Consider the following 55049-nt stretch of genomic DNA (forward strand, 5'->3'; position numbering starts at 1 on the left):
CGTCGTCATCGTCGCCATCAAGCCCGCGCGAGACGTCCTCGAGCGGCAGGCGCGAGAGGATCGCAACGCCGTTGAAGCTTTTCTGTCCATGCGTCTCGACATTGTAGCCGCGCGACTCGAAGGGTTCGCGGGGAAATCCTTCGTCCACCGTCTTGATTTCCTGCAGCAGGGCAATGTCGGGGCGGGCTTCGTCCAGCCAGTCGAGCAGCGCGTCGATGCGCGCCTTGATTCCGTTGATGTTGAATGTGGCGATCTTCATTCTCAACTCTCCGGTCGCGTTCCCGCCATCATCGGCGGGAACGCCCCGATCCGCAAGCCGCCCGCAAGGCCTGGCGGCTATCGCGCCGCAGGGGCGCGTCAGGTGCGGCCCTATCCGGCCATATCCGTGCAATGTCATGGAACCAATTTGGGGGCGTCGGGTCTGGTCCCCCTGCAGCCCTGGTTGGGGGGGGTGTCCGACGTGTCCATCATGCCTGACGCTCGGGCGATGGCGAGGCATGGGAATGGTTTCGGCGACGATGATGCGTTGAAACGGGGGCTGCCGAAGCACTTTGCCGGGCGCGCGTGCCAATCTTTCGGCCCCCTGTCGGTCACTTCAGCCTTCATCCCCATGCGTCGTGCCGTCAGAGGTTTCCCCATCGCCGGGGATCGCGCATAGATCGGAGCCGGGCCGGAAACACCGATTTCCCGGCCCCGGCTTTCTGGCAATGGCGTCGGTCGGGCCGTGCTGACGCGCCGCCCGTTCGCGGCTCATATCGAAAACGAGGTGCCGCAGCCGCAGGACGAGGTCGCGTTCGGATTGTCGACGACAAAGCGCGCGCCGATCAGTTCCTCGACATAGTCGATCGTCGCATTGGCCAGGAAGGGCAGCGAGACGGGATCGACCAGAACCCTTTGCCCGCCCGGTCCCTCGATCACCAGGTCGTCGTCGGCCGGGTCGTCCAGCCGGATGTCATACTGGAACCCGGAGCAACCGCCGCCTTCGACCGCGACGCGAAGTGCCCGGGTTTCTCCAGCTTCGGCATTGATTTCGGCCAGCCGCGCAAAGGCGCGCTCGGTCACTTTCGGTGGCAGGTTCAGATCCATGGGCGCGATCGCCTCCTGTGGTCCTGCGGAAACACGGGGCCGGTTCGTCGCCCGAACCCGTGCGTTTTCCTGTTGCCCGACATATATGGGGCGGTGAGGAAAACGACAAGAAGTGGACAGATGACGCTTGCCCCCTATGCCTGCCGGCCCGAGGACAGCCGCGGGCGGCTCTATCCCGAAACCGTGTCCACCTTTCGCTCGCCATTCCAGCGCGACCGGGACCGGATCATCCATTCGTCGGCCTTTCGCCGGCTCAAGCACAAGACACAGGTCTTCGTCGAGCACGAGGGTGACTATTATCGCACCCGCCTGACCCATACGATCGAGGTCGCGCAGGTCGCGCGTACCATCGCCGGGCATCTGGGGCTGAATACAGATCTGGCCGAGGCGATCGCGCTGGCGCATGATCTTGGCCACCCGCCATTTGGCCATACCGGTGAGGACGCCCTTGCCGAGCTGATGGCGCCTTATGGCGGATTTGACCACAATGCCCAGGCCCTGCGCATCGTCACGCGGCTTGAGCGTCATTATGCCGATTTCGACGGGCTGAACCTGACATGGGAGACGCTGGAGGGCATCGCCAAGCATAACGGGCCCGTGACCGGCGATCTGCCCTATGCGCTGGCCGAGGTAAACGACGCGTTCGATCTCGAACTGCATACCCATGCCTCGGCCGAGGCGCAGGTTGCCGCGGTGGCCGACGACGTGGCCTATAATCACCACGATCTGCATGACGGGCTGCGTGCGGGCCTGTTCTCCGAGGACGACCTGATGGAGCTGCCCGTCACGGGGCCTGCCTTTGCCGAGGTTGACCGGCTGTATCCCGGGCTCGAGCCGATGCGCAGGCGGCACGAGGCGCTGCGGCGCGTCTTTGGCGTGATGGTCGAGGATGTGATCGCGGTGGCCGAGACGCGGCTGAAGGCCAGCCGCCCCCGGTCGGCGCAGGCGATCCGCGAAATGGACGGGCCGATCATCCGCTTTTCCAAGCCGCTGTACCAGAACCTGAAGGCGATCAAGTCGTTCCTGTTCCAGCGGATGTACCGCGCGCCGTCGGTCGTGAAAGAACGACAGAGGGTGACGGCGATCGTCAAGGACCTGTTCCCCGCCTTTCTGAACGAGCCCGCGCTGTTGCCGCCCGAATGGCAGCAGGACGTCGCACGCGCTGCCGATCAGACAGAGCTGGCGCGGGTCGTTCTGGATTACGTCGCCGGGATGACCGACCGATTTGCAATCCAGGAGCATCAGCGCCTGTTCGGCGGCGTTGCCATTCGGCCAACCGCGTAAACGGTTGCACGCGGGGCGGTCGTGCCGCGCCATTGGCGATTGCATTGCATACTGAAAGCTGCGAATTTCCGCGCGTATCAAAACCAGATCAGGAGAGACAGAATGGGCGTTCATGGCGCAGAGGACGGCAGGGTTGCGGTGGTGACAGCGGGCGGCAGCGGCATGGGGGCGGCCGCGGCGCGCCGTCTGGCTCGGGACGGGTATAGGGTGGCCATTCTGTCTTCCTCGGGCAAGGGCGAGGCTCTGGCCAAGGAACTGGGCGGTTTCGGCGTCACCGGGTCCAATCAGTCGAATGACGATCTGAAGCGTCTGGTGGACGGCGTGATGGATCGCTGGGGTCGGGTGGACGTTCTGGTGAATTCCGCCGGTCACGGGCCGCGCGCGCCCATTCTCGAATTGACCGATGAGGATTGGCACAAGGGGATGGAGGTCTATTTTCTGAACGTCGTGCGCCCCACACGCCTTGTCACGCCGATCATGGAGCGCCAGGGCGGCGGAGTGATCATCAACATCTCGACCTTTGCGGCGTTCGAGCCAGACCCGGTCTTTCCGACATCTGGCGTGTTCCGGGCGGGCCTTGCGGCCTTTGCCAAGCTGTTCGCAGACAGGTACGCTGCGCAGAACATCCGCATGAACAACGTCCTTCCGGGTTTCATCGACAGCTTGCCCGAAAAGGAGGAGTTCCGCGTTCGGATTCCGATGGGCCGCTATGGCCGCGAGGAAGAGATCGCGGCCACGATCGCATTCCTTGCCTCGGATGGGGCCGGTTACATCACCGGTCAGAACATCCGGGTCGATGGCGGTATAACGCGCTCGGTTTGATCGGACATGGCTGATCCTGTCGGTGGTCTTTCGCCCAGCATGGCATTTGCGCTGATCGGGGCGCTGGGTGTCGGTAGCCAATGGATAGCCTGGCGGTTCCATCTGCCAGCCATCGTGCTGATGCTGACGGCCGGGATTCTCGCGGGGCCGGTTTTCGGGCTGCTCGATCCAATGCGCGACATCGGCGAGATCACCGGGCCGCTGATCTCTCTTGCCGTTGCGGTGATCCTGTTCGAGGGCGGCCTGTCGTTGGATATCCGGCGCCTGAGCGATGCCCGCAAGGGCGTGCTGCGTCTTGTCGTGATCGGCGCGCCCTTGGGTTGGCTGCTGTCGACACTTGCGCTGCGCTATGGCGCCGGTCTGGGGTGGGAGGCATCTTCGGTTTTCGGCGGGATCATGGTCGTGACCGGTCCGACCGTCATTGCGCCGCTTCTGCGCCAGGCCCGCCTGGCGCGCAGGCCCGCGCAGCTGTTGCAGTGGGAAGCCATCGTCAACGACCCGATCGGCGCCATGGCGGCCGTTCTGGCCTTCCAGATCGTTCTGGTCCTGCATACCGGCACGGATGCGCCAGGGGCCTTGGGGCATCTGGCACTGGGTATCCTGTTTGCGCTTGCCGTGGGGCTGGCGGCGGGATTTGGCCTTGCGCGGGCCTTCTGGCGCGGCTGGGTGCCGGAATACATGAAGGTGCCGGTCCTGTTCGCGGTCCTGCTGCTGGCCTTCGCGGTATCCGACAATTACCTGCATGAAAGCGGCCTGCTGGCCGTGACCGTGATGGGGCTGGTCATCGCCAATGCCGACCTGCCAAGCTACGAGGAATTGCGCCGGTTCAAGGAACACGCGACGATCCTGCTGGTATCGGGCGTCTTCATCCTGCTTGCCGCGTCGCTCGACTTCTCGACGCTGTCGACCCTGACCTGGCGGGCGGGCCTGTTCGTTGCGCTGGTCGTGCTGCTGGCGCGTCCGCTGACGGTGCTGTTGTCGCTGGTCGGCACCGCGCTGCCCTGGCGCGAACGGCTGCTGATCGCCTTTACGGGGCCGCGCGGCGTTGTACTGGTCGCGGTGGCCGGGCTGTTCGGCGAACGTCTGGCCGAGGCGGGAATCGCGGATGGCGCCCTGATCGGTCCGCTGGCCTTCGTGCTGGTGCTGGCGACGGTGGTCATTCACGGCTTCTCGCTGGCCCCGATGGCGCGGGCGCTGGGCCTGGCCGGGGCCGAGGTGCCGGGCGTGCTGTTCGTCGGGGCCTCGCGGCTGACGGTGGGGCTGGCCGAGATCCTGAAAAAGGCCGAGGTGCCGGTCCTGATCGCCGACCCGAACCATTCGCGCCTGTGGCGCGCCCGCGCGGCCGGGCTGCCTACCTTCTATGGCGATATCCTGTCCGAGGCGGCCGAACACCAGGTCGAATTGCTGAGCTTCTCGAGTCTCGTCGCGGCCACCGACAACGATGCCTACAACACTCTGGTCGCGACCGACTTTGCCCCGGAATTCGGGCGCGAATCCGTCTGGCAGATCGCGCGGGAACGATCGGACAATTCGCGCCACGCCCTGCCGACCCAGCTTGGCGGGCGGCCCTTTGGCGAAGGTCTTGGCTACGAAGGCTTCGAACGCCTTCTGGCCGAGGGGTGGACACTCAGCATGACCCGCCTGACCGAGGAATTCACCCTGGCCGACTGGCGCGAAAAGCGGCCCGAGGCGCGGCTGGTCGCGCATCTGGGGCCAAAGGGCACGTTCCGGCTTGTCCGCGGCGACAAGGATCCGGACCTTGGTCCCGGCTATCGGATCATCGCGCTGCGTCCGCCCGAAACGAACGGCGGTGAAAACGGCAAGTCCTGAACCCGGCGGACCGCCCGGCATTGACGATGCCGGGCGGCTCTGGCATGGCACGTCCGAAGTCAGGGATACATGCGATGAATCTGTTTACCGATATCCGCGCGGCGGTGCTGGCCGCGCTTGATCAGTTGGTGGCCGCCGGCGAATTGCCCAAGGGCCTGGACATGACGAATGTCGCGGTCGAACCGCCACGCGACCCCGCCCATGGCGACATGGCCACCAATGCGGCCATGGTTCTTGCCAAGCCTGCGGGCAAGGCGCCCCGTGCCATCGCCGAGGCGCTGGCCGATCGCCTGCGCGAAGACGACCGCATCGCAACGGCCGAGGTCGCGGGTCCGGGATTCCTGAACATGCGCCTTGTTCCGGGGCTTTGGCATGACGTGGTTCGCGCGGCGCTGGCACAGGGACGTGATTTCGGGCGCTCGACGATCGGTCAGGGCACGCGCGTGAACGTGGAATTCGTTTCGGCCAACCCGACGGGGCCGATGCATGTCGGCCATACCCGCGGCGCGGTCTTCGGCGATGCGCTGGCCAGCCTGCTTGATTTCGCGGGCTATGACGTCACGCGCGAATACTACATCAACGACGCGGGCGCGCAGGTCGATGTGCTCGCGCGCTCGGCCTATGAGCGCTATCGCGAGGCGCACGGGCTGGAGCCGCAGATCAGCGAGGGCCTGTATCCCGGCGACTACCTGATCCCGGTGGGCGAGGCGCTGAAGCAGGAATATGGCGACAGCCTGCTGGACAAACCGGAATCCGAGTGGCTTTCGGTCGTCCGCGACTTCGCCATGGGCCGCATGATGCAGATGATCCGCGAGGACCTTGCCTCGCTGGGCGTGAAGATGGACGTCTACAGCTCCGAGCGCGCGATCACCGAGGCTGGCCGTGTCGAGGAGGCGCTGGAAACCCTGCGCGGCATGGGGCTGATCTATGAAGGCGTGCTGGAGCCGCCGAAGGGCAAGATGCCCGAGGACTGGGAGCCGCGCGAGCAGACCCTGTTCCGTTCGACGGCCTTCGGTGACGACATGGACCGGCCGGTCAAGAAATCCGACGGCAGCTGGACCTATTTCGCGCCCGACATCGCCTATCACTGGGACAAGGTGCAGCGCGGTTTCGACCAGCTGATCAACGTGTTCGGGGCCGATCATGGCGGCTATGTCAAGCGGCTCAAGGCGGTCGTTCAGGCGCTGACGAACGGGCGCGTGCCGCTGGACATCAAGCTGATCCAGCTGGTCAAGCTGTACAAGAACGGCGAGCCCTTCAAGATGTCCAAGCGCGCGGGAACCTTCGTTACCCTGCGCGACGTGGTCGAACAGGTCGGCCCGGACGTCACGCGCTTCGTGATGCTGACGCGCAAGAACGACGTGGCGCTGGATTTCGATTTCGACAAGGTGCTGGAGCAATCCAAGGACAACCCCGTCTTCTATGTCCAGTATGCGCATGCGCGTGTCTGTTCGGTATTGCGCAAGGCGGCCGAGGCAGGCATCCCGGCGGATGACACCGCGCTTGCCGGCGCCGATCTTTCGATCCTGACGCACGAGGCCGAACTTGAACTGGCGCGCAAGATCGCCGAATGGCCGCGCATCGTCGAAATCGCCGCCCGCGGACACGAGCCGCACCGGATTGCCTTCTACCTGAATGAGCTTGCAGCCGAGCTGCATGGCCTGTGGAACCGGGGCAATGACGATGCCGCGTTGCGCTTCATCCAGGACGACAAGGAGGTTTCCCGCGCCAAGATCGCGCTTGCACGGGCCGCAGGCGTTGTCATTTCGGCCGGGCTTGGTATCCTTGGCGTGACACCGGCGGAAGAAATGCGCTGACAAGACGCGTCGCCGCCGGGGTGACAGGCAAGAACAACGGGGGCAGGCGCGACCTGCCGCATCCCGGCGAGCGAGGCAGAAATGGCGGACTGGAACTTCGATGAATTCGATGCCTACGGGCTTGATGAGCCCGACGGGCAGGGGGGCAATTCGCGCCTGTCGCGCCTGGTCAACACGGCGGGGGCCATCACCTCGGCCGCGCTGATCGTCGGGTTGGGGATGTGGGCCTACAATCTGGCCATGCGCGATGTGCGCGGCATTCCGGTCATTCAGGCGCTCGAAGGGCCGGCGCGCGTTGCCCCGGACGACCCGGGCGGTGAACTGGCCGTTCATCAGGGGCTGGCCGTCAACGAAATCGCCGCGCAGGGCATCGCGGGCGCCCCGGCGGATGAGCTGTTCCTTGCACCCGGCCCCGCGGACCTGGCCGAGGAAGACCTGCCGATGGGGGATCTTCAGGCCAGCCTTGCCCAGCCCGCGACCGAATTGCCAGCGCAGCCCCCCATCATCGCGCCCGAGCCCGATTTCACGCAGCCTGTGCCCGAACGCGCCGCGCGCCCCGATCCCCTGCCGGATGGCCCGGCCGATCCGATCATGGAGCCGCCGATTTCGGCCAGTTCGGCCGAGGTCATGCCCGAAACCGTGCCGGGTGTCGCGCAATCGCCGCGGCCCCTTGCCCGGCCGGTCGGTCTGGCGATGGCTGCGTCGGGATCGGATGCGGTGGATGACGTCGAAACCGACCCCTTCGCCGCTGCGGCCGAAGCCGCGCTGATGGAGGCGCTGGCGTCGGACAGCGCGGGCGCGGTCGAGGTCGCACCCTTGGCCTTGGCGCCGGGGACTCAGCTGGTCCAGATCGGTGCCTTCCCGGATGAATCGCTGGCGCGCCTTGCCTGGGACAGTGCCGCGGCGCGGCTGGGAGGCCTGATGAATGGCAAGCGCCGCGTGATCGAGCCGACCGAAAGCGGCGGCCGTGCTCTCTATCGGCTGCGAGTCGAAGGCTTTGCCGATCTCGAGGATGCGCGCCAGTTCTGCGCGGCCGTGCGTGCGCGCAACGGCGAATGCGTACCCGTCAAGGTCCGGGAGTGAGCGGAGCGGGCGTGAGCGAGACCACGACGGCGGCCATACTGGGCCTGGCCGGCACGTCCCTGTCGCGGGACGAGGCCGCGTTCTTTCGCCAGGCCGATCCCTTCGGCTTCATCCTTTTTGCGCGCAATATCGAATCGCCAGACCAGGTCAGGGCGCTTGCCCAAGATCTGCGGTCCTGTGTCGGACGAGATGCCCCGATCCTGATCGACCAGGAGGGCGGCCGGGTTCAGCGCATGCGCGCACCTCATTGGCGCGAATGGCTGCCACCTTTGGACCATGTGGCAAGGGTTCCACCTGCGTCACGGGCGCGCGCGATGTGGCTGCGCTATCGTCTGATCGCCGAGGAGCTGCACACAATCGGAATCGACGTGAATTGCGCGCCGACATCCGACGTGGCCTGCGCCGAAACACATCCGTTTCTGTACAATCGCTGCCTGTCCGAAGAGGCCGATGAAGTGGGCGTATTGGCGCGCGCGGCGGCAACGGGGCTGATGGCGGGGGGCGTCCTGCCGGTTGTCAAGCACATTCCGGGGCATGGCCGCGCGGTGGCCGACAGTCACCTGACACCGCCGCGGGTATCGGCCTCTGTGAACGATCTTCGCGCGCGTGATTTCGTGCCCTTTCGCGCCTTGGCCGACATGCCGATGGGCATGACTGCGCATGTCATTTTCGAGGCGATCGATTCGGTCCGCCCTGCCACCGTTTCCGAGACCGCAATCGGGCTGATCCGTCACGAGATCGGCTTTGACGGGCTGCTGATGACCGACGATCTGGCGATGGAGGCACTGTCGGGCCCGGTCGAGGCACGGGTGGTGGCAGCTCTTGCCGCCGGATGTGACGTGGCGCTGTACTGCCGTGGAGACATGCGTGGCAACGAGGCTGCCGTAGCGGCGGCAGGCACGCTGCGCGGGCGGGCGCGTGAGCGCGCGCAGGCGACCTTGCAGCGCCGCATTGCGCCCGATGGCATTGACACAAGGGCGCTTGAGGCCGAACTTGAAGCTCTTCTGGATGGACAGGCCAATGACGGAACCGGAAGGGTTTGAGCAGGGCGCCGAGACCGTTGCCGCGCGTTTGGCGGCCGAGTCTCTGATCGTCGATGTCGACGGGTTCGAGGGGCCTCTCGACCTGTTGCTGACGCTGTCGCGTACGCAGAAGGTTGATCTGCGCCGCATCTCGATCCTGAAGCTGGCCGAACAATATCTGGCTTTCGTGTCGACGGCGCGCAAGCTGCGGATCGAACTTGCCGCCGATTACCTGGTCATGGCAGCCTGGCTGGCCTATCTGAAATCCCGCCTGCTGCTTCCGCCCGATCCGGCCGATGAAGGCCCCTCGGGCGAGGAACTGGCCGCGCATCTGGCCTTCCAGCTGGAACGCCTGCAGGCCATGCGCGAGGCCGCGGCGCGGCTGATGGCGCGTGACCAGCTGGGACGCGACTTCTTTGCCCGCGGCCTTCCCGAAGAGATGACACGCACCCGGCGCGTGCGCTATACGGCAACGCTGCTGGACCTGATGCAGGCCTATGCCCGCATCCGGACCCGGGACGAATTCCGTCCCTATGCCTTTGACCGCGACAGCGTCTTCACCATGGAGCAGGCGCTGGAGCGGATGCGCGGGCTGATCAACTTTGCGGGCGACTGGACCGATCTTTCGGTCTATCTGCCCGAGGAATGGACAGGCGACCCCGTGCGCAGGCGGTCGGCGACGGCGGCGACATTCGCGGCATCGCTGGAGCTGGCCAAACAGGGGCATATCGAACTGAAACAGAGCGAGACATTCGCGCCCATCGCGATCAGGCGGAAAAAGACGTGACCGAAACCGAGACCGAAGAATCCGGGCATGCGCCCAGCCTTTTCCAGGCCCCGCCGATGGCCGAGCAGGAACGCATGGTCGAGGCAATCCTGTTCGCCAGTGCCGAGCCCGTCACCGTGGCCGAGCTGGAATCGCGCATGCCCCATGGCTGCGACCCTGCCGAGGCGCTGGTCCATCTGCGCAAGCGCTATGAGGGGCGCGGGGTGCGTCTGGTCAGGGTGGGCGATGCCTGGGCCTTTCGCACGGCGCCGGATCTGGGCTTCCTGATGCAGAAGGAAGTCGTCGAGACACGCAAGTTGTCGCGCGCCGCGATCGAGACGCTTGCCATCATCGCCTATCACCAGCCATGCACGCGCGCCGAGATCGAGGAAATCCGAGGCGTCGCCGTCAGCCGCGGGACGATCGACCAGCTGCTGGAGATGGAATGGATCCGGTTCGGGCGCAGGCGCATGACGCCAGGCCGGCCCGTGACCTTCGTGGTGACGCAAACATTTCTTGACCATTTCGGGTTGGAATCGGCGCGTGACCTGCCGGGGCTGCAGGAGCTGCGCGCGGCGGGTCTGCTGGACAGCCGCCCGATGCCGGGCCGCGACCTGTCGGCCGAGGAGGCAGAGGACGAAGACCAGATCGGCCAGAGCGAGCTGTTCGAGGATTGAGGCGACCACAGGGGAGAACGCGCATGAATGTCGAAAGCCTGATCCGGATGGCCGTGAACACGTTCATGCGGGTGGTCATGCGGCGCGGCATCAACGCCGGGATCGATCGCATCGAGCGTCGCGGCAAGCCGCCGGAACAGATGACCCCCGAGGAGCGTCGGCGCGCAGGGCAGGCGCGCCGCTCGGCGCAAAGAATGCGGCAGGCCATCAGGATGATCCGCCGCTTTGGCCGATAGGTCGGCCGTATTCAGGCCGGGCTGCGGAAATGCTTGGACAGCTTGAGGCCCTGCCCTTGGTAGTTCGAGGCGATTCCCGCGCCATACAGACGCTCGGGGCGGGCGCTCATGCGCTCATAGACCAGCCGGCCGACGACCTGCCCATGTTCCAGCACGAAGGGCGCTTCGTGACAGCGCACCTCCAACACACCCCGTGACCCCGCGCCACCCGCATCGGCCCAGCCGAACCCGGGATCGAAGAAGCCCGCGTAATGCACGCGGAACTCTCCGACCATGGCAAGATAGGGCGCCATCTCGGCGGCGCAGTCCGGCGGGATGGTCACCGCTTCGCGGCTGACGAGGATATAGAACGCGCCGGGATCGAGGATCAGCTGACCGTCGCGGGTTGTCAGCTCTTCCCAGAAATCGGCAGGGTCATAGTAACCGATCCGATCAAGGTCGATCACGCCGGTATGGGGTTTGGCGCGATAGCCGACGATACCGCCGTTGGAGGGGCGCAGATCGACGGAAAAGCCAAGCCCGTCGTCGATCAATGCCGGTCCCGAGACAAGCGGCGTGCTGGCATGCAGGGCGCGCAATTGATCGTCGTCCAGGATCGCCTGACCCTGACGGAAGCGGATCTGGTTCAGGCGCATGCCCGGGCGCACGAGAACCGAAAATGAGCGTGGGCAGATTTCGGCATAAAGGGGGCCCGAATAGCCCGGTGCGACGCGGTCGAATTCGGTGCAACCATCGGTGATGGTTCGGGTCAGCAGGTCCAGCCGGCCGGTCGAGCTCTTGGCATTGGCCACGGCGGTGATGCCCGGTGGCAGGTCCAGCCGTTCCATAAGGGGAACGACATAGACGCAGCCCTTTTCCAGCACGGCGCCTTCGGACAGATCGATGCGATGCATCTCGAATTCCGCAAGCCGGTCCGCCACGCTGCGGTCGCGACCCGCCAGGAATGACGCCCGCACGCGGTAGGCCACGTTACCCAGGCGCAGATCCAGGCTGGAGGGTTGGACCTGTTGGTCCAAGATCGGCGTTTCGGCGCCGATCTGGCCAATGGCAATCATCTGGCGGATGGCTGTGTCGGGCAGGACTCCGGGATGGGTCATTGTGCTCCTCCGGATACACCAACGCCCATCCCGATTTCGGGATGGGCGTTTTGGTAATGGTCGGGCCGGCGAGATTCGAACTCGCGACCTTCCGCCCCCCAGACGGACGCGCTAACCAGGCTGCGCCACGGCCCGACGCGGCGGTGTATAGGCTGAATTCGGGGGCGGGGGCAAGCGGCAAAACGCATCCGGTTCAGGGAATTGGACATTCTTTGCCTGCCGCGTCAGTCGCGCCGTTCGGGCGGGTCCTGATCCAGCCGGTCGCGCAGGGCCATCAGGCGCCGACAGGCGGTCTGCAGGCCGTCCGCATGCGCTTTCGCACGCATTCGATCCATGGTGCGCAGCATCCGGGCGGCCCGGCGCAGTTCTGCATGGGCCGAGTCGCGCGGCGCTGCCTTGCCTTCCGGTTCGGACGATTCGGACGCGGGCGGGGGCGTTTCCAGCGACGGCTTCGGGGGGCGCGGTGCGATCGGCAGCGGCGCGCCGGCTTCCTCGAAGGGCAGGGTGGGGGCATCGTCCCGCGACGATCCGCGCCCCGTGTCGGTGGCGTGCTGATCCCGGGCCGTCATGTGCTCAGGCTCGGGACTGGGGGACGGTGGCCAGACCGTGTCGTCGGCATCGGGTGGAAGATCGTCGGGCGCGGTCCGCAAGGCCGATGAATCGTCCGCGCGGCGTGCCGGGACATCCTGCCAGGTTTCATGGGGGCCCGCGGTTTCGATCGCCTCGTCCCCCAGGGCCACCGAAACCAGCGAAGACACGTGACGCACACCCTTTTCGCGCAGAACCTTTTGCACGCCGCGAATCGTCAGCCCGTCTTCATGCAGCAGCTTGCGGATCCCCGCGAGCAGCGCGACGTCACTGGGCCGGTAATAGCGGCGCCCGCCGGCGCGCTTGACGGGCTTTACCTGGGTGAACCGCGTTTCCCAGAAACGCAGCACATGCTGCGGCACCTGAAGGATGTCTGAGACTTCGCTGATCGTGCGAAATGCCTCCGAGGACTTCCCCATCCGCATGTCCCCCGCGATTAGCGCTTGTTACCGGCCGCAACGCGATCCCGCATCAGGTGAGAGGGACGGAAAGACAGGACGCGGCGCGGATGGATCGGAACCTCCTCGCCGGTTTTGGGGTTGCGTCCGATGCGTTCGGATTTCTCGCGAACGCTGAAGGTTCCGAAGGACGAGATCTTGACGGTTTCACCCCGAACCAGCGCATCGGAAATGTGTTGCAGGACGCTTTCCACCAGCTGCGCGGATTCGTTGCGCGACAGGCCAACCTCGCGAAAGACGGCCTCGGTCAGGTCCATTCGGGTCAAGGTTTGATTGCTCATGAGCTCACCCCCGGCGCAAAACACACCACACGCCCGCCAGCATGGGGGCGATATATTCACAAGTCAACGTCAATGACTTGGCCCGGGCTTTTCAAGCAGCGTTTTACCAGCGCAGGACGACCGAGCCCCAGCTGAACCCGCCGCCGATCGCTTCGCTGACGATCAGATCGCCGGGCTTGATCTGCCCGCGCTGGCGTCCCACCGACAGGGCAAGGGGAATCGAGGCGGCCGAGGTGTTGCCGTGATCCTGCACGGTGACGACGACCCGCTCCATGGGGACCTGCATCCGCTGCGCCGTGGCCGAGATGATGCGCAGATTCGCCTGGTGCGGCACGATCCAGTCGACATCGCCACTGGCCAGGCCCGCCTTGTCCAGCGCGCTATGCGCGGTCTGGGCGAGCTTCTCGACGGCATGGCGGAAAACCTGGTTTCCCTGCATGCGTAACTTTCCCGCCGTTCCGGTGGTCGAAACCCCGCCATCGACATACAGCAATTCGCGATAGCGTCCGTCGCTGTGCAGATCGGTCGACAGGATGCCGCGATCCGAAGCCTTGCCCTCGCCCTCTTGCGCCTCCAGCACCAGGGCGCCGGCGCCGTCGCCGAACAGAACACAGGTCGAGCGATCGGTGAAGTCGAGGATTCGGCTGAACGTCTCGGCCCCGATCACCAGGACACGCCGCGCCTGTCCCGACAGGATGAGCGCATTTGCGTTGGACAGCGCAAAGATGAACCCCGCGCAGACGGCCTGTATGTCGAAGGCAAAGCCAGAGGTCATCTCCAGCTTGGCCTGCACCATCGTCGCAGCCGAAGGAAAGGTATAGTCGGCCGTCGACGTGGCCACGATGATCGCGTCGATATCCTGGGGGGTCAGCCCGGCATCGTCCAGCGCGGCGCGTGCGGCCTGTGCGCCAAGATCGGATGTCGTTTCACCCTCGGCGGCGAAATGGCGACGTTCTATGCCGGTGCGGGAACGGATCCAGTCATCGGAAGTTTCCAGGAACTCCTCAAACCAGGTATTGGGGACCACCCGTTCGGGCAGGTAATGGCCTACCCCCCGCACAACGGCTCGTATCGTCATGGATTCTGTCCGTCCTGTTCGCGATCAGCGGGCGCATCCTGCCCCGCCTGCGCTGCATGCGCAACCCGTGCCGCCAGCCTTTCCTGATAGCCAGAGCGCGCCAGCTTGTAGGCCAGTCCGATGGCCGCGGCGACCCCCGTCGCATCCGATGCGCCATGGGATTTGACCACGGTGCCATTCAGGCCAAGAAACACCCCGCCATTGACCCGACGCGGGTCGATCCGCGCGCCAAGAGCCTTCAGCGCGCGCATCGCCAGCAGCGCGCCCAGCCGCGCCATCAGGCCGGAATTCAGGGCCTCGCGCAGGAAATCACCCACCAGCCGGGCCGTGCCCTCGCCGGTCTTGAGCGCGACATTGCCGGTGAAACCATCGGTCACGATCACGTCCACGCGGTCGGATGGCAGGTCGCTGCCCTCGACGAAACCGACATGTTCGAAATCCGCATCAGGTGCGGCCGCCGCAATCAATTCGTTGGCCAGCTTGAGCTCGGCGCGGCCCTTGTGTTCCTCGGTGCCGACGTTCAGCAGGCCAACGCGCGGCCGCTTCAGGCCAAGACCGTTGCGCGCATAGCTGACACCCATCAACGCGTATTGCAGAAGATCCTCGGCATCTGCCTTCACGTCGGCGCCGACATCCAGCATCACGTTGAAGCCGCCCGGATTGCGCGAGGGCCAAAGACAGGCAATCGCGGGCCGGTTGATCCCCGGCAGGCGGCGCAGGCGGATGACCGACAGCGCCATCAGAGCGCCGGTATTGCCGCAGCTGACGGCAACGCCCGCCTCGCCGGCACGCACGCTTTCCAGCGCCGACCACATCGAGGTGTTCTTGCCGTTTCGCACGACCTGCGACGGCTTGTCATCCATCGTGACGACACCGTCGGCGTGGCGGAGCGTGCAGCGTCCGGAGAGCTCCGGGTAACGGTCGATCAGGCCCTGCAGGGTATCCTGCGGGCCATGAACGATGAACCGGATGTCCGGCGCGTCGGAAACCGACCGGGCCATGCCGCCGATCACGGCTTCAGGCCCCAGGTCGCCCCCCATGGCGTCGATGGAAATGACGACACAGCCCGAAGACCCTTGCTTTGCGGCTTCGGGCCGTGAATCGTTCATTGCCGACATTCCGATGACCTGTGAAGGCGTGGCTTATGCCGCGTCTTCGTCCAGGTCGACCTCGGCCGTCTGGGCGACGACTTCGCGGTCATTGTAGTGACCACAGGCGCCGCAGACGTGATGCGGGCGCTTCAGCTCGCCGCAATTGGGGCATTCGTTCGGATTGGCAGCAACCAGTGCGTCATGGGCACGGCGCATGTTGCGACGAGAGCGCGTGACTCGGTTCTGAGGGACAGCCATGTCTCAACCTCGGGTTAGTAGGGCAGGGCCCTGGTTTTCCTCGGGTTTCGGCACGAGGCAGCGACGTAGCGACCGGTGCGAACCCACATTCAAGCGAGGCCGGGAACATACTGCGATTTGGGCGGCGTTCAAGTGTTTTCTGTCCGCCCGCGCAAACTTCCCGACGACGCGGCTCAATCGGATGAATCGGCGTCCTTTTCGTCCTTTTTCAGAAGATCCGCAAGACCCGCGAAGGGGCGAAGATCCTCGTCCGTCAGGGGCGTGACGCCGGGGGCGGCGAATTGCGCTTGGCCAAGCTCGGCGCCGGGGCGGCGCGGATAGTCGGGAAGGGCCAGCGCAAGTGCCTCGACCATGACCGTGCCCAGATCGATCACTTCGGTCAGCCGCTCGGCCGTGTCGTCTTCGGGCATCTCGACTTCCTCGCCCTCGGGCTCTTGATAGTCGGCCAGGTAGCGGCGGATGACCTGTTCGTCGATGCGCGTCGAAACCGGGTCCAGCGTCACGACGCAAGCCTGGCGCACCGTGGCACCCAATTGCGCCGTCAATTCCCAGTCGCCGCGCCCGATCGGGCGCAGCTCGCCCTCGAAGCGCAGCTTGTCCACGCCCAGAATCCCAAGGGACTGGGCGATTGCCGCGCTGGTTTCGCTGTCGGGTTCCAGACGAAAGCGCGTGGGCTTGCGCGGCGGCAGGTCCGCGACGCGGCGGGTATCGGACCATGGGGTCGGGGTCTTGGTCATTCGTTTTCTCCTGCGGTCCCGGGCCGGGATCGGGGCGTCGGGGCCGGGCGCGCCCGCTTCGTCCTTGAAGCACGGCCCCGGCATGTTGTAAGCCCGATAAAAGTCCGAACGCGGCATGGCAAGGGGAAGGTATGGGTAAGATCGGTTCCGGGCTGCGGCTGGTTGCTGTCCTGGTCACGGTTGTGGCGCTTTCCGCCTGTGCAGTGCGCTATCGCGATCATGGCTATGTACCGCGCGACGAAGACCTGGCGCGTATCACGGTCGGCGAATCGACGCGCGAGGATGTTGCCCGCGCCGTGGGGCGCCCCTCGACGACGGGCCTGCTGACCGGGGGCGCCTGGTATTACGTCGGCAGCCGTTTCCGTCTGTATGGCCCGCGTGAACCCGAAGAGATCGACCGTCAGGTCGTTGCGATCAGCTTCGACGATCGCGGCGTGGTCGAGAATGTCGAGCGCTTTGGCCTCGAGGACGGCAAGGTCGTGGCCCTGTCGCGCCGCGTTACCGACAGCAACATCAAGGGCGTCGGCATCCTGCGTCAGTTGCTGGGGAACCTGGGCAATGTCAGCGCGGCGCAGCTGGTGAACGAATAGCGGTCTCACCCCTTTGGCCGCCATTCCAGCGCCACGCCGTTGATGCAATAGCGCAGACCCGTCGGCGGCGGGCCGTCCGGGAAGACATGGCCCAGATGCGCGTCGCAGGCCGAACAATGGACCTCGATCCGTTTCATGAACCAGCTGCGGTCCTCGGATTCCTCGATCGCATCGGCGTCGATCGGGCGAAAGAAACTGGGCCAGCCGGTGCCGGAATCGAACTTCGCATCGGAATCGAACAGGGCCTGTCCACAGCACACGCAATGATATGTTGCGGGGCCTTCGGGGAAATCGTCGTGCGTGAAGGCCCGTTCGGTCTTGTGCTGGCGCGTGACGCGATAGGCCAGGTCGGACAGTTGCGCGCTCCATTCCTCGTCGCTCTTGCGAATCTTCTCGACCATTCTTGCTTCTCCGTTACCGCGTCGACATCTTTGTCGGGCATTTTGGCCCTTGGCAGAGTGTAGGCGCGCCGGGCCTGTGCGCCAAGGGCGGGATGGGGGTGCGATTGCAGATGGGTTTCGGGCGATATCTGGCATCCGTGGCCGTCGAGCCGCGCGACCGGGCCGCGGCGCTGGACCTGCGCGCACAGTGTTTTCGCGCCGGGCGGCCGGACGAAGAGCCGCTTGACGCAATATGCGATCATGTCGTGGTGCGCAGGGGGGCGGATGGGCCGGTCGTTGCCGCCTGTCGCTTGCTGCGCCTGACGCGGCGCGAGGAGCTTGGCCGCAGCTATGCGGCACGGTTTCATGACCTTTCGCCGCTGGCGAATCTACCCATGCCGATGATCGAGATGGGGCGCTTCTGCGTCGCCCCGTCGGCCGATGGCCCGGACCCTGCCAGGGCCCTGTGGGGGCTGGTCGCGGCGCTTGTTCTGAGGGAGGGGGTGACGACGCTGTTCGGATGCACGTCCTTTCCCGGCACCGATCCGGAAAGATATGCGGATGCGCTGGCGCTGCTTCATGCGCGCCATCTTGGGCCCGTGGGGCGGCGCACCGCTTCCCGGGCGCCCTTGGCCTTTCCGCTGAGCGACTGGGCCCTGTCAGCGTATGACGAAGCGCGTGCGCTGCGCCAGATGCCGGCCCTTCTGCGCGCCTATCTGGCGATGGGGGGGTGGGTTGGCAGCCATGCCGTCATCGACCGCGACCTTGGCACGATCCATGTCCTGACGGCGCTGGACGTGGCGCGCATTCCGCCACAGCGCGCGCGGCGGCTGCGAAGTCTTGCGGGAGGTGATGGCTGAACGCGAAACAGGCGCTGCAGCAGCGCCTGTTCCGTTTGCGCGGAGATCCGGTCAGCCGCGTGCGCGGCGTCGGCCTTCCCGGCGCCCGCCGCTTGAAGCGGCCTCGCGCGAGGCGGTGGCGAAGTCCTTGCCCTCTTTGACGGCATCCAGCACGCGCGAGAAGCGGATCCATTCGCCGCCATTCGGGTCATGATTCATCAGCAGGTTTGCCGCCCGGATGGCCTCCATCTCGACGGCGCGGACCGGGTTCATGATGGCCGAGGTCATGCCCGAGGCAATAGCCATCGGCAGGAAGGCCGCATTGATCCCGTGCCGGTTGGGCAGGCCAAAGCTGATATTCGACGCGCCGCAGGTCGTGTTCACGCCCAGCTCCTCGCGCAGGCGCTTGACCAGGGCAAAGACCTGACGGCCGGCCGTTGCCATGGCGCCGACAGGCATGACCAGCGGGTCCACCACGATATCGTGGGCGGGAATACCGTAATCGGCCGCGCGCTGAACGATCTTCCTGGCCACTTCGAAACGCACATCCGGATCCTCGGAAATGCCGGTATCGTCGTTCGAGATGGCCACCACCGGCACGTTGTATTTCTTGACCAGCGGCAGGATCTTTTCCAGCCGCTCTTCCTCGCCGGTGACCGAGTTCAGCAGCGGCCGACCCTGGGCGGCTTCCAGCCCGGCTTCCAGCGCACCGGGGACCGAGCTGTCGATGCACAGGGGCACATCGACCAGGCCCTGAACCAGCTCGATCATCTTGCGCATCAGCGGAGGTTCGGTCTCGTTCGGGTTGGGGTTCGAATTGTAGACCACGCCCGCATTGATATCGAGCACCATCGCCCCGCAGGCGACCTGCTCCAGCGCGTCCTTCTCGACGGTCGAGAAGTCGCCGGCCTCCAGCTCGGCCGCCAGCTTCTTGCGGCCGGTCGGGTTGATGCGCTCGCCGATCACGCAGAACGGTTCGTCAAAACCGATGACGACGGTTTTCGTTTTTGATTCAATGACGGTACGTGTCATGGTTCACCTTGCTTGTCAGGATTGGGCCGCGGGCCGGGTGGCCGCGCCGCCATGTTCGATGGCCCAGGTCGCATTTGTCTTGATCCCGCCCAGCGGGAAGAAGTGAACCGACTCGATGCCGAAATCGGGATGTGCCGCCTTGTGCGCGGCCAGCTCGGCCACGAATTCCGTTGGTTCATAGGGCAACAGAAGCTTGGTGACGTCCATCGCGCGCTTCTGCAGCACCTTCAGCGACGGGCCCACGCCGCAGGCAATGGCGAACTTGATCAGCGTCTGCAGCTTGGCGGGGCCTGCCACGCCGATATGAACCGGAATGTCGATGCCTTCGGCCTGAAGCCTGTTGACCCAGTCGATGACCGGCCGCGCCTCGAAACAGAACTGCGTGACGATCGCCATCTGCGCGTCGGTGCGCTCGCTGAATTCCTGCTTCCAGCGCAGGGCTTCCATCACGTTGCGGTCGGATCCGTCAGGGTCGATGTCGCGGTTGCCCTCGGGATGGCCGGCGACGTGCAGGCGCTCGAAACCATCGAACAGGCCCGTTTCCAGCAATTGCATCGAGCAATGGAACGCGCCATGCGGCTTCGACACCCCGCCGCCCAGCAGCAGGGCCTGTCTGACATCGGCTTCGGCCTGGTAGCGTGCGATCCAGTCGGCCAGCGTGGCGCGATCCTTGATGATGCGCGCGGGGAAGTGCGGCATGACGGTGAAGCCTTCGCGGGCAAGCCGGGCGGCGGTGGCGACCATGTCCTCGATCGGGGTGCCGTCGATATGGGCGATGTAGACGCGCGTGCCCGCGGGCAGCAATTCGCGGAAGTCCTCGATCTTTTCGGCCGTGCGCGGCATGACCTCGATCGAATAGCCCTTCAGAAAGGCTTCCATCTCGGGCGAGGGGCCGGTCTCCGGCGTGACCTCCTTGCGGCGGAAATTCAGCAATGCCATCTGCACCCCCTGCAGTAGAACGGGCCCTAGGCCCAGCCATCGTTTTCGATCAAGGCGCGCAGCCGCGCCGTATCGTATTCGCGGTCGATGCGGGCAGCCTCGGCTTCGGCCACGGCTTCGTCCTCGCCCTCGATCGTCACGGGCCCGACCTTGCGCCATTCGGCCAGATAGGCGTCGGTTTCGGACGCCCCGATCTTCATGGCGCAGCGGTCGATCGCCTGCTCGAACCGTTCGGGCAGCGGCCTCTTGATGCCCCGGCGCCCCTTGCCGACGATCACCTGGGCCGGAATGTCCCGCCAATAGACATAGGTGACTTCTGCCATGACGACTCCCTTCGACTGGCTCACTGGATAGCGCCTTGCAGGCCCTGGCCGACGCCGATTTTCGACTTAACATGGGGCCATGGCGACCTTTCATGCGGTATTGCGACGGCGTGCGGCAGGGTGACACAACATGCACGACGAGCGAAGAGCCCGGCTTGCTCGAAATTTTCATCTTGTTCATGAGCGCCACGACGACTTGCAGCGGGCGGCGTCGGCGACTAACTTGAAGGCAAGCACAGAATGGAGGGCGCGAAGGATGGCGCCCAGGCGTCCCGAAGGCGCGGGCGCGTTCCCGAAACCGGTCGAGCCGCCCGCCAATGAACGGCCAGATCCCGCGCAGCTTTATGCCGCGCTGGATCTTGGCACGAACAGTTGCAGGATGCTGATTGCCCAACCCAAGGGCAATCAGTTCCACGTTGTGGACAGCTTTTCGAAGTCTGTCCAGCTTGGCCATGGGCTGGAGGCGCATGGCCGACTTTCGCGTGCGTCGATGCATCGTGCCGTCCAGGCATTGCAGATCTGCAGACGCAAGATCGAACGGCACGAGGTGCGCCGGATGCGGCTGGTCGCGACCGAGGCCTGCCGTCGCGCGACCAATGCGCCGGAATTCCTGTCGATGGTCGAACGCGAAACCGGTCTGAAACTGGAAATCATCACCCCCGAGGAAGAGGCGAGGCTGGCCGTCGTATCCTGCGCGCCGCTTGTCTCGACGCGGACCGAACAGCTGCTGGTCGTTGATATCGGCGGCGGCTCGACCGAGCTGGTCTGGATCGATCTTTCCGCGGTGCCCAGGCATGAAAGACCGCGTGCGATCATGCGCTTGCATGCCGGATTTCATCCCCCGGAAAGCCCGTTTCCCGCGGCCAAGGTCGTGGACTGGATCTCGGTCCCGCTGGGGGTGGCGACACTGAAGGACCAGTTTTCCGATGTTCAGGATGACAGGGCGCGATTCGCTCTGATGAGCTGGTTCTTCGAAGAGAACCTGTCGGAATTTTCGCCCTATAACGCCGACCAGCCGCGCGAGGGGTTCCAGATCATCGGCACCTCGGGCACGGTCACGACGGTCGCGGCCAGCCATCTAGGCCTGCGCCGCTATGACCGGACCAAGGTCGATGGGTTGCGCATGACGTCGGACCAGATCGATCGAGTGATCCAGGGATATCTGCGGCTGGGGCCGGACGGGCGGCGGCAGGACCCGCGCATCGGGCGGGACCGGCATACATTGATCATGTCGGGGGCGGCAATCCTGCAGGCACTGATGCGGGTATGGCCGACGGATCGCCTGTCGGTGGCCGATCGGGGGCTGCGCGAAGGGCTGCTGTATGCCCAGATGTGCGCCGATGGCGTGCTGGAGGACGGACCGTATTGATCCGTCGAGGCCGGCGGGGCGTGCGTGCCATTGTGAAGACAACGCGCATGGGCTATGGCCGCCCGTGCAACGTTTCCCCCGGCTTGGGGGCCGGACGGCAAGGGCAAGGGTATGGCAAAGAAACCGACGGACAAGACCTCGGGGCGCGGCCAGCGCGAGCTGCGCGTGCGCGTGCGTACGGCCAAGGGGCGAAAGCTGTCGTCAACGCTGTGGCTGGAGCGCCAGCTGAACGATCCCTATGTGCAGCGCGCCCGCCGCGAGGGTTACCGCAGCCGCGCGGCCTACAAGATCATCGAGCTGGATGACAAGTATCGGTTCCTGGTCCCCGGCGCCCGTGTGGTCGATCTGGGATGCGCGCCGGGCGGCTGGTGCCAGGTGGCGGTCGAGCGTGTGAACGCCCTTGGCAAGAAATCGGGCAAGAAGGTGGGGCGCGTCGTCGGCGTGGACCTGCAAGAGGTCGAACCCATTCCGGGGGCCGAGCTGCACCAGCTGGATTTCATGGCCGATGGCGCGGACGATCAGGTCAAGGACTGGCTGGGCGGCAAGGCCGACGTGGTGATGTCGGACATGGCTGCGGCCTCGTCCGGGCACAAGGCCACGGATCACCTGCGCATCATGGCTTTGTGCGAGGCCGCGGCCTATTTCGCGTTCGACGTCCTCGACGAAGGCGGGACCTTCGTGGCGAAGGTGTTGGCCGGCGGCGCCGAAAGCGAGCTGCTGGCGCTGTTGAAGCGCGCCTTCATCAAGGTGGTGAATGTCAAACCGCCGGCCAGCCGCGCGGACAGTTCCGAGAAGTACGTGGTGGCGACGGGTTTCCGTGGCCTGCACGAATGAGACTGACCTGCCCAGACCTATCGTGTCGCGGCAGCCAGGATCGCCCCGTAGAGACAGATCTGGCCCGGCGCGGCCAGCCGGATCGCGTGATAGCTGACGCCGTGCGTCTGGGAGCGGCGGATTCCTTTCGTCCCGACCAGATCGCGCGCCATGCGGTAATGGTGCCGGAAGCTTCCCGGCTTGATGCTTACCCTTTGATGGGGCGAGATCATGAGGTCCTGGGTGGGCAAGCCCGCACCAAGGCTTCCCGCGGGGACAAGAACGGGCAGGGCGTCCGGCGTAAGCGACAGGAAGTCCGCGTCGAGATGGTAGCTGTCCACCTTGGCGATGCGCGCGGTTTCTCCGCGTATGCCCAGGATGCGGTCATTGGCGCGCAGGGCTTCGACCGGCACCTCGCCAAATTCCGTGTGGATGCGCATCGTCCCCACGATCCCGGGCAGGGTCCAGACCTTCTTGCGGCGTCTGCGCGGTCCGGATTCACGGCTGTCGGTCGTTTCGCTCCCCGGTGCTTGAATGTGCCTTTCGCGCGCCTCGATCAGGCCTTGCCGGGGGTGGTGCATCATACCGTCCTTTCGCTTCTTCTTCGGTGGCCCGGTGAACGGGCGACCGTTCGCATTTGCCTTTGCGGCTTGCGCCCAAATGGAGGGTCAAATCTGACAAAGGTGGGGCCGCAATCTTTCGAAACCGGGGCAGACCCAACCTGTGATTGCGCGCCAAAAGCAAAGAAGTTCTTAATCTTTTGACGTATCTACCATCTGGGAGAGTTGATTGTTTCGCCCTTGTGGAAGAAGCAAGCCAACCGACGTTGGGCGTTCGCGAATTTATCGCTAACACGTACATTGAGCCCGGCGACAGGGCTGACATTTTTTTGCCAAGATCAGTCGCAGGTGCCGGGCAAAACAGTGTTCTTGTTTGGCGAACAATTACGCCAGGGTTGTGCCCGGCCAGGTTGTGACAGCGACCTGCGCTGGCGATCACGAACGAAACGGGGCCGCACCGGGAAGTGCGGCCCCACGGAACTTGATCGAAAGCAGGAAGTCAGCCTGCAAGATAGGCGTTCAGACTTGCCTCGACGCCCTTGTCATGGATCATGGGTAGCCAGCGCGCAAATGCGTCGGCAAACCGATCGGCCGAGGCAAGATCGCCGTAGATGTGGCGCTGCTCCAGCCATGCAAGGGGGCGCTCACGCGCCTCGATGGCAATGGCCTGAAGCTTGTCCCAATTGGGATCGTTCGGCTCGACCTTGCTGCCGTCCTCGCGGATGCCCGTGCAATAGCGCGCCCACAGGGCCGATACCAGGGCAAGCCCCTCGACCGGAGTCCCGGCCTTCAGGCCGTCGCGGATCGACGGCACCAGGAACCCGGGATGGCGCGAGGACCCGTCGAACGCGACGCGCCGGGTCGTGTCACCGATCTCGGTATTCGAAAAACGGCGGTCCACGAGTTCGAGATAGGATTGCGGCGTCATGCCGGGCACCGGCGCCACATGCGGGGCGATCTCGTCCAGCACGACCTTGTGCAGAAGTCGACGGATCCGCGGATGCGCCATTGCGCCCGCGATTGTCTCGATCCCCAGGATTTCGGCCGGATCGGCGATGACCTGGTGGCCGCCGTTGAGGATGCGGATTTTCATCCGCTCATAGGCGTGGACCTCGTCCGAGAAGGTGACGCCCGCGCGGTCCCATTCCGGGCGTCCCGCGCAGAAACGGTCCTCGATCACCCATTGACGGAAGTTTTCGTGCGTCACCGGGGCCTTGTCGTCGATACCGAAGGACTGGACCAGCGCGATCTCCTTCGGGCCCGTGGCCGGCACGATGCAGTCCACCATCGAGTTGGGGAAGGTGCAGTTCGCGTCGATCCAGTCGGCCAGATCCGGGTCGGACATGCGGGCCAGTGACAGGATCGTCTGGCGCAGGATCTTGCCGTTGCCCTGCAGGTTGTCACAGCTCATGCCCGTGAACGGTCCGGCGCCGGCCTCGCGCCGACGTTTCAGGGCCGCGATCATCGCTCCGAACGCGGTTCGCGGCCGGTCCGGATTGGCCGCGTCATGCACGATGTCGGGATGCCCGGCGTCGAAACCGCCGGTCGCGGGATCAAGGAAGTAGCCGCCTTCGGTGACGGTCATCGCGACGATGCGGATCGCCGGGTCCGCCATCGCGTCGATCAGCGGCCCGTTGTCCGGCGCGACCGGCACGAAATCGATCATCGAGCCAGAGATCTCGGCCGATTTTCCGGCGGGGTCCAGTTCGATCAGAGTCGTCAGCCAGTCCTGTGCCTGCAGCTTGTCGCGCATGACGCTGTCAGAGGGGCGGACACCGGCGCCGACGATCGCCCAGTCATGCCCAAGGCCCTGCTGCATCAGCCGGTGCAGATACCATGCCTGATGGGCGCGGTGAAAATTGCCCAGTCCGATATGCACGATGCCGCGGGTCAGTCGGGCACGGTCATATCGGGGGACCGCGACGCCCTCGGGCATGCGCGGCAGATTGGCCTGATTCAGGGGGATCAGCTCATCCATTGGCCGCCATCCACATTATAGGTTTGCGCAACGATGTAGTCGGCCTCGTCCGTGGCCAGGAAGATGGCCATGCCGGTCAGATCCTCGGCCTTGCCCATCCGGCCATAGGGCACGCCCGCGCCGACCTCGCGCTTCTTCTGGCCGGGCGCCTTGCCTTCATATTTGGCGAAGAAAGCGTCAACGCCGTCCCAATGTTCGCCGTCGACCACGCCGGGCGAGATCGCGTTCACGTTGATCCCGTGCCGGATCAGGTTCAGCCCCGCCGACTGGGTCAGCGAAATGACGGCCGCCTTGCTGGCGCAATAGACGGCGACCAGAGGTTCGCCACGCCGGCCTGCCTGACTGGCCATGTTGATTATCTTGCCCTTGATGCCCCGGTCGATCATGTGGCGCGCGACGGCTTGCATCATGAACAACGTACCCGAGACATTGACCGCGAAGACGCGTTCGTAATCCTCGCGCCGGATCTCGACGATCGGGGCGGCCGTGAAGATCGCGGCGTTGTTGATCAGGATGTCGATCTGGCCGAGCGCATCGACCGTCGTTGCCACGGCTGCGTCGATGCTGGATTGATCGGTGACATCCAGATGGACGGCGATCGCCGCGTCGCCAAGTTCCGCGGCGGCCGCGCGGGCGCGATCGATGTCGATATCGGCGATGGCGACCCGCGCGCCCTCCTGCACATAGGCCCGCGCAAAGGCCAGGCCGATTCCGCGCGCCGCCCCGGTGATCAGGGCGTTCTTTCCGGCAAGGCGGTTCATTCGATCCTCAATCCGTTGCTGTCAAAGCGATGGATCTTGTCGTCCTCGGGCGTCAGCCAGACCGTATCGCCGTGGCGCAGGCCGACTTCGCCGCTGGCCCGCACGGTGATCGTTTCGGCAAGGCCGGTGGCGTGAACGTGCAGGAACGTGTCCGATCCCAGATGCTCGGCAACGCCGACGGTGCCTTTCCAGCGCCCTTCGGTGGTCGAGACCTGGATATGCTCGGGGCGCACGCCGATGGTCGCGGCATTCAACTTGTCGGCTTCGGGCCCGGTGATGAAGTTCATGTTCGGGCTGCCGATGAAGCCCGCGACGAACAGGTTGCGCGGGCGGGAATAGAGCTCGAGCGGGCTGCCGACCTGTTCGATCCGGCCGGCATGCAGCACCACGATCTTGTCGGCCATGGTCATGGCTTCGACCTGGTCGTGCGTGACGTAAATCATCGTGGTCTTCAGGCGATTGTGCAGCTCGGAGATTTCCAGCCGCATGCCGACGCGCAGGGCGGCATCAAGGTTCGAAAGCGGTTCGTCGAACAGGAAGGCCGCCGGTTCGCGAACGATGGCGCGGCCGATGGCGACGCGCTGGCGCTGACCGCCCGACAGCTGGCCGGGCCGGCGGTCAAGATACGGGGTCAGGTTCAGAACATCGGCCGCGGCGGCGACGCGACGGTCGATTTCGGCCTTGTCGAACCCGGCCATGCGCAGCGGAAAGGCGATGTTCTTGCGCACCGACATATGCGGGTAAAGCGCATAGGACTGGAACACCATCGCAAGGCTGCGCTTGGCTGGCGGGATGTTCGTCGCGTCCTTGCCGTCGATCACGATCCGGCCCGAGGTCACGTCCTCCAGCCCTGCGATCAGGCGCAGAAGCGTGGACTTGCCACAGCCCGACGGGCCGACGAAAACAACGAATTCTCCGTCCTCGATGGTCAGGTCAAGCGGTGGAATGACCTCGACGTCGCCGAAACGCTTAACCACCTTTTCAAGCAGGATCTGTCCCATGTGTCGTATTCCCTATTTCACGGCGCCGAAGGTCAGGCCGCGGACAAGCTGTTTCTGGCTGAACCAGCCAAGGATCAGGATGGGCGCGATCGCCATGACGGATGCCGCGCTGAGTTTGGCATAGAAGAGGCCTTCGGGGCTGGAATAGCTGGCAATGAAGGCCGTGAGCGGTGCGGCGGTCGCCGCGGTCAGGTTCAGCGTCCAGAACGCCTCGTTCCAGGCAAGGATGACGTTCAGCAGGACGGTCGAGGCGATGCCGGGCACCGCCATGGGCGTCAGCACGTACAGGATTTCCTCACGCAGACCTGCGCCATCCATCCGTGCGGCCTCGAGGATCTCTCCGGGGATCTCGCGGAAATAGGTGTAGAGCATCCACACGATGATCGGCAGGTTGATCAGCATCAGGACGATCGTCAGGCCCAGCCGCGAGTCCAGAAGGCCCATGCGGATGAACAGCAGATAGATCGGATACAGCACCCCCACCGCGGGCAGCATCTTGGTGGACAGCATCCACATCAGGATGTCCTTGGTCCGCTTCGAGGGCACGAAGGCCATCGACCAGGCGGCGGGCACCGCGACCAGAAGACCCAGGAAGGTCGAACCGACCGACAGGATCACCGAGTTCCAGAAATGCTTCAGATAGTTCGAGCGTTCCTGCACGGTGGCATAGCTTTCCAGCGTCCAGGGGGCGGTCAGAACCTCGATCGGGGTGCGGATCGCGTCACCCTCTGACTTGAACGAAAGAACCGTGATCCACAGGATCGGAAAGAAGATGATCAGGCCGACGCCCCATGCGAGCACGGTGTTGATCGTCTTGCGGCGGGTGGAAACCATACGGGCCATTGTGCTGTCTCCTCAGGCGTCCAGGTTCTTGCCGACGATGCGCATCAGGAAGATGGCAACGATGTTGGCCAGAATGATTGCATAGACACCGCCCGCGGACCCAAGGCCCACATTCTGGCTTTCCAGAACGCGCTGGTAGATCAGGTAGGTCAGCGTCCGGGTTCCAAAGGCCCCGCCCGTGGTCACGAAGATCTCGGCAAAGATCGACAGAAGGAAGATGGTCTGGATCAGGATCACGACCGTGATCGCGCGGCCAAGATGGGGCAGGGTGATGAAGCCGAAACGGGCGAGCGGGCCGGCGCCGTCCATCTCGGCGGCCTCCATCTGCTCGCTGTCAAGCGATTGCAGGGCGGTAAGAAGGATCAGGGTCGCGAAGGGCAGCCATTCCCACGACACGATCAGGATGATCGATCCCATGGATGCCTGGCTCAGCCAGTCGATCGGCTGCAGGCCGACCGCGCGCCACAGATGGCCCAGGAATCCGTTGTTCGGGTCCATCATGATGTTCTTCCACACCAGTGCCGAGACGGTGGGCATCACGAAGAAGGGCGCAATGACAAGGATGCGAACGATGCCCTGGCCCCACATCGGCTGGTCAAGCAGAAGCGCCAGAAGGACGCCCACGACCAGCGTGATGGCCAGAACGCCGACGACAAGCGTCAGGGTGACCTGAACCGATGGCCAGAAAGCCGAGGATCTGATGAAGCTTGCATAATTGTCGAAGCCGACCCAGCCGAGATCGCCGCCGCGCAAGGGCAGATACTTGCGGAACGAAAACCACAGAGTCATCACGAGCGGGACGAGCATCCAGCCCAGAAGCAGCACCACGGCTGGCGCCATCATCAGTCGGGCAGCAGAGCGGGAATGACGAGTAGCCATCGGGGACACCTGAATGGTCTAAGGTTGGCCGGAACGCGGCGAAGCAATGGTGATCGCCGGGTTGGTCCGGGAAAGGTCAGGGGGCGGACGCACCGCCCCCTGAAGAAGGTTCACGCGATCAGCGGTAGCCAGCGGCTTCCATCGCGTCGTTCGTGATCTCCTGCGCCTTGGCAAGAGCTTCGTCGATCGACTGCTGGCCAGCATAGACGGCCGAGAATTCCTGGCTCACCTCGGTGGCGATGCCGGCGAATTCGGGGATCGCCACGAACTGGATGCCAGTGTAGGGCACGGGCTTTTCGCAGCAATTGGTCGGATCCGCGGCCAGGATCGACTTCAGGGTCATCTGAGCGAACGGGATGCTGGCGTATTCCGGGTTGTCATACAGCGACTGACGGGTGCCCGGCGGAACGTTCGCCCAACCTTCTTTCGAAGCCACGAGCTCGAGATACTCTTTCGAGGTCGCCCATTCGACGAACTTCTTGGCGGCCTCTTCCTTCTGGGTGCCAGCCGGGATGCCCAGCGCCCACGCCCACAGCCAGTTGGCCTTCTTCGAGATGCCATCCTTGTGCGGCGCCATCGCGAAGCCAACCTTGTCGGCGACGGTCGATTCCTTGGGGTTGGTCACGAAGCTGGCCGCGACGGTTGCGTCCATCCACATGCCGCACTTGCCCTGCTGGAACAGCGACAGGTTTTCGTTGAACCCGTTGGTCGCGTAGTTGTCCGGACCGTAGTCGTTCATCAGGTTGACGTAGAAGGTCAGTGCTTCCTTCCACTCGGGCGTGTCGAACTGGGCGTTCCATTCCTCGTCGAACCAGCGGGCGCCGAACGAGTTGGCAACGACCGTGATCAGCGCGCCGCCTTCACCCCAGCCGGCCTTGCCGCGCAGGCAGATGCCGTTGATGCCGTTTTCGGGGTCGTCCATCGCGGCCGCGGCCTCGCGGATGAATTCCCAGGTGGGCTCTTCCGGCATCGTCAGTCCGGCCTTTTCCATCAGGTCGGTGCGATACATCAGCATCGAGCTTTCGCCGTAGAACGGCGCGGCATACAGCGTGCCGTCGGCGCTGAGACCGTCGCGCATCGCCGGCAGGATGTCATTGACATCATATTCGGCCGACAGATCGTTCAGCGGCACCAGCCAGCCGTTCTTGCCCCAGATCGGCGCTTCGTACATGCCGATCGTCATGATGTCGAACTGACCACCCTTGGTGGTGATGTCCGTCGTCACGCGCTGACGCAGGACGTTTTCTTCCAGCGTGACCCACTCGACATCGATGCCGGTCTTCTTGGTGAACTCGTCCGTCAGGCCCTGCATCCGGATCATGTCACCGTTGTTCACGGTCGCGATGGTGATCGTTTCCGCATTGGCCGCCGCGCCCGAGATCAGCGCAAGAGCCGTGGCTGCACGAAGTGCATATTTCAATTTCATGAAGTCCTCCCATGGTGAGCTAACTTGCCCAAGCGGAAGGTTGATCAATTCCTTGCCGCGCGTCAATAAAAATTTTACGCGCGCAAAAAACTCAGTCAGATCAAGCAGAGCCACGCAGGATGAGCCGGGCGGGATAAAGCACCTCGAGACGCTCGTCGAGCTTGCCGCCTGATTCGATCAGCTCGAACAGCGTACGCACCGCGCGTTCCGAAACCGCTTCGTAGTCATGCGCGGCGGTGGTCAGCGGCGGACAGGTGAAGCGCGAGAAGGGGTGATCGTCATGCGACGCCACGCGCAGGTCGCAATCGGGCCCGATTCCGACGCGTACCGAGGATTCGCAACAGGCCGAAAGGAACCCGATCGCCAGGCGGTCGTTGCTGCACAGCACGGTATTCGTTGGCAATGCCTTTCTTTCAAGGACGTCGAGCCCGCCCTTGCGGCCGATCTCCTCGAATGCCCAGCCGGTACCATCGACGCTGATGACATGCGGCTGAAAGCCCAGTTCCTCCATCCTGCGAAGATAGGCCAGCCTGCGCTTGTTCGCGTTCGGGTTGGCGGGGTTCTTCATCTCGAAGAAACAGGGGGGTGAGCCACTGCGCACCAGGTAATCCACCGTCTGGTTGACGAAACTGGCATTGTCCGACCCTATGAAGGCCGCCCCCATTCCTTCGATGTTGCTGTCGAAGAGAACCGTCGGCACGTCGCGGCAGAAGGATTCGATCTCGGACTTGACCGAAGCGCGCCCCAGGGGCGCCAGCAATACGCCCGCCGGTTTCAGCGAGCGCAGGCCGTCCAGGATATCGACCTCGAGATCGGGGCGGCCATGCGCGCTGTACAGGGCAGGACGATAGCCGGCCTCGATGATGCGTTGCTCGATGTTTCGCGCAATCTCGGCAAAGAACGGATCGGCCAGATAGGGGACGACGATTCCGACCGTCTTGGTCAGGCGCCGGTTCTGGTTCATGGCATAGAGATTGGGCCGAAAGTCGTATTGTTCCAGCGCCTGCTCGATCCGCGCCCGTGAGCTTGGCCGCACGCTGTTCGGGTCATTGAAGTATTTGGACAGGGTTGGCCGCGACACGCCACTGAGGCGTGCGAATTCGTCCATGTTGCGGACCTTGGTCGGGTTCATCGGCCGTCTCCCTGCGGCGGGGTTGATCCCGCACCCTTGCCGCGCCTGTTTTACGCGCGGCAAGATTTGAAAAGGACAGTAGTGAAGATTCGCCGTCCGGGTCAAGCAAGGTGGCGAACGCGGCATGTCGGGTCACCTTGCGCTCTGTCAAATCAGGGCTCTCGATTGCGCGGTAAGCTTGTTCAAGTGGCGCGCGGGACATGACGGAGGAGGGCATGGTCATGGCCAGTCCAGGGTTCCAGTTCAAGGATCGTGAAGATGCCGGGCGGCGGCTGGCCGCCGAATTGTTGAAGCGGGAATTGGACAATCCGGTGGTTCTGGCGCTGCCGCGCGGGGGTGTCCCGGTCGCGGCCGAAGTGGCCGAGGCCTTGGGTGCGCCGCTGGATCTTGTCCTGGTGCGCAAGATCGGCGTGCCCGCCAATCCCGAGGTGGCGCTGGCCGCGATCGTCGAGGGCGATCCGCCCGAAATGGTGCTGAACGAACAGGTCATGCGCCATTCGGGCGCCGATCAGGCTTATCTGCAACGCGAGCGCGACAGGCAGCTGGCCGAGATGCAGCGCCGCAGGCGCAGGTATCTGGGCGATCGTCCCCATGCCGACATCCGGGGCAAGACGGCAATTCTTGTGGATGACGGTCTGGCCACCGGGGCTACGATGAAGGCCGCCCTGATCGCTGCCCGGCGCTGGGGCGCGGGGCGGGTGATCGTTGCGGTTCCGGTCGCGCCGGCCTCCGAGATCCCCGAGATCGAACGGCTGGCCGATGAGGTGGTCTGCCTGCATCCCGATCCCTGGTTCCGTGGGGTAGGGGGTGCCTATGCCGATTTCCACCAGCTGAGCGATGAAGAGACGGTGGGCTATCTGCGCCGGGTGTGGACCATCGCCGACCGCACCGCATCGGGTGTTGCTCTGGGCCGGGAAGTACGGATTCCGCCGCTTGGGCTGCAGGGGGATCTGGTGGTGCCCACCGATCCCCGCGGTGTGATCCTGTTCGCCCATGGCAGCGGGTCCAGCCGGCTGAGCCTCCGGAACCGTCAGGTTGCGGAACGGCTCAATGAGCTGGGCTTTGCCACGTTGCTGCTGGACCTGCTGACCGAGGAAGAGGCCGCCAACCGGCGCAATGTCTTTGACATCCCGCTGCTGGCCGAAAGGCTGTTGCAGGCCGAGCTGTGGATCACGGCCGAGCCGGAACTCGCGGATTTGCCCCTGGGCCTGTTCGGGGCAAGCACGGGGGCGGGGGCGGCCCTCTTGGCGGCGGCCGAGCTGGGCGACCGTATTGGGGCCGTGGTGTCGCGCGGGGGGCGTCCGGATCTGGCCGGGCCACGGCTTGCCGATGTGACCGCGCCCACCTTGCTGATCGTGGGCGGCAATGACCAGACGGTGCTGGATCTGAATCGCCGGGCGCTGGAGCAGCTGCGCTGCGAAAAGCTGCTGCGGATCGTTCCGGGCGCGGGGCACCTGTTCGAGGGGCCCGGTGAGCTGGAAATCGTCACCGACATGGCCGGCGCCTGGTTCCAGCATTACCTGGCACGCTCCGAAGTGCCGCTCAGCCCGCCGCCCGAGGTTGCCAAGGCGCCTCTCACACCGGCCGAGGCGGTCCGCGCGGCGGCCGAGCCATTGCCCGATCCCGACGATCCGGAGTTCGGGGTGGCATTCGACCGATATGGCGATGCCCGCGTCGTGTTGCTGGGCGAGGCGTCGCACGGCACGTCGGATTTCTATCGCGCCCGTGCCGCCATTACCCGCCGTCTGATCGAAAGGCATGGTTTCAATATCGTCGCGATCGAAGGCGACTGGCCCGATGCGGCGGTGATCGATCGCCATGTGCGTGGTCTGCCGCAGCGGCGCCGCAATGTGCCGGTCTTTTCCCGCTTTCCGACCTGGATGTGGCGCAACCGCGATGTGGACGATTTCGTGAAATGGTTACATCGGCACAACTCTGCGCGACCAGCCGGGGAACGGGTAAGATTCCAGGGTCTCGACATCTACAGCATGTTCAATTCGATCGCCGAGGTCCTTGCCTATCTCGACAGGCATGACCCCGAAGCAGCGGCCATGGCCCGCAGGCGCTATGCCTGTCTTGCGCCCTGGTCACGCGAGCCCGCCGCCTATGGGCGCGAGTCGCTGAGCCGGGGGTATGCGATGTGCGAAGAACCGGTGACACGGGTGCTGGTCGATCTGTTGACGCGCGAACTGGCCCTGGCCCGCCGCGATGGCGACGAATTCTTCGATGCGGTGCAGAATGCGCGGGTTGTGGCCGGCGCCGAGAAATACTACCGCGTGATGTATTACGGCTCGGCCGAAAGCTGGAACCTGCGTGACGGCCACATGTTCGACACGCTCAAGCGGATCATGGATCACGTGGGACCCGGCGCCAAGGCCGTGGTCTGGGCGCATAATTCCCATATCGGCGATGCCCGCGTGACGGATATGGGCGTGAACAGGGGCGAGCTGAATATCGGACAGCTTTGCCGCGAGGAATGGGGCGAGGACGCCCGGCTGATCGGCTTTGGCACGCATTCGGGCACGGTCGCCTGTGCTTCGGACTGGGACGGCCCGATGGAGATCAAGGCGGTTCGCCCGTCGCGTCCGGATAGCCACGAAGCCGTGTGCCACGAAGCCGGGATTGAACGGTTCTTGCTGGATCTGCGTCCAGGCGTGAACCCCGAGGCGCGTGCAGCCATGGCCGCGCCGCGGCTGGAACGCCATATCGGCGTCATCTATCGTCCCGAGACCGAGCGATGGAGCCATTACAGCCACGCAATCCTTTCGGCCCAGTATGACGGTTTTGTCTGGCTGGATCAGACCCGGGCCGTTGTGCCGTTGCCCGCGGAAACGGCGGCCGGCGAGGATGAAACCTATCCCTTCGGTCTGTGATCTCGGACGGTGGGCGCACCGACTGATTTGTCGCGTCGTGATGCTCGGGGCCCGGCAGTTTTCGTTCCGGAATGCCTATTGGAGCGCGATCGTCATTCCTGCACCATTCGCTTGTGCAGAGGCGGAGTGCTTTGACCGTTGCGATGCTTCAGCTTTCCTGAACGCAGGGGTCATTTGCTGTTCTTCCTGTCACGCCGTTTCGGGCCAGGGATTCTGGGAAAGCCGTCAACGATGCTTTGAATTCGCGGATGTTTTCTGCAGGATAGAACCGGTAGCAGCGGAGGCGCGAACAGGCCATGGCAGATACTTTGCGCGGCGGTATCGTCATCAACGAGATGCTGGTCGATCCGAATGGCGGCGCCTTCAATTTCGACGCCGATGGGAACGGAACAGCAGCAGCCACGGACGAGTTCGTCGAGCTGGCGAATATTTCGAACACGCCAATCGATATCGGCGGGCTCGAACTCTGGGATGCCGGGGTTGGGAAGTGGTTTACCTTTCCCGCAGGGACGATCCTGCAGCCTGGCGCCCATGCGCTTGTCATGACGGGCCTTCAGCCCGGCGGCAGTCTTCCCCAGGGTGGCCCCAACGATCTGGCCTTTGATGCAGGGCGCGGATCGGCATTGATCAACAATGGCGGCGACAACGCCGTCGTCTATGACCCGGTTGCCGACGCGTATATCCAGGCGACCTTCAACGGCGACGCGCTGGATGATCCACCGACGCAATATCCCGGCTTTTCGTCCACGGCGACCCGCGTTGGCGCGGGCGAAGACATGGGCAACGACACCGATGGTCAGTCGGTGCAGCGTTACAACGATACCGCAGACACGTTTGTCACGGGTACGCCGACACCGGCAGACCACAATATCTGCTTTGTGGTCGGGACGCTGATCGCCACGCCGGATGGTCAGCGAAAGGTCGAGGAGCTTCGCCCCGGCGATCTGGTGTGCACGATCGACCATGGCGCGCAGCCCGTCATCTGGGCCTGGTCCACTCAGCTGAGCGTAAAGGCAATGTGTGACGATCCGCGCCAGGCTCCGTTGCGTATTGCAGCGGGTGCTTTCGGCGCCGGGTTTCCACGCCGGGATTTGTGGGTTTCGCGCCAGCATCGCGTCATTATGGCCGGTCCGATCGTCAGGCGCATGTATGGTGTCGACGAAGTCCTGGTCGCGGCGCACCGACTGACGGCTCTGCCCGGTATCGTGGCCGAGACTCCGGCAAAGCCGGTCAACTATGTGCATATTCTCTTGAGACGTCATGAAATCCTGCTGGCCGAAGGGTTGCCTGTCGAAAGCCTGTATCTGGGCGACGAGGCTCGGGCCGCGATTCCATTGAGAGACCGCATGGAGATTCAGAAGAGGCTCGGGTCGCCCTTGGATACATGCTGGCAGCCAGCCCGCCCCCTTGCCGAGGGACGGCGGGCGAAAAACCTTGTCATGCGCCATCTGGTCAATCGAAAAATGCCTGTCTGCGTGTGACGCGTCCCGGATTGGGGCTTGCACCGGGCATGGAACTTTGTGCCGGGTCGATCCACGACGGGTCGGCCCTTCTCGTCGAGCCCGGCCCTGCCCATGACAAACGGTTGCCTGAAGCCGGTCCCTGCAGGCGGATATGTCCCCGCGGCGCGGAGCATCCAGCCGCGCCAGAGCCCACGAAAGAGGATGGAAAGCAAACGCGCGAGGGATGATGGAAATGGCGGAGAGACAGGGATTCGAACCCTGGGACCCCGTGAAGGGTCAACGGTTTTCGAGACCGCCCCGTTCGACCACTCCGGCACCTCTCCGCGTGAAGGGTCGTTGTGAGGCGGGATTTAGCCATCCTTGCCGGCTTCCGCAACCCCCGATTTTCGCTTTTTCTTCCTGATGATCGGGTGCGCCCCTTCATGCGCTTGGACTTTGGGGGGCATGGGGATAGAAGTCATGAAAGGAACAGGAGGATCCGCCATGAATCCAGTCACCAGCCGCCTTCCCATTACCCGTCTCCTGCGCGGCATCGTCATCGTGATCGGGCTGGTTCTGGTTTCGGCGACAGCCTCGCCTGCAGGGGATGAACGTGTCGCCCGGCTGGCGCAGGCCATGCGGATGGACGAGGTCTTTGCCGTCATGGCGAAGGAGGGCGAGGATTACGGGCGGCAGCTCGAGGAAGAGATGTTCCCCGCCCGTGGGGGTGCCCGCTGGCAAGAGGCCGTGCGTGGAATCTATGCGCCCGATCGGCTGCTGGCCGGTTTCATGCCGGCATTCGAATCTGCCTTGGCCCAACCGAATGTCGATATCGATGCAATGATCGACTTCTTCGAATCCGACCTGGGTCAGCGAATTGTCACGCTGGAAATTTCGGCGCGGCGTGCCTTGCTGGATCCGGCAGTCGATGACGCGGCCCGCCTCAAGCTGTCCGAAATGCGCGAGATGTCGGATCCGCGGATGATGCTGATCGAGGAATTCGTCTCGGCCAATGATCTGGTCGAGGCCAACGTGATCGGCGCCATGAATGCCAGCTATGCCTTCTACCAGGGGCTTGCCGAATCTGGTGCCCTGCCGCCAGACATGGATGAAGGGCAGATCCTGTCGGAAATCTGGGGGCAGGAGGACGATATCCGCGCCGAAATGGATGACTGGATCCATTCCTACCTGCTGATGGCCTATGCGCCCCTGTCGGACGAGGATATTCGCCGCTACACCGAATTGTCGCGCTCACGCGCCGGACAGGACCTGAACCGGGCGCTTTTTGCGGGCTTCGATGCCGTCTTTGTCGAGGTTTCGCGTCAGCTTGGCCGCGCGGCCGGCGCGATCCTGACAGGTCAGGATCTCTAGGCGCATGAAGGCCAGCGGATGGGCCTGGACGGGATGACTTGGTCGGGGAATGCGCGGGCGACGGTTCGTCGGCGAAAGGTATTCTATGTTCCCGGCTACGATCCCTTTCCGCCAAGACGCTACCGCGAGCTTTACCGGCGCGAGGCGGCCGAGCAGGCGCGCCTGTCGGGCTTTTCGATCGATCTTCGGGCGGGGCAGGGCGGCCGCGAAAGCTGGCAGGTTCATGCCTGCATCGATGAGCAGGATGTCGAGTCCGACTTCGAGGTTCTCGTCTGGTCCGACATCGTTCAGGCCTCGATGTCCAGGGGGATCCTGGCAACCTATTGGCAGCTGGTTCGCACTGCCTGGATTTACGTTCGCTCCGGGGCGCTGTGGAGGTTGATGCGGCTGCGCAAGGGCCCGATGATCGCCGCCCTCTATCCGATCGGGCTCCTGCTGCTGCAACTGGTTCTGGCCGTGCTGGCCGGATGGGCGGTCGGGCGCGGTGTCGCGGCGATGACCGGGATTCCCTTGCTTGGCTGGGCCGTTGCAGTTTGCGTCGCCTGGGGCGTTCTGGCCGGATTCCGGGCGATCGATCGACGATTGTATGCCTATTACCTGATGCACGATTACGCATTCACGGCCCGCGATGGCGGTGCCTATCCGCCCGAGATGGAGGCCCGGATTGCGAGTTTTGCCGAAAGGATCGCCAAGGCGCTGTCTGCGGATTGGGACGAAGTGCTGGTGGTCGGTCATTCCTCGGGCGCGCATGTGGCAATTTCGGTGGTCGCGGATCTGGTGCGCTCGGGGCACGTCGCGAAGGGCAGGGGGCCTGCGCTGGCGCTTCTGACCCTTGGGCAGGTGGTGCCCATGGTGTCATTCCTGCCGCGCGCGAAACGCCTGCGTGCGGATCTGGTCTGTCTTTCGACATGCGAGGAGATCGCCTGGGTCGATATCTCGGCCCCCGGAGACGGATGCGCCTTTGCGCTGTGCGACCCCGTCGCCGTCAGCGGCGTGGGCACGGCACGGCAGCGCTGGCCTCTTGTCCTGTCGGCGGCCTTCACCCAGACATTGTCGCCCGAGCGCTGGCGCGCCTTGCGCTGGCGCTTTTTCCGGCTGCATTTCCAGTATCTGTGCGCTTTTGACCGGCCCGGTGTCTATGACTACTTTCGGGTGACCGCCGGACCGGTTCTTCTGCGTGACCGCTTTGCCGGGCGGCAGCCGTCGCGCAGCCGGATCATCGCGCCCCTCAGCCCCCACAGGGACGTCGCATGATCCCGCCCAAGCCGAAACCGCGGGCCGATCGGATCTCGCTGTGGCAACATTTGCGCATGTTTCGCGCGGACATTCTTTCGGCTCAACCCGCGCGGCTGTACCGCGCCTGGATGGCCGAGTTCCGAACGCCCTTCTTCCGGTCCTACCTGTGCAACGATCCGGACCTGATCGAGACCGTCCTGAAGCGCCGCCCCGAGGATTTTCCAAAATCCGACAGGGTCAGAGAGGGTCTGGCCCCGCTTCTCGGTCGTTCCGTCTTTGTCACGAATGGCGCCGAATGGGCGCGCCAGAGGCGTATCATCGACCCGGCCTTTGGTGGGGGACGGCTGCATGAAACCTTTCCGGCCATGTGTGCGGCCGCCTTTGCCGCGCGCGATCGTCTGGCCGCACGCGCGGGGCAGGTGGTCGAGATCGAGGAAGAGTCCAGCCATGCCGCCGCCGATGTGATCTTTCGGACGCTCTTTTCCATTCCGATCGACCATCACATTGCCCGGGCGACATTTCACGCTTTTCGCAGCTATCAGAAGGCTCAGCCGCTGCTCAATCCCGGCGCCTTCCTTCCGCTGCCGTCCTGGGTGCCACGGTTTCACCGCCGCGAGGTTCGCCGTTCGGCGCGCCAGATCCGAAACCTGATCCGGCAATTGACCGCGCAGAGACTGGACCAGATCGCGGCCGGGAACGCACCCGATGATCTTGCGACCAAGATCCTGACGACTCCCGATCCTGAAACCGGGCAGCGTTTCGAGCTGGAGGAAATGGTCGATCAGGTGGCGATCTTCTTCCTTGCGGGGCACGAGACATCGGCGGCCGCGATTGGCTGGGCGCTGTATCTTCTGGCCTCTGCGCCGGATTGGCAGGAAAGGTTGGCACGCGAGGCGCGGGACCACCTGTCCGATCCGCCCGACTTTTCCGACATGGCGCGAATGAAGCTGACCCGAGACGTGTTTCGCGAAACCCTTCGGCTGTATCCGCCCGTGCCGATGATGGTCCGGCAGGCGCGCTGCCCGGTGACGTTCCGGGGCCGTGACGTGGCGCCGGGCAGCCAGATCGTGCTGAGCCCCTGGCATGTGCACCGGCACGAACGGCTGTGGTGCGACCCTGACGCCTTCAACCCCGAACGCTGGCAGGGACCCGAGGGCAGGGAGGTTGCGCGCCGGGCATGGCTTCCCTTTTCGGCAGGCCCGAGGGTCTGTCCCGGAGCAGGCTTCGCGATGATCGAAGGGGTTCTGATGCTGTCCGTCCTGCTGCGTGACCTGCAATTCCATGAGGTCGAAGGCAAGCGGCCCCAGCCCGTTGCTCATCTGACCGTGCGTTCGCGCGATGGTATCTGGTTGCGAATCGAGCGGCGGGAAAAGTGAACTGAACGGTTTGAAATTGGTTGAAAAAGCCAGGGAAGCGCGAAAATATCGGTCAGCGATTCCAACCCATTTGCCCGACCTGATGCCGCTTCCGGCTTCGGGCTATTGTCGTGACGTGACGTCAGAAATCGATCTTCGCGTATTTGGATAACCATTTGTGCTATGACCTCCGCAAGGTCGTGCGATCTCCGTTGCACCCGACCTGATCGCTCGGGCGGCCATGTGCCTGATCGAGTGATCCGTGCGAGTAATCATTTGTGGGCGGGGTCGGATATTGGTTGAGTGGTTCATGAAAGTCATTGGCAATCCGGCCCCGACCCCGCGTATCCCAAGGGTGCGAATCGCATGGCCTGCAACCTGGACGCCGACAGCGCGAAGCCTGGCTGCAAGCCCGCAGGCGCAAGGGCTTTCGCGCGAGGAAGTCGCCGCCCTTTTCCGTGACGAGATGGACGCCGCACTGCGTTCGACGGCCGCGTCGAGCAATTGATCGGGCTGGCCCTGGCGCGTCAGGCAGGCGGCGATCACGCGCCGGAACACGCTTTATTCGGCCAACACTGGTCGTGAAACTCAACCTTCCGGCTGCTTCGCTACGGTTGATGGTGAAATTGTGCCCGACAACCTGTACAAACAGGCAGATCGAATCGTCTGCCACGGGAATTCGCGGGGCAGATCGCGCATTTGCACGTTTCTTCGGTTACGACCTCTGCAAGGTGATCCGCGCTTGGCTGGGAGACAGCGATGGACGAAGGATCGGACGACGACGCCACGGGGTGGGCCGATCTGATCCCCAGCCGTGCCAGTCTGCTGCGGATCGCCATTCCTTCCTGGCGATTTCTGGGGGTCAGGATCGAACGCCAGGAACCGGTCGAGAACGTCTCTCGCGAGGAGATCCAGAACCTTTTCGGCCATGAACTGTCTTCTGCCCGCGAAACGCTAGCACGCAAGCCGGCCTCGGTCAGGGCGGCGCGTGGAGCCTATCGATCCTCGTCGGACTGAAGCTGTGCGCGCGCCAGGCGTTCCTGCAGATCACGCAAGACCGCCAGGCGGATCGCGGTGGCCAGCCCGTGCCTGGTCCCGCGCTCCGTATCGATTTCTGCCGCCAGGGCATTGATCGCCACGCCGCGCCGCCGTGCCATCTCACGGAAAGCGTGCCAGAATTCTGGCTCGAGCGATACGCTGGTCCGGTGGCCGTTCAGGGTCAGCGAGTGCTTCACGGGGCGGGCCATGGCCTTCAATCGTCGTCCCGTCGATGTGCGTCCAGCCGTCGCCTTGAAAGCTCGGCGCGTGTCTCTTCAAGCGTTTTCTGGGCCTTCGTTCGGCCAAAGCGGGCCGCGTTCTCGGCGGCCCGCTTCGTGTCTTCCTCGCGCGCACGGCGTTTGCGGATCGTACGCAGGTTGACGATCTTCGCCATGCGTGCGCCCCTTATTCCTCGGGGCCGACCATGCGCTCGGGGCGCACGATACGGTCAAAGGTCTCTTCATCGACAAAGCCCAGGCGCACGGCTTCTTCGCGCAGGGTCGTGCCATTCTGATGGGCCGTCTTGGCGACCTTTGCGGCGTTGTCATAGCCGATATGGGGCGCCAGTGCCGTGACCAGCATCAGGCTTTCGCGCATCAGCTTCTCGATCCGCTCGATATTGGCCTTGATACCCACAACCATGCGGTCGGTGAAGGAAGCCGCCGCATCGCCCAGCAGCTGCATCGATTGCAGCACGTTGTAGGCCATCATCGGGTTGAAGACGTTCAGCTCGAAATGGCCCTGGCTGCCGGCAAAGCCCACGGCGGCGTCGTTGCCCATGACATGGGCGCAGACCATGGTCAGCGCTTCGGCCTGAGTCGGGTTCACCTTGCCCGGCATGATCGACGAGCCGGGCTCGTTTTCCGGCAGGATGAGTTCGCCCAGACCCGAGCGCGGACCCGAACCGAGGAAGCGGATATCGTTGGCGATCTTGAACAGGCTGGCCGCAACGGTCTTCAGCGCGCCCGAGAACATGACCATCGCATCATGCGCGGCCAGCGCCTCGAACTTGTTCGGAGCCGTGACGAAGGGCAGGCCGGTGATCTCGGCGATCTTGGCGGCGATCGCGGTATCCCAGCCCTTTTTCGTGTTCAGCCCCGTGCCCACGGCCGTGCCGCCCTGGGCAAGCTCGTAGATATGCGGCAGGCACATCTCGACCCGCTTGATGCCCATGGCCACCTGGTGCGCGTAGCCCGAGAATTCCTGCCCCAGGGTCAGCGGCGTGGCGTCCTGGGTGTGGGTGCGGCCGATCTTGATGATGTCCTTGAATTCCTCCGACTTCGCGGCCAGCGCGGCGTGAAGGTGCTTCAGGCCGGGCAGCAGGACATCGCGCGCCATCATCGCGATCGCGACATGCATCGCGGTGGGGTAGGTGTCGTTCGAGCTTTGCCCCATGTTGACGTGGTCGTTGGGGTGAACCGGCTTTTTCGATCCGATCTCGCCGCCCAGGATCTCGATCGCGCGATTGGCGATGACCTCGTTGGCGTTCATGTTGGTCTGGGTGCCGGACCCTGTCTGCCAGACGACCAGGGGGAAGTGATCGTCGAACTTGCCGGCAACGACTTCGGACGCCGCCTGGACGATTGCCTTGCCAATGGTCGGGTCCAGCCGGCCCTGCGCCATGTTCACTTCGGCCGCTGCCTGCTTGATGACGCCCAGGGCGCGGATGATCGCAATGGGCTGGCGCTCCCACCCGATCGGGAAGTTCTGGATGGATCGCTGGGTCTGGGCGCCCCAGTATTTGTCAGCGGGGACCTCGATTGGGCCGAAGCTGTCGGTTTCGATACGCGTCTTTGCCATCGGTCACGTCCGTTTTGTGAAATGCCGCGCCCTAGCTATGCGATTTCGGGGCGCGGGCCAAGGACGTATGGGACGGCGTTTGCGCTAACCCGGCCGCACTACTTGCGAAAACGGTCAAGCGAAACGATTTCGGCCTCGTGTCGCGGAGCATCGGCATCCGTTTCCATGGGGGCGTCTTCGTCGGTGTCGTCGTCGGCATCGTGTTCGGCCGACTCGAAGCGCAGCCCGAATTCGACCGCCGGGTCGACGAAGGTGCGGATCGAATCAAGCGGGACGTAAAGCGTTTCTGGCACATTGCCGAAATTCAGCGTGACCGAGAAGCCATCGGAATCGACCTTCAGACCATCGAACCAGTGCTGCATGACGATCGTCATCTCGTCGGGATAGCGCTCGCGCAGCCAGTCGGCCAGCTGGGCCCGGGGATGACGGGTATCGAAGGTGATGAAGAAATGGTGATCGCCGGGCAGGCCCTCGCGCTCGACCTGTTTCAATACATCGACGATAAGCCCCCGCATCGCGCGGTGCATCAGCGTTCCGTAGTCGATCGTCTTTTTCATCTCGTCATTTCCGATGCATTCCTCGCGTCAAGCATAGAGCATTCGTGGTCGAAGGGAAGTCCGATCGGGTGCCACCCGTTGCGGCCGCGATCCTTTGCGTGCGGGCAGACGGCCCGCTGCCTGAAGCCTGGAGGCGTGGCCCGTCGCGGTCCGGGCAATGCGCGGAACTTGCCCGCCCCAAGGGGGTCAGCCCGTTGGCCGCGTGATCTCGCGCAGGATCTTGTCGCGGATCGCGCGCGGATAGTCGCTCAGGCCCCGGGCCGTCACGACGAAGCCATCGGGACTTGTGACGTGACGCGCGTAATATGTGCTGATCGGGGTTGCGCGGCCCATGTCTTCGATGGCGATGGCGTTGATCTGGGCCCGGCTGCGCAGGGCAGCCATCCGGCCCAGATCAAGCGGCATTCCTGCGTTCTGCGGCCCGTCTCCCGAGATGTCGATGACCCGCCTGCGACAATCCGGCGCGCTGGAAAACAAGGCGGCCGCAAAAGCCAGCGCCTCGCCCACGGCGGTGTCAGAGGCTTCGAACGCGCGCGGCATCGCCCGGGCGCGCGCCGCAAATTCGGCAACCGTCGCCGCGCTGTTCATCCTTTGCCAGCTCAGGGTCACGGTCTGCTGGCCGGCACCCGACCATTGCAGGACGGAAAGGGCCGCCTGTGTCGCGACAAGCGCGTCGATCAGCTCGGGATCCTCAAGCGCCCGCGCCAGCCCTTCGGTCTGCAGGCGGTATTCGGCCCGGTCGATGGACCCCGAGACGTCGATGGCCAGAACCAGGGCGACCTCGCAGGCATGCACGCGAACGGCCGAACCGGCCATCGCGGCAAGCAGGATCAGAACACGGCTCAGGGATGCAGACGACATGCCCACATGATGCCGGTCGAACCTGCCTGCGGCAAGCCGGTCACCCAAGCCGTTCGCTCGACAACAAGAGCAGGAATGCGTCCTTGGGCAGCAGGCCCGCCTGTTCGAAGAATGTTATGAAATCGAAGCAGTTGTAGGCTTCGACGATCTTGCCTGCGCTGATGCGAACCATGACCTGTCCATGGGCACGAATCGGGTTGTCGGATGTCGCGGATCGCCCGGTCGCCACGATCTGGGCCCACAGCCAATCGTCGCTTTCGACGCTTTTCACGACTTCGATCCGCAGGTCGCGCACCAGTGCCAGCAAGGCCGGAACAAGGGCACGGAAATCCTCGGCCCCGACCTGGCCATCGGGCATCAGCCCGTCCGCGGCCGCCTGGGGCGCGAAATAGTCATCTATCGCGTCAAGATCCGCCTCGATCCACACACGGCGGTACCATTCCCGCAGAAGTTCCAGCTTGTCGCTTGTCGGCATCGTTTCAATCCCGGATTGCATCTTGGGGCCAAGCTAGTGCGGCACGGTTGACGAAAAATGAATCCCGGGGCCTTGCTTCGGGCTTTTTCCGGGTGGGTCGAAAGCACAAAGGCCCGGGGCAAGCCCGGGCCTTTGTGAAGGTGCAGGCTTCTGTTGCCAGGTGCCTGCGAACCCCGCCCTACGCGGCTAGGCGCAGGGACTTATGTTTCGGTCTGTCGAGCTGCTTACGCAGCCAGAGCGACCGGAGCACGATTGTCGTTGGCAATTGTGCGTCTTGGACCGATAACGGTGGTACCTCACCGGGGCAAAGCCACTCCTTTACACGTTCGTCGATCCTGTTTCGGCCCCATGGTCCCCAACGAGGGTATCTGGTGGAGCCGCCGGGTACCGCCCCCGGGTCCGATCCGCTTATTACGAGCGCGTTTATGCCCATAGTCCGACTTGCGCCGGACAAGCGGAATATAGGAACCGCAATCGATCCGTGCAAGTGGGTTGGGCCGGCTTACGTGCCGATGGCGCGGCGTCCTCTTGCCGCATCCGGTGCCCTTGCTAAGGGAAGCGCCGGAAACTAGGTTCGCGCGCGACAGTGACGGAGGGGCGGATGGCTGCCAATCGCAAGATCTTCGAAGACGTCTTGGACAATGCCCGCCGCGAGGCCGCGCCGAAGGGAGGGCTTATCGATTCCGGCCGAACGGGCTCGCGTCGCGCCGTCAGCATCTGGCTGGGCATCCTGTTCGCACTGGTTGTCGCGATGATCGCCGTCGGCGGGCTGACCCGGCTGACGGATAGCGGTCTGTCCATCACCGAATGGCGCCCCGTGACCGGCGCGCTGCCCCCGATGAACGAGGCGGACTGGCAGGCCGAGTTCGAGAAGTATCAGCGCATCCCGGAATACCAGCTGCAGAACCGGCACATGACGGTCGAGGATTTCAAGTTCATCTATTGGTGGGAATGGGGCCATCGCCAGCTTGGTCGCTTCATCGGGCTTGTCTGGGCAGTCGGTATTGCCGGGCTCTGGCTGACCCGGAAGATCCCCGCGGGATGGACGGGCAGGCTGCTTGGCCTTGGCGCGCTGGGCGGGCTGCAGGGGGCGATCGGCTGGTGGATGGTGTCGTCCGGGCTCAGTGGGCGGATGGTCGATGTGGCCTCGTATCGGCTGGCCACGCATCTTGGCATTGCCTTCGTCATTCTTGGTCTGATCGCGTGGTACATGATGGATCTGGCCCGCAGCGAGCCTGAGCTGCTGCAGGCCCGCCGCTCGCGCGATCGTCGCGCGGTCGCGCTGGGCACAGGGCTGATGCACCTGGCCTTCGTGCAAATCCTGCTTGGCGCGCTGGTCGCGGGGATCGATGCCGGGCGGGCCTTCCCGACCTGGCCGCTGATGGGTGACAGCTTCTTCCCCGCCGATGCCTTCTATCTGCCCGAAGGGGGGCCGGCGGTGCTGGCCTTTTTCGAGAATCCGGGCCTGGTGCAATTCGTTCATCGCATGGTGGGCTATGCCCTGTTTTTCCTTGCGGTGTTTGCATGGTTCCGGACCCGGCGTTCGCCCCATGCGGCGACGCGCGGGGCCTTTGCCCTTGCGGCTGTACTGGTCGTCGTGCAGGTGATCCTTGGAATTGTGACGGTTGTGCATGCCGCCCCGCTGTCGCTGGGCCTGATCCACCAGCTTGGTGCGGTTGCGGTCTGGGTTGCCATCCTGCGCGCCCGGCACCGCGCCACCTATCCCTTCGGATCGGCCATTCGCGGAGGTGCGGCATGACGGCATTCGATGAACTGATGGCCTACCAGCGCCAGACCGAGGCGCTTGCCCAGATCGCGGGGCGCCTTGGCTGGGACCAGGAAACCGTGATGCCGCGCGGGGCCGCCGAACAGCGGGCCGAGGAACTGGCCGCCATTGAATCGGTCCTGCATGCGCGGCGCACGGACCCGCGGATCGCGGAATGGCTCTCGCACGCCGAGGCACCCGACGAGATCGGCGCCCGCGCCCTTGAGCTGATCGCGCGCAGCTATCATCGCAACGCCGCCGTTCCCGCCGAGCTGGCGGCCGAGATTGCGCGCGCGACCAGTCGCGCGCAGGGAATCTGGGCCGAGGCGCGGGCCACGGAAGATGTCGGTCATTTCCTGCCGATCCTGACGCGGGTGATCGATCTCATTCGTCAGAAAGGACAGGCGCTCGCGCAGGCCGGTTTCGGGGCGGGCGATCCATATGACGCCTTGCTGGACGACTATGAGCCCGAAGCGACGGCAGCCACGATCGGTGCCATGTTCGACCGCATGCGCCCGCGCCTTGTGGCCCTGCGCGAACGGATTCTTTCGCGGCCCGCGCCGGACGTTCTGACGGGACATTTCCCGCGCGAGACGCAGCTGCGGATGGCGCGGACGCTGGCCGGGGCCTTTGGCTATGACTGGGACCGCGGGCGGCTGGATCTTGCCGTGCATCCGTTCTCGTCCGGGTCGGGCAATGACGTGCGCATCACGACCCGGGTGGACGAATCTGATCCGTTCAACTGCTTCTATTCGACGATTCACGAGGTCGGCCATGCGGCCTATGAACAGGCGATCCGGCAGGATTTCCTGCTGACACCGCTGGGCGCCGGGGTCTCGATGGGCGTTCACGAAAGCCAGAGCCGCATCTACGAGAACCAGCTGGCGCGCAGCGCTCCCTTCACGGGCTGGCTTCATGGCCAGATGCGGGCGGCCTTCGGCGATTTCGGCGTGGACAATGCGGACAGGTTCCATGCCGTGGTGAATGCGGTTCGCCCGGGCTTCATCCGGACCGAGTCCGACGAGGTTCAGTACAACCTGCATATCATGATGCGCTTCGATCTCGAACGCGACCTGATCGCGGGGCGGCTGGACCCGGCCGATCTCGAGGAGGCGTGGAATGCCCGCTTCCTTGCCGATTTCGGGCAGGCGGTCGAAAAGCCGTCGGATGGCGTTCTTCAGGACGTCCATTGGTCGGTCGGGTTGTTCGGCTATTTCCCGACCTATGCGCTGGGCAATGTCTATGCCGGATGTCTTCATCGCGCCTTGCGCGCCGACATTCCGGAGCTTGACGCAGCCCTGGGCAGGGGCGAGGCCCATGTCGCCACCGCATGGCTGGCCGAGAAGGTGCAGCGCCATGGCGGCCTGTATCCGCCCGCACGGCTCATCCGTCAGGTCTGCGGCTTCGATCCCGACGAATCGCCGCTCCTGGACTATCTGGAGGACAAGTTCGGCGCGCTCTACGATCTCTAGGCTGAAGGCCGATCATTCGGCCCAGTCGGGCCTGCGCTTGTTCAGGAAGGCGTCGATGCCTTCATTGGTGTCACGCCACAGCATGTTCTCGACCATGACGCGGGCGGCGTGGTCATAGGCGTCTGCAAGCGACATCTGGGCCTGTTCGTAGAATGTGCGCTTGCCGATCCGCACGGCCGCGGTCAGCTTCGACGCTACCTGCCGCGCAAGCGCCAGGGTTTCGTCCTGCAGCGATTCGGCTGGCACCACGCGATTGACCAGGCCGATCTCGGCGGCCCGGCGGGCGTCCACGAATTGGCCGGTCGTCAGCATCTCGAACGCGATCTTGCGCGGCACGTTCCGGGTAAGCGCGACCATGGGTGTCGAGCAGAACAGGCCGATATTGACGCCGTTGACGCCAAAGCGCGTTCCTTCGGCCGCGACGGCCATGTCGCAGCTGGCAACCAGCTGGCAGCCCGCGGCAGTGGCTATTCCATGCACCTGCGCGATGACGGGTTGGGGCAGGGCGGGAATCATCTGCATGACCTCAGCGCAGCGTGCGAATAGATCCGCGAAATAGGCCCGCCCCCCGTCCGGTGCCGCGCGGCCGGCCTGCATCTCCTTCAGGTCATGACCCGCGCAGAAGGCCTTGCCCGCGCCGCGCAGGATCACGACGCGTATGTCCCGGCTGTCGGCCAGCACGTTCAGTACATCGCGCAGCGCGGCCAGCATGGCGTCGGACAGCGCGTTCAGATTGCCCGGAGAGTTCAGGGTCAGAACGGCGATCGGCCCCTGATCCTCGCGCAGCAGGATCGCTTCGCTCATCTTGTATCTCCTCCCGTTTCCGGGCCAAGTCTAGGCCGATGGGCAAAGGGAGGAAAGATGGACGATCTGATCGCACCGAAGATGTCCGAGCAGGAACTGGCCGAGTTCCTGACCCGGGAATTCCCCCAGGTCGCCGGGGATTTCACGATCGAGCGACTGACGCCGCAAGGCGTGGATCTGCGCCTCAGGGTTGCCGAACGGCACTTGCGCCCCGGCGGTACGGTGTCGGGGCCCAGCATGTTCGCCTTGGCCGATCTTGGGGTCTACCTGGCGGTGCTGTCGCGGATCGGGCCGGTCGCTTTGGCGGTGACAACGAATGCCGCGATCGACTTTCTGCGCAAACCCGAAGCGGAACGGGACCTGTTGGCCGAGGTGCGCCTGTTGAAGCTTGGCCGAAATCTGGCCGTGGGCGACGTGCTGGTCCGGTCCGATGGCATGGCGGCACCTGTCGCGCGCGCCAACCTGACCTATTCCATACCGCCGCGGCGCGACCGGGGCTAGATGGCGACGAAGCCCTCACCGCCGCAATGGGAACAGCGCGTGTGCTTCAGACCCATGCAGCCGGTGCAGCGCCCGAAGCGCGGTCGCCCCTGGCCATCGGTGCCCACCATGACTTCCCCCTTGCCGGCGCAGATGCGGCAGGGCGCACGCCCTGATCCGTGACAGCGATGACAGCGCCGCCTGGTCGGCGCGCCTTTCTGGCCATGTCCGTGACTCACGCCTTGTCTCCGTTTCGGTCTGACGACTCAAGTCAAGCACAAGTCCGTGCGGTCTGTCACCGATTGTCTTGCAGCGGGTCGGGAAATGTGGGGTAAAATGATACCCAAATTGCAAGCGATTGAATATACGTTGAAATCTGGAATGACGGGATCTTGACGTGACGCACGAATTCGCGGATAAGCCCGCATCGGAATACGCGCGGCGCAAGCCGCCATTCACAGATCCCGAACTCGAAGGGCTGACAATGAAGACCTACACCGCAAAACCGGCGGATATCGAGAAGAAGTGGATCCTGATCGACGCGGAAGGCGTCGTTCTGGGCCGTCTCGCCTCGATCATCGCCACCCGGCTGCGTGGCAAGCACAAGCCGACCTTCACCCCGCATATGGACATGGGCGACAACGTGATCGTCATCAACGCCGACAAGGTGCAGATGACGGGCAACAAGCGCTCGGACAAGCGGTATTACTGGCACACGGGCTATCCCGGCGGCATCAAGTTCCGCACCGCCGAACAGATCCTCGACAGCAAGCACCCCGAGCGTGTCGTGATCAAGGCCGTCGAGCGCATGATCAGCCGCAACAAGCTGGGTCGCCAGCAGATGCGCAACCTGCGCGTCTATGCCGGCTCCGAGCATCCGCATGAAGCGCAGAAGCCCGAAGTGCTCGACGTCAAGTCGATGAACCCGAAGAACACCCGGAGCGCGTAAGATGGCCGAAGAAATCAAGACCCTTGACGATCTGAAGTCGGTCGTCTCCGGTGAAGCCGCCGCCACCACCGCGACCGAAGAGCCGCGTGAGCCCGTCCGTGACGAGCTGGGCCGTTCCTATGCCACCGGCAAGCGCAAGGATGCGGTTGCACGGGTCTGGATCAAGCCCGGCTCGGGTAAGGTCATCGTGAACGGCAAGGAAATGTCGCAGTACTTCGCGCGCCCCGTTCTGCAGATGATCCTGCGCCAGCCCTTCCAGGTTGCCAATGTCGAGGGCCAGTTCGACGTCATGGCCACCGTCAAGGGCGGCGGGCTGTCGGGCCAGGCCGGTGCGGTCAAGCACGGCATCTCGAAGGCGCTGCAGCTGTACGATCCCGCTCTGCGTCCGGCGCTGAAGGCCGCCGGTTTCCTGACCCGCGACAGCCGCGTCGTGGAACGGAAGAAATACGGCAAGCGCAAGGCGCGCCGCAGCTTCCAGTTCTCGAAGCGCTGATCCGGTCGGATTGCGGAACGATCGCGGGCGCGGCCAAGGCCGCGCCCCTTTCTTGTTTCGGACAACGGGCCGGACCGCGCCGGATGGCAGAAAGAAGAAGGCCCCGCACGAAGGGCGCGGGGCCTTCTGTTTCCGCCGTGGCAGAGATCAGCCTGCCTGCATCTTGTTGTGCTTGCGCGCAATGAAGTCCTTGGCCGTCTGAACGGCCACGGCGGCGTCACGGCAATAGGCATCGGCGCCGATCGCCCGGCCGAATTCCTCGTTCAGCGGCGCACCACCAACCAGGATGATATAGTCGTCGCGCATGCCCTTTTCCTTCAACGTGTCGATCACGACCTTCATGTAGGGCATCGTCGTGGTCAGCAGCGCGGACATGCCAAGGATATCGGCCTTTTCGCGCTCCAGCGCTTCGATATAGTTCTCGACCGGGTTGTTGATGCCGATGTCGACGACCTCGAAGCCCGCGCCTTCCATCATCATGGCGACCAGGTTCTTGCCGATGTCGTGGATGTCGCCCTTGACCGTTCCGATGACCATCTTGCCGACCTTCGGCGCTCCGGTCTCGGCCAGCAGGGGCTTCAGGATCGCCATGCCTGCCTTCATCGCATTGGCCGACATCAGCACCTCGGGGACGAAGAGGATGCCGTCGCGGAAGTCGTCGCCGACGATCTTCATTCCTGCCACCAGGGCTTCGGTCAGGATGCGATAGGGCTCCCACCCACGTTCCAGCAGGATGTTGACGCCTTCCTCGATTTCCTCCTTCAAGCCGTCATAGAGGTCGTCATGCATCTGCAGGATGAGTTCCTCGTCGCTCAGTTCAGAGAGGATGATTTCTTCTTCGTCGGCCATTGCGTGTCTCCTGGCGGTTCTTGAGCCCCGTATGGGGCCAATGGTGGCAGATCACTTGGCAAATAGCGACATGCGTCGCATCTTTGGCGACCGCTGCAGCTGCGGCATTGCCGCCTGTCGCCGGTATCTTGCGTTGTGTTCTTGTTGTGTTCTATGTTTTCGCGATGAAGCTTCCGCCACCCGATCCGTCTGTCCGCTTGCGCGCGCGGGGCGCCACGGCCAATCCCGATGGCCGGTTCGAAACCCTGCGGCGCGAGATCGATCCCGATGCGTGGTCCGATTGCGCCCCCGTGCCCGAGGATCAGCGCCTGCTGCGCACCGAGGTAAGGATCGAAAGGCCAAGAACGATCCTCAATCGCGTTTCCTCGCCCGATCTGGGGTTCGATCGCACGATCAACCCATATCGGGGGTGCGAACATGGCTGTGTCTATTGCTTCGCCCGGCCGGGTCATTCCTATCTGGGGATGTCGCCCGGGCTGGATTTCGAGACGAAGCTGATCGCCCGGCCGGATGCGCCCAAGATTCTCGAGCGGGAGCTGGGCCGTCGGGGCTATCGCGTGGCGCCCGTGGCGATCGGTACGAATACCGACCCTTATCAGCCGATCGAACATCACCACCGCGTCATGCGTGGCATCCTTCAGGTCCTGTCCGACTGGAACCACCCGGTCAGCATCGTCACCCGCGGCACGTTGATCGAACGCGATCTGGACATCCTTTCGGACATGGCCGGCCGGGGGCTGGTGCATGTCGGTCTGTCCGTGACGACACTGGATGCCGCGCTTGCCCGCCGAATGGAGCCGCGCGCGCCCACGCCCGCGCGCAGGCTTGCGATCGTCCGCACGCTTGCACAGGCGGGCATCCCGGTGCGCGTCATGGTCGCCCCGGTGATCCCGGGCCTGACCGATCACGAGATGGAAACCATCCTGAAATCCGCCGCCGAGGCTGGCGCGCGCGCCGCAAGCTGGATCCTGCTGCGCCTTCCGCACGAAGTGGCTGACCTGTTTTCCGACTGGCTTGAACGCGCCGAGCCCCTGCGCGCGCGCAAGGTGATGGACCGACTGCGGCAGATGCATGGCGGCCAGGACTACGATCCGCGTTTCGGCCACAGGATGCGGGGGCAGGGGGTGCATGCCGATCTTCTGTCCCATCGGTTTCGTATCGCTGTCCGGCGGCTGGGGCTGGATGGCGATCTGCCGGCGCTCGATTGCTCGCGGTTCCGTCGGCCGCCGCGCAAGGGCGACCAGCTGTCGCTGTTCGAGTGATCCCCGCCGGACCTCAGCCGCGCCGCCGCCCGCGCCGCTCGCGCGCCGGTCCGGCTTCGCCGCTGCCGTCCGAGGCAGACGAATAGCCGCCCATCTTCTCGGCGATCAGTTCCAGCGTTGGCCGTTCGCCCCGCGGGCGTTCTTCCAGCGCCTTGCGCATCGCGGCCAGATGGTCGGGCGTGGTGCCACAGCACCCGCCGATGATCCTGGCGCCAGCATCGCGGGCCAGCACCGCATATTCGGCCATCAGTTCGGGCGTCCCGTCATAGTGGATGTGCCCGTCGTGGTATTTCGGTATCCCCGCATTGCCCTTGGCGATGATCGGCCGTTCGGCCCCGGCCGTCACAAAGCCCAGCACCGTGCGCAGCAGGTCCGACGCGCCGACGCCGCAATTGGCGCCAAAGGCCACGGGCGGGTGGGACAGGCGATCGACCAGCGATACCATCTGCGCCGCGGTCACGCCCATCATCGTGCGTCCCGCCGTGTCGAAGCTCATCGTGCCGCACCAGGGCATTCCGGCACGGGCACAGGCCTCGGCCGCGGCGGCGTATTCCTCGGCCGCGCTGATGGTTTCGACCCAGAGCACGTCCACGCCGCCTTCCTTCAGGCCCTCGGCCTGTTCGTGGAAGATCTCGACGGCGATCTCGTGGGTCAGGGTCCCCATCGGGGCCATGATCTCGCCGGTCGGCCCGATCGATCCCGCCACGATCACGTCGCGGCCCGCGGCATCCGCAACTTCGCGCGCAAGCTCGGCGCCGACGCGGTTCAGCTCACGCGTCCGTGCCTGCGCATCGTGCAGTTTCAGACGGCTGGCATTGGCGCCGAAGGTGTTGGTCAGGAAGATGTCCGATCCGGCCTCGACCGCCGAGCGGTACAGCTTGCGGATATTGTCGGGCTTGTCGGTGTTCCACAATTCCGGGGCGTCTCCCGCCGTCAGCCCCATGTTGAACAGGTTGGTTCCGGTCGCGCCATCGGCCAGCAGCCAGTCGCGTGTCTCAAGCAGGCGGGAAAGCGGGTCGGTCATCCTGTGGCCTTTCAGAAAATCGTGGTGATTGAATCGATACACCCGTGGCGCGCATTTGCCACGGGTGCAGTGTTTCAGGCAAATGGAACATGATCATGAAGATCATGAGGCGCGTTCATGCCGCGGCGGCTGTGACGGCCTCAGGTCTCGTTCATGATCTGCTTCTTGGCCTCTTCGAGAAGCTCGACCATCCTGGTACGGATGGTTGTCTCGTCGACCTTGTCGCCAAGATCGCCCGCGACCTTGCGATAGACGTCTTCGTCGCCGGCTTCCTCGAGATCGGCCATCACCACGGTCTTGGCATATTCCTCGGCCTCGTCGCCGGTCTTGCCCAGAATTCCGGCCGCCCAAAGGCCCAGAAGCTTGTTGCGCCGCGCGATGGCGCGGAATCGCAGCTCTTCGTCATGGGCGAACTTGGATTCGAATGCGCGTTCGCGGTCGTCGAAAGTGGTCATGACTGGCCCCTTGTGGTGTCTGTTGCCCCTGATATGCCCGCCGGATGCCTGTCGCGCAAGCCCCGAGCGGCGCGTTTCGTGCCGCATGCGCGGCTTGCGGCGCTGCGGGGTTTGGCCTATAGCGTCGCTCGAGCAGGGGCGGCGCCCGAGGCCGCGCCCGACCAACGGAGCTTGCATGGCACGTCGCAAGAAGATCTACGAAGGCAAGGCCAAGATCCTTTACGAAGGCCCCGAACCCGGCACGCTGATCCAGTATTTCAAGGATGATGCGACCGCGTTCAACGCGCAGAAAAAGGCCACGATCGAAGGCAAGGGTGTGCTGAACAACCGCCTGTCGGAATTCTTCATGACGGGCCTGACGAATATCGGCATCCCCAACCATTTCATCCGCCGGATCAACATGCGCGAACAGCTGATCCGCCAGTGCGAGATCATCCCGCTGGAAGTGATCGTGCGCAACTTCGCGGCCGGGTCGATCGCCAAGCGGCTTGGGCTGGACGAAGGGACGCCGCTGCCGCGGCCGGTCGTCGAATACAGCTACAAGAACGATGCGCTTGGCGATCCCATGGTGTCCGAGGAATACATTCTGGCTTTCGGCTGGGCCAGCCAGCAGGACCTCGACGACATCGTGTCGCTGGCGCTTCGCGTGAACGACTTCCTGTCGGGTGTGTTCTATGCGGTCGGAATCAAGCTGGTCGATTTCAAGATCGAGATTGGCCGGATCTGGGATGGCGACTTCATGCGCCTGATCGTGGCCGACGAAATCAGCCCCGATTCCTGCCGTCTGTGGGACATCCGCACGGGTCAGAAGCTCGACAAGGACGTGTTCCGCAACGACCTGGGCAACCTGACCGAGGCCTATACCGAGGTCGCGCGTCGTCTGGGCGTCTTGCCGACGCAGGCGACGCATGTGAACAAACCGACGCTGATCAACTGAAGGGGGCGCCACGATGACCGCCAGGATCAAGGCCCGCGTGCATGTCATGCTGAAGGACGGGGTCCTGGACCCACAGGGCGAGGCCGTGCGCCATGCCCTGGGGACGCTGGGCTTCTCCGGTGTCCAGTCGGTGCGGCAGGGCAAGGTGATTGAACTGGAACTCGACGCCGACGGCCCCGATCAGGCGCGCGACGAGGTCAAGGCCATGTGCGAGAAGCTTCTGGCCAACACGGTGATCGAGAAATACGATATCGAGATCCTGTGATGCAGACCTGCCCGGGTGTGGCCGTCGGCCGGGGCGGGGTCCTTGAGTGATTGCAGGCGGCGAGGCGCGACAGGCGCGTTGAGACGGACATTTCGGGGGCGCCCATGAAGGCCGCGATCATCACCTTTCCGGGTTCGAACTGTGACCGGGACCTTGCCGTGGCCTTCGAGAAGGCCGGTGCCCAGGTCGTGCGGGTCTGGCACAAGGATA

General features: G+C 64.4%; 59 protein-coding genes, 2 tRNA genes and 1 other RNA gene (2 of these 62 cut by a window edge). 28 read left to right on the plus strand and 34 right to left on the minus strand.

Annotated features, from left to right (window positions below):
- Positions 1-259: the beginning of an exodeoxyribonuclease III gene (gene xth / locus LV82_RS11335; RefSeq protein WP_104071773.1), read on the minus strand. It extends 521 nt beyond the left edge of the window; 259 of the gene's 780 nt are visible here — the first part of the coding sequence; it begins with the start codon at positions 257-259; its stop codon lies off the left edge, out of view.
- A gap of 491 nt (positions 260-750) precedes the next feature.
- The gene (locus LV82_RS11345) at positions 751-1080 is read right to left on the minus strand and encodes a HesB/IscA family protein (RefSeq protein WP_104071967.1); all 330 of its coding nucleotides are present in this window, start codon (positions 1078-1080) and stop codon (positions 751-753) included.
- 126 nt (positions 1081-1206) lie between these two features.
- Between LV82_RS11345 and LV82_RS11350 the strand changes: the two genes are divergently transcribed.
- From LV82_RS11350 to LV82_RS11390, 9 genes are all read left to right on the plus strand, one after another.
- Positions 1207-2370: a deoxyguanosinetriphosphate triphosphohydrolase gene (locus LV82_RS11350; protein WP_104071777.1), complete on the plus strand. Its 1164-nt coding sequence runs from the start codon at positions 1207-1209 to the stop codon at positions 2368-2370.
- A gap of 102 nt (positions 2371-2472) precedes the next feature.
- Positions 2473-3192 (plus strand): SDR family oxidoreductase, encoded by a 720-nt coding sequence (locus tag LV82_RS11355; RefSeq protein ID WP_104071779.1) that lies wholly within the window; start codon positions 2473-2475, stop codon positions 3190-3192.
- Between the two features lie 6 nt (positions 3193-3198).
- A complete protein-coding gene (locus tag LV82_RS11360; RefSeq protein WP_104071780.1) occupies positions 3199-5022 on the plus strand; it encodes a cation:proton antiporter in 1824 nt (607 codons plus the stop codon).
- Between the two features lie 74 nt (positions 5023-5096).
- Entirely contained in the window at positions 5097-6839 is a 1743-nt protein-coding gene (argS, locus tag LV82_RS11365) for an arginine--tRNA ligase (protein ID WP_104071782.1), read from the plus strand.
- 81 nt (positions 6840-6920) lie between these two features.
- The gene (locus LV82_RS11370) at positions 6921-7922 is read left to right on the plus strand and encodes an SPOR domain-containing protein (RefSeq protein ID WP_104071784.1); all 1002 of its coding nucleotides are present in this window, start codon (positions 6921-6923) and stop codon (positions 7920-7922) included.
- An 11-nt stretch (positions 7923-7933) separates the two neighbouring features.
- Complete coding sequence (locus LV82_RS11375) at positions 7934-8965, plus strand: glycoside hydrolase family 3 N-terminal domain-containing protein (RefSeq protein ID WP_170063406.1); 1032 nt, start codon at positions 7934-7936, stop codon at positions 8963-8965.
- Positions 8943-9731 carry a segregation and condensation protein A gene (locus tag LV82_RS15155; RefSeq protein WP_104071788.1) on the plus strand — a complete coding sequence of 263 codons (789 nt, stop codon included), beginning with the start codon at positions 8943-8945 and terminating at the stop codon, positions 9729-9731. The genes LV82_RS11375 and LV82_RS15155 overlap by 23 nt, the downstream gene beginning before the upstream one ends.
- 56 nt (positions 9732-9787) lie before the next feature.
- Positions 9788-10387: an SMC-Scp complex subunit ScpB gene (gene scpB, locus LV82_RS11385; protein ID WP_104071969.1), complete on the plus strand. Its 600-nt coding sequence runs from the start codon at positions 9788-9790 to the stop codon at positions 10385-10387.
- A 23-nt stretch (positions 10388-10410) separates the two neighbouring features.
- Entirely contained in the window at positions 10411-10623 is a 213-nt protein-coding gene (locus LV82_RS11390) for a hypothetical protein (protein ID WP_104071790.1), read from the plus strand.
- A gap of 11 nt (positions 10624-10634) precedes the next feature.
- On the opposite strand, the gene LV82_RS11395 is transcribed toward LV82_RS11390, so the two are convergent.
- The 8 genes from LV82_RS11395 to LV82_RS11430 all read right to left on the minus strand — a co-directional run bounded on the left by LV82_RS11395 (position 10635) and on the right by LV82_RS11430 (position 16211).
- Positions 10635-11720 carry a 2'-deoxycytidine 5'-triphosphate deaminase gene (locus LV82_RS11395; RefSeq protein WP_104071792.1) on the minus strand — a complete coding sequence of 362 codons (1086 nt, stop codon included), beginning with the start codon at positions 11718-11720 and terminating at the stop codon, positions 10635-10637.
- 57 nt (positions 11721-11777) lie between these two features.
- A tRNA-Pro gene (locus LV82_RS11400) sits at positions 11778-11855 on the minus strand.
- Positions 11856-11944: 89 nt separating this feature from the next.
- Positions 11945-12733 carry a MerR family transcriptional regulator gene (locus LV82_RS15160; protein ID WP_245873149.1) on the minus strand — a complete coding sequence of 263 codons (789 nt, stop codon included), beginning with the start codon at positions 12731-12733 and terminating at the stop codon, positions 11945-11947.
- 11 nt (positions 12734-12744) lie between these two features.
- Positions 12745-13047: an integration host factor subunit alpha gene (gene ihfA, locus LV82_RS11410; protein ID WP_104071794.1), complete on the minus strand. Its 303-nt coding sequence runs from the start codon at positions 13045-13047 to the stop codon at positions 12745-12747.
- A gap of 103 nt (positions 13048-13150) precedes the next feature.
- Positions 13151-14125, minus strand: coding sequence for a beta-ketoacyl-ACP synthase III (locus LV82_RS11415; protein ID WP_104071796.1), 975 nt, complete (start codon positions 14123-14125; stop codon positions 13151-13153).
- Positions 14122-15243: a phosphate acyltransferase PlsX gene (gene plsX, locus LV82_RS11420; protein ID WP_425427750.1), complete on the minus strand. Its 1122-nt coding sequence runs from the start codon at positions 15241-15243 to the stop codon at positions 14122-14124. Before plsX ends, LV82_RS11415 begins: the two co-directional genes overlap by 4 nt.
- A gap of 24 nt (positions 15244-15267) precedes the next feature.
- Positions 15268-15474 carry a 50S ribosomal protein L32 gene (gene rpmF, locus LV82_RS11425; protein ID WP_104071798.1) on the minus strand — a complete coding sequence of 69 codons (207 nt, stop codon included), beginning with the start codon at positions 15472-15474 and terminating at the stop codon, positions 15268-15270.
- A 173-nt stretch (positions 15475-15647) separates the two neighbouring features.
- Complete coding sequence (locus LV82_RS11430; protein ID WP_104071800.1) at positions 15648-16211, minus strand: YceD family protein; 564 nt, start codon at positions 16209-16211, stop codon at positions 15648-15650.
- 131 nt (positions 16212-16342) lie between these two features.
- Between LV82_RS11430 and LV82_RS11435 the strand changes: the two genes are divergently transcribed.
- Positions 16343-16801: an outer membrane protein assembly factor BamE gene (locus tag LV82_RS11435; RefSeq protein ID WP_104071802.1), complete on the plus strand. Its 459-nt coding sequence runs from the start codon at positions 16343-16345 to the stop codon at positions 16799-16801.
- 5 nt (positions 16802-16806) lie between these two features.
- On the opposite strand, the gene msrB is transcribed toward LV82_RS11435, so the two are convergent.
- A complete protein-coding gene (msrB, locus tag LV82_RS11440) occupies positions 16807-17202 on the minus strand; it encodes a peptide-methionine (R)-S-oxide reductase MsrB (protein WP_104071803.1) in 396 nt (131 codons plus the stop codon).
- Positions 17203-17312: 110 nt separating this feature from the next.
- Between msrB and LV82_RS11445 the strand changes: the two genes are divergently transcribed.
- Positions 17313-18041, plus strand: a complete 729-nt coding sequence (locus LV82_RS11445; protein WP_170063407.1) for a GNAT family N-acetyltransferase — start codon at positions 17313-17315, stop codon at positions 18039-18041.
- 51 nt (positions 18042-18092) lie between these two features.
- Here LV82_RS11445 and LV82_RS11450 read toward each other — a convergent pair whose 3' ends face one another.
- The 3 genes from LV82_RS11450 to LV82_RS11460 are packed head-to-tail and all read right to left on the minus strand — an operon-like array spanning position 18093 to position 20314.
- Positions 18093-19052 carry a methyltetrahydrofolate cobalamin methyltransferase gene (locus tag LV82_RS11450; protein ID WP_104071807.1) on the minus strand — a complete coding sequence of 320 codons (960 nt, stop codon included), beginning with the start codon at positions 19050-19052 and terminating at the stop codon, positions 18093-18095.
- A gap of 15 nt (positions 19053-19067) precedes the next feature.
- A complete protein-coding gene (locus tag LV82_RS11455) occupies positions 19068-19991 on the minus strand; it encodes a methylenetetrahydrofolate reductase (protein ID WP_104071809.1) in 924 nt (307 codons plus the stop codon).
- A 26-nt stretch (positions 19992-20017) separates the two neighbouring features.
- Positions 20018-20314, minus strand: a complete 297-nt coding sequence (locus LV82_RS11460) for a virulence factor (RefSeq protein WP_104071811.1) — start codon at positions 20312-20314, stop codon at positions 20018-20020.
- Positions 20315-20570: 256 nt separating this feature from the next.
- On the opposite strand from LV82_RS11460, the gene LV82_RS11465 reads away from it, so the two are divergent.
- Positions 20571-21683, plus strand: a complete 1113-nt coding sequence (locus LV82_RS11465; protein ID WP_104071812.1) for a Ppx/GppA phosphatase family protein — start codon at positions 20571-20573, stop codon at positions 21681-21683.
- A 111-nt stretch (positions 21684-21794) separates the two neighbouring features.
- Entirely contained in the window at positions 21795-22517 is a 723-nt protein-coding gene (locus LV82_RS11470) for an RlmE family RNA methyltransferase (RefSeq protein ID WP_104071973.1), read from the plus strand.
- A gap of 17 nt (positions 22518-22534) precedes the next feature.
- On the opposite strand, the gene LV82_RS11475 is transcribed toward LV82_RS11470, so the two are convergent.
- From LV82_RS11475 to LV82_RS11510, 8 genes are all read right to left on the minus strand, one after another.
- The gene (locus LV82_RS11475) at positions 22535-23077 is read right to left on the minus strand and encodes a Hint domain-containing protein (RefSeq protein ID WP_170063408.1); all 543 of its coding nucleotides are present in this window, start codon (positions 23075-23077) and stop codon (positions 22535-22537) included.
- Between the two features lie 478 nt (positions 23078-23555).
- Positions 23556-25034 carry a mannitol dehydrogenase family protein gene (locus LV82_RS11480; protein WP_104071816.1) on the minus strand — a complete coding sequence of 493 codons (1479 nt, stop codon included), beginning with the start codon at positions 25032-25034 and terminating at the stop codon, positions 23556-23558.
- Positions 25022-25795 (minus strand): L-iditol 2-dehydrogenase, encoded by a 774-nt coding sequence (locus LV82_RS11485; RefSeq protein ID WP_104071818.1) that lies wholly within the window; start codon positions 25793-25795, stop codon positions 25022-25024. Before LV82_RS11485 ends, LV82_RS11480 begins: the two co-directional genes overlap by 13 nt.
- Positions 25792-26796, minus strand: coding sequence for an ABC transporter ATP-binding protein (locus tag LV82_RS11490; protein WP_104071820.1), 1005 nt, complete (start codon positions 26794-26796; stop codon positions 25792-25794). The genes LV82_RS11485 and LV82_RS11490 overlap by 4 nt, the downstream gene beginning before the upstream one ends.
- Positions 26797-26808: 12 nt before the next feature.
- Positions 26809-27639 (minus strand): carbohydrate ABC transporter permease, encoded by an 831-nt coding sequence (locus tag LV82_RS11495; RefSeq protein WP_104071821.1) that lies wholly within the window; start codon positions 27637-27639, stop codon positions 26809-26811.
- 12 nt (positions 27640-27651) lie between these two features.
- Positions 27652-28518 (minus strand): carbohydrate ABC transporter permease, encoded by an 867-nt coding sequence (locus tag LV82_RS11500; RefSeq protein WP_104071823.1) that lies wholly within the window; start codon positions 28516-28518, stop codon positions 27652-27654.
- 118 nt (positions 28519-28636) lie between these two features.
- Positions 28637-29944 carry an ABC transporter substrate-binding protein gene (locus LV82_RS11505; RefSeq protein ID WP_104071825.1) on the minus strand — a complete coding sequence of 436 codons (1308 nt, stop codon included), beginning with the start codon at positions 29942-29944 and terminating at the stop codon, positions 28637-28639.
- A 100-nt stretch (positions 29945-30044) separates the two neighbouring features.
- Positions 30045-31076 (minus strand): LacI family DNA-binding transcriptional regulator, encoded by a 1032-nt coding sequence (locus tag LV82_RS11510; protein ID WP_104071826.1) that lies wholly within the window; start codon positions 31074-31076, stop codon positions 30045-30047.
- A gap of 221 nt (positions 31077-31297) precedes the next feature.
- Between LV82_RS11510 and LV82_RS11515 the strand changes: the two genes are divergently transcribed.
- Both LV82_RS11515 and LV82_RS11520 read left to right on the plus strand, forming a co-directional pair.
- A complete protein-coding gene (locus LV82_RS11515; RefSeq protein WP_104071975.1) occupies positions 31298-33949 on the plus strand; it encodes an erythromycin esterase family protein in 2652 nt (883 codons plus the stop codon).
- Between the two features lie 296 nt (positions 33950-34245).
- Positions 34246-35430, plus strand: coding sequence for a Hint domain-containing protein (locus LV82_RS11520; RefSeq protein WP_104071828.1), 1185 nt, complete (start codon positions 34246-34248; stop codon positions 35428-35430).
- 215 nt (positions 35431-35645) lie between these two features.
- Here LV82_RS11520 and LV82_RS11525 read toward each other — a convergent pair.
- A tRNA-Ser gene (locus LV82_RS11525) sits at positions 35646-35735 on the minus strand.
- 160 nt (positions 35736-35895) lie between these two features.
- Here LV82_RS11525 and LV82_RS11530 point away from each other — a divergent pair.
- From LV82_RS11530 to LV82_RS11545, 4 genes are all read left to right on the plus strand, one after another.
- Positions 35896-36762, plus strand: coding sequence for a DUF2059 domain-containing protein (locus LV82_RS11530; RefSeq protein WP_170063409.1), 867 nt, complete (start codon positions 35896-35898; stop codon positions 36760-36762).
- A gap of 33 nt (positions 36763-36795) precedes the next feature.
- The gene (locus LV82_RS11535; protein ID WP_104071977.1) at positions 36796-38016 is read left to right on the plus strand and encodes an alpha/beta hydrolase family protein; all 1221 of its coding nucleotides are present in this window, start codon (positions 36796-36798) and stop codon (positions 38014-38016) included.
- A complete protein-coding gene (locus tag LV82_RS11540) occupies positions 38013-39374 on the plus strand; it encodes a cytochrome P450 (protein ID WP_104071832.1) in 1362 nt (453 codons plus the stop codon). The genes LV82_RS11535 and LV82_RS11540 overlap by 4 nt, the downstream gene beginning before the upstream one ends.
- Before the next feature lie 738 nt (positions 39375-40112).
- On the plus strand, positions 40113-40370 hold the full coding sequence (locus LV82_RS11545) for a hypothetical protein (protein WP_104071834.1): 258 nt from the start codon (positions 40113-40115) through the stop codon (positions 40368-40370).
- Here the strand turns inward: LV82_RS11545 and LV82_RS11550 are convergent.
- From LV82_RS11550 to ssrA, 7 genes are all read right to left on the minus strand, one after another.
- Entirely contained in the window at positions 40349-40600 is a 252-nt protein-coding gene (locus tag LV82_RS11550; protein WP_104071836.1) for a ribbon-helix-helix domain-containing protein, read from the minus strand. The genes LV82_RS11545 and LV82_RS11550 overlap by 22 nt on opposite strands.
- 5 nt (positions 40601-40605) lie before the next feature.
- Complete coding sequence (locus tag LV82_RS11555; RefSeq protein WP_104071838.1) at positions 40606-40785, minus strand: DUF4169 family protein; 180 nt, start codon at positions 40783-40785, stop codon at positions 40606-40608.
- Between the two features lie 11 nt (positions 40786-40796).
- Positions 40797-42191, minus strand: a complete 1395-nt coding sequence (gene fumC / locus LV82_RS11560; RefSeq protein WP_104071839.1) for a class II fumarate hydratase — start codon at positions 42189-42191, stop codon at positions 40797-40799.
- A 98-nt stretch (positions 42192-42289) separates the two neighbouring features.
- Positions 42290-42748, minus strand: a complete 459-nt coding sequence (locus tag LV82_RS11565) for an SspB family protein (protein WP_104071841.1) — start codon at positions 42746-42748, stop codon at positions 42290-42292.
- Between the two features lie 186 nt (positions 42749-42934).
- Positions 42935-43609 (minus strand): DUF1194 domain-containing protein, encoded by a 675-nt coding sequence (locus LV82_RS11570; RefSeq protein ID WP_342750187.1) that lies wholly within the window; start codon positions 43607-43609, stop codon positions 42935-42937.
- 40 nt (positions 43610-43649) lie between these two features.
- A complete protein-coding gene (locus LV82_RS11575) occupies positions 43650-44084 on the minus strand; it encodes an ester cyclase (RefSeq protein ID WP_170063410.1) in 435 nt (144 codons plus the stop codon).
- A 139-nt stretch (positions 44085-44223) separates the two neighbouring features.
- Positions 44224-44575, minus strand: a transfer-messenger RNA (tmRNA) gene (gene ssrA, locus LV82_RS11580).
- A gap of 110 nt (positions 44576-44685) precedes the next feature.
- Between ssrA and ctaA the strand changes: the two genes are divergently transcribed.
- Positions 44686-45843 (plus strand): heme A synthase, encoded by a 1158-nt coding sequence (gene ctaA, locus LV82_RS11585; RefSeq protein WP_104071844.1) that lies wholly within the window; start codon positions 44686-44688, stop codon positions 45841-45843.
- Positions 45840-47321: a carboxypeptidase M32 gene (locus tag LV82_RS11590; RefSeq protein WP_104071846.1), complete on the plus strand. Its 1482-nt coding sequence runs from the start codon at positions 45840-45842 to the stop codon at positions 47319-47321. Before ctaA ends, LV82_RS11590 begins: the two co-directional genes overlap by 4 nt.
- Positions 47322-47333: 12 nt before the next feature.
- Here the strand turns inward: LV82_RS11590 and LV82_RS11595 are convergent, their stop codons facing one another.
- Entirely contained in the window at positions 47334-48125 is a 792-nt protein-coding gene (locus tag LV82_RS11595) for an enoyl-CoA hydratase (RefSeq protein ID WP_104071848.1), read from the minus strand.
- A 57-nt stretch (positions 48126-48182) separates the two neighbouring features.
- On the opposite strand from LV82_RS11595, the gene LV82_RS11600 reads away from it, so the two are divergent.
- The 3 genes from LV82_RS11600 (at position 48183) to rpsI (ending at position 50047) form a co-directional block, all read left to right on the plus strand.
- A complete protein-coding gene (locus tag LV82_RS11600; protein ID WP_211289209.1) occupies positions 48183-48626 on the plus strand; it encodes a PaaI family thioesterase in 444 nt (147 codons plus the stop codon).
- 463 nt (positions 48627-49089) lie between these two features.
- Entirely contained in the window at positions 49090-49554 is a 465-nt protein-coding gene (gene rplM / locus LV82_RS11605) for a 50S ribosomal protein L13 (RefSeq protein WP_104071982.1), read from the plus strand.
- A gap of 1 nt (position 49555) precedes the next feature.
- Positions 49556-50047 (plus strand): 30S ribosomal protein S9, encoded by a 492-nt coding sequence (gene rpsI, locus LV82_RS11610; RefSeq protein ID WP_104071850.1) that lies wholly within the window; start codon positions 49556-49558, stop codon positions 50045-50047.
- A 147-nt stretch (positions 50048-50194) separates the two neighbouring features.
- Here rpsI and LV82_RS11615 read toward each other — a convergent pair whose 3' ends face one another.
- Positions 50195-50896 carry a corrinoid protein gene (locus LV82_RS11615; protein ID WP_104071852.1) on the minus strand — a complete coding sequence of 234 codons (702 nt, stop codon included), beginning with the start codon at positions 50894-50896 and terminating at the stop codon, positions 50195-50197.
- 164 nt (positions 50897-51060) lie between these two features.
- On the opposite strand from LV82_RS11615, the gene LV82_RS11620 reads away from it, so the two are divergent.
- On the plus strand, positions 51061-52158 hold the full coding sequence (locus LV82_RS11620; protein WP_104071983.1) for a PA0069 family radical SAM protein: 1098 nt from the start codon (positions 51061-51063) through the stop codon (positions 52156-52158).
- Positions 52159-52171: 13 nt separating this feature from the next.
- Here the strand turns inward: LV82_RS11620 and bmt are convergent, their stop codons facing one another.
- On the minus strand, positions 52172-53182 hold the full coding sequence (bmt, locus tag LV82_RS11625; RefSeq protein ID WP_104071854.1) for a betaine--homocysteine S-methyltransferase: 1011 nt from the start codon (positions 53180-53182) through the stop codon (positions 52172-52174).
- A 140-nt stretch (positions 53183-53322) separates the two neighbouring features.
- A complete protein-coding gene (locus LV82_RS11630) occupies positions 53323-53637 on the minus strand; it encodes a DUF1476 domain-containing protein (protein ID WP_104071856.1) in 315 nt (104 codons plus the stop codon).
- A 175-nt stretch (positions 53638-53812) separates the two neighbouring features.
- On the opposite strand from LV82_RS11630, the gene purC reads away from it, so the two are divergent.
- From purC to purQ, 3 genes are all read left to right on the plus strand, one after another.
- Positions 53813-54574, plus strand: a complete 762-nt coding sequence (gene purC, locus LV82_RS11635) for a phosphoribosylaminoimidazolesuccinocarboxamide synthase (protein WP_104071858.1) — start codon at positions 53813-53815, stop codon at positions 54572-54574.
- Between the two features lie 25 nt (positions 54575-54599).
- The gene (gene purS / locus LV82_RS11640; RefSeq protein WP_104071985.1) at positions 54600-54839 is read left to right on the plus strand and encodes a phosphoribosylformylglycinamidine synthase subunit PurS; all 240 of its coding nucleotides are present in this window, start codon (positions 54600-54602) and stop codon (positions 54837-54839) included.
- A gap of 104 nt (positions 54840-54943) precedes the next feature.
- On the plus strand, positions 54944-55049 hold the 5' end (the start) of the coding sequence (gene purQ, locus LV82_RS11645) for a phosphoribosylformylglycinamidine synthase subunit PurQ (protein ID WP_104071860.1). Its footprint extends 563 nt past the window's final position; 106 of the gene's 669 nt are visible here — the first part of the coding sequence; its start codon is at positions 54944-54946; its stop codon lies beyond the right edge, outside the window.

It is taken from the genome of Albidovulum inexpectatum (assembly GCF_002927635.1).
GTDB lineage: Bacteria > Pseudomonadota > Alphaproteobacteria > Rhodobacterales > Rhodobacteraceae > Albidovulum > Albidovulum inexpectatum.

Bases quoted from the DNA above. Each gene is read 5' to 3' on its own strand.
- LV82_RS11450 (WP_104071807.1), bottom strand. From the start codon at position 19,052: ATGACACGTACCGTCATTGAATCAAAAACGAAAACCGTCGTCATCGGT.
- LV82_RS11455 (WP_104071809.1), bottom strand. From the start codon at position 19,991: ATGGCATTGCTGAATTTCCGCCGCAAGGAGGTCACGCCGGAGACCGGC.
- ihfA (WP_104071794.1), bottom strand. From the start codon at position 13,047: ATGAGCAATCAAACCTTGACCCGAATGGACCTGACCGAGGCCGTCTTT.
- LV82_RS11555 (WP_104071838.1), bottom strand. From the start codon at position 40,785: ATGGCGAAGATCGTCAACCTGCGTACGATCCGCAAACGCCGTGCGCGC.
- LV82_RS11620 (WP_104071983.1), top strand. From the start codon at position 51,061: ATGAAGCTTCCGCCACCCGATCCGTCTGTCCGCTTGCGCGCGCGGGGC.
- rpsI (WP_104071850.1), top strand. From the start codon at position 49,556: ATGGCCGAAGAAATCAAGACCCTTGACGATCTGAAGTCGGTCGTCTCC.
- LV82_RS15155 (WP_104071788.1), top strand. From the start codon at position 8,943: ATGACGGAACCGGAAGGGTTTGAGCAGGGCGCCGAGACCGTTGCCGCG.
- LV82_RS11465 (WP_104071812.1), top strand. From the start codon at position 20,571: ATGGCGCCCAGGCGTCCCGAAGGCGCGGGCGCGTTCCCGAAACCGGTC.
- LV82_RS11570 (WP_342750187.1), bottom strand. From the start codon at position 43,609: ATGTCGTCTGCATCCCTGAGCCGTGTTCTGATCCTGCTTGCCGCGATG.
- LV82_RS11350 (WP_104071777.1), top strand. From the start codon at position 1,207: ATGACGCTTGCCCCCTATGCCTGCCGGCCCGAGGACAGCCGCGGGCGG.
- purC (WP_104071858.1), top strand. From the start codon at position 53,813: ATGGCACGTCGCAAGAAGATCTACGAAGGCAAGGCCAAGATCCTTTAC.
- LV82_RS11445 (WP_170063407.1), top strand. From the start codon at position 17,313: ATGGGTTTCGGGCGATATCTGGCATCCGTGGCCGTCGAGCCGCGCGAC.
- LV82_RS11485 (WP_104071818.1), bottom strand. From the start codon at position 25,795: ATGAACCGCCTTGCCGGAAAGAACGCCCTGATCACCGGGGCGGCGCGC.
- LV82_RS11430 (WP_104071800.1), bottom strand. From the start codon at position 16,211: ATGACCAAGACCCCGACCCCATGGTCCGATACCCGCCGCGTCGCGGAC.
- LV82_RS11575 (WP_170063410.1), bottom strand. From the start codon at position 44,084: ATGCCGACAAGCGACAAGCTGGAACTTCTGCGGGAATGGTACCGCCGT.
- LV82_RS11515 (WP_104071975.1), top strand. From the start codon at position 31,298: ATGGCCAGTCCAGGGTTCCAGTTCAAGGATCGTGAAGATGCCGGGCGG.
- LV82_RS11595 (WP_104071848.1), bottom strand. From the start codon at position 48,125: ATGAGCGAAGCGATCCTGCTGCGCGAGGATCAGGGGCCGATCGCCGTT.
- scpB (WP_104071969.1), top strand. From the start codon at position 9,788: ATGGCCGAGCAGGAACGCATGGTCGAGGCAATCCTGTTCGCCAGTGCC.
- rplM (WP_104071982.1), top strand. From the start codon at position 49,090: ATGAAGACCTACACCGCAAAACCGGCGGATATCGAGAAGAAGTGGATC.
- LV82_RS11505 (WP_104071825.1), bottom strand. From the start codon at position 29,944: ATGAAATTGAAATATGCACTTCGTGCAGCCACGGCTCTTGCGCTGATC.
- msrB (WP_104071803.1), bottom strand. From the start codon at position 17,202: ATGGTCGAGAAGATTCGCAAGAGCGACGAGGAATGGAGCGCGCAACTG.
- LV82_RS11630 (WP_104071856.1), bottom strand. From the start codon at position 53,637: ATGACCACTTTCGACGACCGCGAACGCGCATTCGAATCCAAGTTCGCC.
- LV82_RS11435 (WP_104071802.1), top strand. From the start codon at position 16,343: ATGGGTAAGATCGGTTCCGGGCTGCGGCTGGTTGCTGTCCTGGTCACG.
- LV82_RS11535 (WP_104071977.1), top strand. From the start codon at position 36,796: ATGACTTGGTCGGGGAATGCGCGGGCGACGGTTCGTCGGCGAAAGGTA.
- LV82_RS11520 (WP_104071828.1), top strand. From the start codon at position 34,246: ATGGCAGATACTTTGCGCGGCGGTATCGTCATCAACGAGATGCTGGTC.
- LV82_RS11545 (WP_104071834.1), top strand. From the start codon at position 40,113: ATGGACGAAGGATCGGACGACGACGCCACGGGGTGGGCCGATCTGATC.
- fumC (WP_104071839.1), bottom strand. From the start codon at position 42,191: ATGGCAAAGACGCGTATCGAAACCGACAGCTTCGGCCCAATCGAGGTC.
- argS (WP_104071782.1), top strand. From the start codon at position 5,097: ATGAATCTGTTTACCGATATCCGCGCGGCGGTGCTGGCCGCGCTTGAT.
- LV82_RS11550 (WP_104071836.1), bottom strand. From the start codon at position 40,600: ATGGCCCGCCCCGTGAAGCACTCGCTGACCCTGAACGGCCACCGGACC.
- LV82_RS11360 (WP_104071780.1), top strand. From the start codon at position 3,199: ATGGCTGATCCTGTCGGTGGTCTTTCGCCCAGCATGGCATTTGCGCTG.
- LV82_RS11470 (WP_104071973.1), top strand. From the start codon at position 21,795: ATGGCAAAGAAACCGACGGACAAGACCTCGGGGCGCGGCCAGCGCGAG.
- LV82_RS11370 (WP_104071784.1), top strand. From the start codon at position 6,921: ATGGCGGACTGGAACTTCGATGAATTCGATGCCTACGGGCTTGATGAG.
- LV82_RS15160 (WP_245873149.1), bottom strand. From the start codon at position 12,733: ATGCGGATGGGGAAGTCCTCGGAGGCATTTCGCACGATCAGCGAAGTC.
- LV82_RS11395 (WP_104071792.1), bottom strand. From the start codon at position 11,720: ATGACCCATCCCGGAGTCCTGCCCGACACAGCCATCCGCCAGATGATT.
- LV82_RS11480 (WP_104071816.1), bottom strand. From the start codon at position 25,034: ATGGATGAGCTGATCCCCCTGAATCAGGCCAATCTGCCGCGCATGCCC.
- LV82_RS11530 (WP_170063409.1), top strand. From the start codon at position 35,896: ATGAATCCAGTCACCAGCCGCCTTCCCATTACCCGTCTCCTGCGCGGC.
- LV82_RS11615 (WP_104071852.1), bottom strand. From the start codon at position 50,896: ATGGCCGACGAAGAAGAAATCATCCTCTCTGAACTGAGCGACGAGGAA.
- LV82_RS11460 (WP_104071811.1), bottom strand. From the start codon at position 20,314: ATGGCAGAAGTCACCTATGTCTATTGGCGGGACATTCCGGCCCAGGTG.
- plsX (WP_425427750.1), bottom strand. From the start codon at position 15,243: ATGTCGGCAATGAACGATTCACGGCCCGAAGCCGCAAAGCAAGGGTCT.
- bmt (WP_104071854.1), bottom strand. From the start codon at position 53,182: ATGACCGACCCGCTTTCCCGCCTGCTTGAGACACGCGACTGGCTGCTG.
- LV82_RS11590 (WP_104071846.1), top strand. From the start codon at position 45,840: ATGACGGCATTCGATGAACTGATGGCCTACCAGCGCCAGACCGAGGCG.
- LV82_RS11600 (WP_211289209.1), top strand. From the start codon at position 48,183: ATGGACGATCTGATCGCACCGAAGATGTCCGAGCAGGAACTGGCCGAG.
- LV82_RS11500 (WP_104071823.1), bottom strand. From the start codon at position 28,518: ATGGCTACTCGTCATTCCCGCTCTGCTGCCCGACTGATGATGGCGCCA.
- ctaA (WP_104071844.1), top strand. From the start codon at position 44,686: ATGGCTGCCAATCGCAAGATCTTCGAAGACGTCTTGGACAATGCCCGC.
- LV82_RS11415 (WP_104071796.1), bottom strand. From the start codon at position 14,125: ATGACGATACGAGCCGTTGTGCGGGGGGTAGGCCATTACCTGCCCGAA.
- LV82_RS11490 (WP_104071820.1), bottom strand. From the start codon at position 26,796: ATGGGACAGATCCTGCTTGAAAAGGTGGTTAAGCGTTTCGGCGACGTC.
- LV82_RS11540 (WP_104071832.1), top strand. From the start codon at position 38,013: ATGATCCCGCCCAAGCCGAAACCGCGGGCCGATCGGATCTCGCTGTGG.
- LV82_RS11390 (WP_104071790.1), top strand. From the start codon at position 10,411: ATGAATGTCGAAAGCCTGATCCGGATGGCCGTGAACACGTTCATGCGG.
- LV82_RS11495 (WP_104071821.1), bottom strand. From the start codon at position 27,639: ATGGCCCGTATGGTTTCCACCCGCCGCAAGACGATCAACACCGTGCTC.
- LV82_RS11565 (WP_104071841.1), bottom strand. From the start codon at position 42,748: ATGAAAAAGACGATCGACTACGGAACGCTGATGCACCGCGCGATGCGG.
- LV82_RS11355 (WP_104071779.1), top strand. From the start codon at position 2,473: ATGGGCGTTCATGGCGCAGAGGACGGCAGGGTTGCGGTGGTGACAGCG.
- rpmF (WP_104071798.1), bottom strand. From the start codon at position 15,474: ATGGCTGTCCCTCAGAACCGAGTCACGCGCTCTCGTCGCAACATGCGC.
- LV82_RS11475 (WP_170063408.1), bottom strand. From the start codon at position 23,077: ATGCACCACCCCCGGCAAGGCCTGATCGAGGCGCGCGAAAGGCACATT.
- LV82_RS11510 (WP_104071826.1), bottom strand. From the start codon at position 31,076: ATGAACCCGACCAAGGTCCGCAACATGGACGAATTCGCACGCCTCAGT.